Raw genomic sequence first — 57,671 nt, 5'->3', positions numbered from 1 at the left:
AAATCCGTATTAAAGAGATACTCACTGCAAAAGCATCATCTTCGCTTATTTATGAGACCGTGGAGAAATATAAGGGTGATGATATTTATATACAAAAAGCTGTTGATAATAAAGGAAAAGTGTATAGGTTTGAAAACCCAACATATCTCGAGGAATCGAAACAAGAAGATGGATATCATAGTATCATGAGAAGAGAAATGACCAAGCTCAATTCAGATATTACTTCACTTACCTTTTATCCTAGCCTATCAGCAGCAGATCCAAAAGTACAACATCTATTGGACAAAAAAACATTTACATTAAAAAGCACACGGTTCGATTTAGGTCTGCAGGTAAATGATGTGACTCAAAAAGGTGGGAAATTGGTCATAGATTATCAACTTACAGGGCTTCCGAAGAATTTGAGTAAAGGAAAACTAGAAACAATTAACCATAATTTGGAGTATCTTTTCTGGTTGGTTGATAAGGACTATTTGGCCAAAATCGACCCGGAAAATGCATGGACACCTAAAAACCACGGTATTCCGTTTAATAAAGTAAAATTGATTGATAAGGAAACAGCACATTTCCAATCTACTTTTGACTTAAACGGAGAAGAAAGGATTGAGAATTTTAAGTTAGAAAATACAATGTTGCTATTTGATTTTTCAAGCTTAGTCCCATCTAAGGATTTAAAACCCTTTACTGTTGAACTTCCAGTGGAGAATGAATAAACCCGCCAGCATCTCGGGTGTTGTCAACTACAGTCCACACATTGCGAAACAGTAGCGAAAATAGTATTAAAATAGACAGAAATCGAATCAGGTTTCTGTTTATTTTTTTGGATCTTTACTTGTACAGAAAGTGCCAAGGGGACGGTTCTGCTGGCTTTTTGAAGATAGAGACAGTTCTCGCAAAAAGCCAAGAGAACCGTCCCCATGGTACTCAGTTTGATAAAAAGTACTTAAACATGGTATAAGTGTAAAGGTAGCAGGGACATTCTGCTCTTTAATTTTGGGATAGGGTTTGGCCTGGTCTCCCATAATGAGAGGATTTGAATTTGAATATGAAAGATAATTTTTGGCGTGATTTACCACGACCTTTTTTTATACTGGCACCCATGGAAGAAGTGACGGATGTTGTTTTTCGTCATGTAGTGAGTGAGGCAGCCAGACCGGATGTGTTTTTTACAGAGTTTACAAACAGTGAGAGTTATTGTCACCCAGATGGAATCAAAAGTGTGCGCGGGCGTTTGACTTTTACAGAGGATGAACAGCCAATTGTCGCTCATATATGGGGGGACAAGCCTGAAAACTTTCGGCAAATGAGTATTGGTATGGCGGAAATGGGCTTTAAGGGTTTGGATATCAATATGGGTTGTCCCGTACCCAATGTGGTACATAACGGGAAGGGTAGTGGCCTCATCCGCCGCCCGGAAGTTGCAGCAGAATTAATACAAGCAGCAAAAGCGGGAGGATTGCCCGTAAGTGTAAAGACAAGGCTTGGTTTCTCGGATGTAGAAGAATGGAAGGTCTGGCTAAAACACATACTGGAACAAGACATTGCCAATCTTTCCATTCATCTTCGTACACGGGATGAAATGAGCAAAGTAGATGCTCATTGGGAGCTGATCCCGGAGATTAAGAAACTTCGTGACGAGGTAGCACCAGATACACTTTTGACAATCAATGGGGATATTCCTGACCGTCAAACTGGCTTGAAGCTTGCTCAGCAATACGGTGTTGATGGGGTTATGATTGGGCGTGGTATTTTCCATAATCCATTTGCTTTTGAAAAGGAGCCGAAAGCTCATAGCAGCCAGGAATTGCTTGATCTCTTAAGACTGCATATGGATCTTCATGATAAATATTCGCATTTAGAGCTACGACGTTTCACGGCTCTTCATCGCTTTTTTAAGATTTATGTCAAAGGATTCCCTGGGGCTGGTGAATTAAGAAATCAATTGATGAACACGAAATCAACAGATGAAGTGCGTGCATTACTCGACAATTTTGGGTCAAAGAATCGTGATTAAGAGGGGAACAGTAAAAGTGTTCCCAGTCAAGGTAAAAGCGAAGTAGGACGTTAAAACATAAGCCACCTAAAAAATAGGTGGCTTTTTCGCGATATCCTGCAATAAAGAATCATTTATTTTTTTTTCTACCATTATTGCAACTTGAATCATCATGTTCATAATCCCAGCAGCATGAATTAAAATAGTCAGGATTTACATAATTACCGCATGGATAATATTTTCTCATTAAATCAGGCGGAACGGTTGCACCTGCGGGAAGATTTTTTGCTGTATAAGGAAAAGACTCTGATACTTGGTTATTCCTATAGAAAAGGAATAGAGGAACCTTAGGAAGTTGGCTGGCGTCAACCCAGGTAAATCCATTTTCAGAAGTGACGGACGACGGGCGCGCTGCTCCGAAACTTATTACAAGGTTTACGTACCCCTTTTTATCAATAATCGTCTGAAAATCACTTATTGTATAGAGCCCTAAAATACCTCCTGGGGTGATAAAACTCATACTCCAATATTTATGGATATGGGGTTAATGCTCTAGTCTATTTGAAAATTGAAGTAAATAATGTAATCTATTCGGTAACGAATTCTAGCTAGTAAGCTAGATTTTAAAGCCACAGTAAGCAGTAGGTATCCCCTGCTCTTATTGTGGCTTTTTATTTCGCTGAAGATTTTTTTGGTAAAAAGAGATGGAATTTTAGTGCGAATTGAAAAGGCATTGATTGCCAAGAGATTTGAACAGACTCTGTCGGTTACCAAGGATGAACTTGAAAAGTCATATCTTCACCGTGATGGTCGCTTTGAAGAAATTTTTAGCAATCCTGTTGCAGATATTTTTGTGGATTGGGACTTTAACGAAGATAAAAGTATCATGTGCTTTGTCCTAAAGTAATACACTCAGGGATAAGTGGAGTGCTGTGCGCAGATAGTTTTAAGAAAGCAGGAACCAATTTGGTTCCTGCTTTATGAATGATTGGGGCAGAAAAATACTGTGTATTCCTATTTATAAGGAGCTAACCCAGTAGATTCTCGTTTAAGAAGTGTTGAAGGAAGAAGTATTTCTCGAAACGGAGCAGATTTATTTTCTAAACGCCATAATAACTGATTCAATGCACATTCGCCATAGTAATGTAAATCAATGTCTAATGTAGTGATCTTTGGGTTTGCTAATTTAGAAAGTTCACCGTTATCATAACCACATACAGAAATGTCATTTGGAATGTGAAACTTATTTTGTTGTAGGTAAGAACTTACATAAAAGCTCAATCCATCATTTACGCAAAACCAAGCCGAGGGTTGCTTTTCTAAAGAATGTAAATATGTAAATACATTTTCTTCTGACTCATTCATAGTAGACATAATGAATTTTGGATTTGGTGTAATACCGTATTTTTTTAAAGCTAAATAATACCCTTCTAAACGCTCTTCGTAACTAGGGGAAATACCGGTATTTCCAATAAAACCAATATCTTGGTGATTTAATTCAATTAGGTGTTGAATTGCTTGAAAGGCACCAAAACGATTATTTGTTAAAATACAATCAGCCTGTACATTAGGATAGTGATGATCAATGATTACAGTAGGAATACCAGTATTAATTACTTTATCAATATACTTATCACTAATGTGAGATAGAATAATAATTCCGTCAACCTGAGACTGCTGAATAATCTGTGGAAGGGTTAAAGACTCCTTCTGTTGATTATTAATAGATTGAACCAATATATTGCAATTTGCGATCGTAGCCTCTTTTTCAACACTTAGATAGATTTCTCCAAAGAAACCTCGCTGGGAGAATGCAAAGTCAGAAGCAATAAGGGCGATAGTTTTGGTAGGAGTCTGATTAATTTGTCGTTTTTTTTCACGATACTGATAGCCAAGTTCATTCGCTGTTTTCATAACTAGTTCTCTTGTTGCTATACTTACCCCGTTTTTTCCACCTAGTGCCTGAGAAACAGAATTCTTGGATATTTGTAACTTATCTGCAATATCTTGCATTGTAATTTTTTTCATAAATTATCTTCACCTAACAGATTCTTTCTTCTTTCTACTTATGTATATATTACAACATTTAATTAGATTACAAATCAAGTTTCGTTATTTATTCGTAAGTAAAAAATAGGAAGGGGATCAGGATGAAATTAGTAAGTTCAGAAGTTAATTATGGTGGAATGTTTGCATCCAAAAGTACAGCACTTCAAAGAAAAGGAAAACGGCATTAGTTAACTGGATGAAAAGTGGTGTCCCTGAAACTGTAATGGAAATCTTTGCTGTTTTAAATTTTGTAATTTTTTGTAATGTTATTTTATATTGTAATGATAATTTATAGAAAGTCAAAGGATATTGAGTGTTATTTGATATTTAGATAAGTTTTTTATAAAAAATGGATATTTACTAAGGTTGATGACCCGTCTGATTATTCTGTAATTTTAAAAAACATGTTGACTCCCTTAAAAAGTAATGTAATAATAATTTTTGTAATTTACATTACAAAAATAAGAAAGCGATTACAAAAAATCAGGGGAGTGAAACATTAATGGCAAAAAAATTAACAAAGGTTATCACAGTTTTTTTAACAGCATTGCTACTTTTAGCTGGCTGTGAAACACCTAAAACAAGCAAAGTGGAAAAAGAAACTTCTGGCGCAGGAGGAAAGTCCACATTAGTTATTAATGGCGACTATACTGTTCCGCCTACTGGTCACGGTAATCCGTTCGTCGGTGGAAATGTAAATGGTATTGAACCATATATGTACGACAAATTATTCGTATATGCCCCATTTCCAAAGGGGGAATTCAAACCACATCTTGGTGAGAGCTTTGAGTTTAGTAATAATGTTTTAAAAATTAAACTTAAAAAAGGTTTAAAATGGAGTGACGGTTCAAGCTTAACAACTAAAGATGTTGAAACTGCTTACTATATGGCATTTGGCAGAAGACAGATATGGGAGTATGTAGAATCAATTAAAGTAATTGATGACTATAATATAGAATTGCACTTCAAAAATTCCAGCCCATTAATCTTAAATATGGTTTTTGATATTAAAATGGACGCACCACAAAAAGTCTATGGTGAGTGGGCTCAGAAATATAAAGATTTGGTAGCTAAAAGAGAATATCATCCTGAAACTTTAACTTATTGGTTCAACCCTGAAATTGATACGAAATTACAAGAAATAAATAAAGATCTAGAAAATGTAAAACCAGATGTTACCAAAGTCATTACATCAGGTCCTTTTACAGTTGATAAGTTTACTACACAAGAAGCATTATTAGTAAAAAATCCAAATTATAGAGAGAAATTATCCATTGATGTTCTAAAAGTTGTACGTGTAACAAGTCCAGAGCTAGCAGCAAACGCTATGATTGATGGAACTTTAGATATACATAGCGGAGGAATTGTAAGAGATACAGAAGAACAAATTATCAAACAAGTTCCAGATTACAAGGCTTACTATGTATCAGAGTATAGTCAAATGGCAGTTATTTTTAATACGCAAAAATATCCTGCTAACATAAAAGAGTTTAGACAAGCAATGGCATATTTGATTAACAAAAAAGAATTAATGCCAATTACAGAACCAGGAAGCCTGCCAAGTGAAAATACTTTGACTGGTTTACCAAAAACATTGCAGGAAGCTTGGGGAGTAAAAGATTTTGCTGATAAAGAATTAAACGCTTACAAATTTGACACTAAAAAAGCAGAATCCATTTTAAAAGGCTTAGGTTGGTCTCGAAATGCTGATAACAAATGGGTAGATGATAAAGGTAAATTAGTAAAGTTTGAATTAACCTGTAATGCAGGGTGGGGCTCTGCAATGTTACCGGGGGAAGCTATTGCAACAAGATTAAATGAATTTGGTATTACAGTTGACTTTAAACCTATGGAAGACGGAGCTTACCAAGAGTATTACTCAAATGGAAAGCACACAGTGGCTATCGAGTTTGCACCAGCAGGAAATGTTTTATATGCACATCCATACGGAACGTATGTGTCTCTATATAAAGATCGTTTGAATTTAATGGGCCTTCAACCAAATAAAGATGGCCAGGTGATTTTGGAATCAGACGGCAAGCAAGTTAATGTGACAGCATTAGTCGATAAATTGTTCTTAGCCCAAGGTGATGAAATTAAAACCATTACTGAACAGTTAATGAAAGTTACTCATGATAATGCTTTGTTTATTCCATATCTAGAAAAAGGGTTCCCAATAAGAACTCTTAAAGGAAAATATCAACTTGATGTAACTCCTGATAAAGTGATTAAAGATGCAAGATATTCGGGAGTAGGAGAAGATTTATTTTCAACATTAATTGAAGAAAAAACAATAAAATAGTTTGCAAATGGAATAAGGTAATTATTTGGCGTGTGAAAAAGGATTTCTATTTTTTACACGCCTTCTTAATGGGGGAGAATGCATGATTAAAAAAATTGTAGTGCTACTCTTAACTGTATTGATTGCGGTTATAGCAACATTTTTTATTATCGAGTTAATGCCTGGAAACCCAGTAGATATACTCGCAAAAGACATCGTTACAACACAAGGTATTTCATATCAAGATGCTTATCGAAAAGCTATTACTCTATTAAATTACGACCCTAACCTGCCTATGCATGAAAAACTTTTAAATTTCGCTAAAGACCTCTTATCAGGAAATATGGGTGTGTCTTTGAAATATAAAGCAAATGTATTGGATATCGTCCTTTCTGCTCTTCCTTGGACTTTATTGGTAGCAGGAACCTCTACCCTTATTGCTTTTGTCATTGGTGTAAGCATTGGAATGTTTGCAGCCTGGAAAAAAAGTAAAACTTTAAACCTAACTCTAGATACAACTGCATCTATTATGGGAGCAATTCCAGAATATATTCTAGGATTTTTCTTGATTATCATATTTTCCGTTACTCTGAAAATATTCCCTTCTAGGGGAGCTTACTCTACTAGCGTTGATGTTGGTTTCAATCTTCCTTTTATTATTGATGTTGCTAAACATGCTACATTGCCTATTCTTGCATTTTTTATTGTCAATGTCGTCAATTGGATTACCAATATGCGGGCAACTGCTGTAAATATTTTAGGTGAAGATTATATCCAATACGCGAACGCTCGCGGATTAAGCAACAAAGATATCATTTTTAAGTATGTTGGAAAAAACGCATTACTGCCCATGATCACATCTCTGGCAAGCACTTTTGGAATGCTTGTTGGCGGCGCACCACTTATTGAAGATTTATTTGCTTATCCTGGTATTGGTTATTATTTAGGTAATGCTACTGGTGCTAGAGACGCTGTTCTTATGCAGGGTATGTTTTTCACTATTATTATTACCGTTATTTTTTGTAATTTTTTGGTTGAATTATTATACGGATATATAGACCCTCGATTGAGAAGAAAGGGTGGTCACTAAAATGTTAAAAAAAATAAAAAATGACTTTTCTGGTATTAATGATTTCTTCAAGATCATTTTTATGAACAAGCAGGCTGCTGTTGGCTTCATTATTTTATTAATATTTATTTTAATGGCCGTGTTTGGTCCAATTATCATTAAACCGCAAATTGCCGATTATGCGAATAGATTACAAGCACCATCATTTCAACATTGGCTGGGAACTGATTTTAGTGGCAAGGACACGTTTAAACAATTTGTGCTTGGTTCAAGAGATGTTTTGTCTATAGCTCTTTTTGCTGGAGTTTTTACGATAGCTATCGGTGTTATTATCGGTATTTCCTCTGGACTTATTGGTGGACTTGTTGATGAAATTCTTATGATGATTACAAATGTTGTTCAGACAATACCTAACTTTCCTGTACTTATGGTTTTATCGTTAATTATTAGCGCTAATAATACGTTGGCATTTGGTCTGATCCTTAGTTTGTGGTCCTGGTCTGGTTTGGCTCGTGCTATTCGTGCTCAGACAATGAGTTTAAAACATAAAGATTTCATTGAGGCTAGTCGACTTTTAGGCATGGGTAAAGGCTATATTATCGTGAATGATATTTTACCTAATATTATTCCGTTCATTGCTGTTAATTTTATCATGGTTATGAAATCTTCCATTATGGCAAGTGTTGGCTTGATGGTGTTGGGCCTTGCTCCTTTTTCGGGAGAGCATTGGGGAATTATGCTTGACATTGCTTTGACGAAAACTGGCGCCTTGTTAGGTTCTGCCTCTACCGTATATTTATGGACCCCAATCGTCGGAATAGTGCTTTTCCAGTTAAGCTGCTACATGTTTAGTAAAGGTATTGAGGAAGCTTTCAACCCACGAATTAGAACTTCCATTTCGGGCAAAAAAGTAAAAACAATAAATTTAAAGCCTCTTTTGAAAGGAAAAGACAATGGAGAAATTAATTCAATGTAAAAACATAACGGTAGAATTTGATGTCATGCATAAGGGAACAAACAAAGTATTAAAAGCTGTGGAAAACGTAAGTCTTGATATATATAAAGGTGAGGTACTAGGAATTATAGGAGAAAGTGGCAGTGGTAAATCTACTTTATCCTCAGCGATATTAAGATTAATTAGACAACCTGGCCGAATCTCTCAAGGAGATGTCATTTATCTCAATGGGGAAAATCTATTAACTATTTCTGAAAAGGAATTTAATAAGTATAGATGGAAAGAAATTGCAGCCGTTTTTCAAGCAGCACAAAATGCACTAAATCCAGTTATCACCATCAAGGAACATTTTATAGAAACTTATCTCGCACACAAACCTAATACAAAAGAAGAGGAAATTTTAAATAAAGCAAAAGAACTATTAGGGTTTGTAAGACTAGAAGAAAAAGTTTTATCCAGCTATCCTTTCGAGCTAAGTGGCGGTATGAAACAAAGGGTATTAATCGCACTAAGTCTATTACTTGACCCAAAACTAATTATCTTAGACGAACCAACCACGGCACTTGATGTCATTACTCAATGGTACATCTTGGAGATATTAAGAAAGATTAATAAGGAAAGAGGCGTGGCGATTGTTTTCTTAACCCATGATATATCTATCATTGGCTCTATGGTCGATCGAATTGCAGTTATGTATGCAGGTGAGATCGTAGAAGTAGGGGATGTAATGAAAGTTTATTCATCACCAAGACACCCCTATACCAAGGCACTGCTAGGAGCGATACCATCATTAAATGACGATATCTCAACAAGAAAATCGATTAAAGGTGCACCTGTCGATATGCTGGATTTGAAAAACGAATGTAGATTTGCAAACAGATGTGTTTATAAGGGAAAAGTTGGGTGTAATGGACTTTATGAAAATGCTAATGCTTTGTTAAATGTATCGGATAATCACTTTAGTAAGTGTGGATATTGGAGGGATCTAGACGATGAGTAGCATTATCGAACTTAAAAATATAGAAAAACATTTTGAAGATGGAAAGAATACTAGAGTAAAAGTTTTACGAAATATAAATCTTGATATTAAAGAAGGAGAGATTGTCGCTGTCGTTGGGGAAAGCGGTTGTGGAAAAACGACACTAGGAAAACTAATTGTTGATATCCACCCACCAACAGAAGGAAATATCCAATATTTAGGGCGAGAAATTTCTAGTTTGGATAAAAAATCGTATAAGGATTATCGACTGGGAGTTCAAATGGTTCATCAAGATTCGTTTGCTGCTCTAAATCCAAATAAAACGATTTTCCAATCTTTGAGTGCTCCTTTACTTAAACACAAAATCGTAAAAACAAAAGCCGAAGCATTAGAATTAATTTCTAAATACATGGAAGATGTCGAGTTAGCACCAGTTGAACAATTTCTATATAAGTACCCTCATCAGTTAAGTGGTGGCCAGAGACAAAGAATTTTACTTGCAAGAGCCTTACTAGTTAAACCAAAGTTAATTGTTGCAGACGAACCTGTTTCTATGGTTGATGCGTCTTTAAGAATTTCATTATTGGATCTAATGGCAAAAATGAATAAACTCTACGGTATCTCTTTTGTATACATTACTCACGATTTGGCAACGGCAAGATACATAGCTAACAACGGCCGAGTTGTGGTTATGTATTTAGGGAACATAGTAGAAGTAAATAATATAAATGACGCTATTCAAAATCCAAAGCATCCATATTTTAAAGCTTTGTTGAAGGCTGTTCCAGTAGCAGATCCAACACAAAAAGGCATGATATCCCAGTTACCATTAAAAAGTATGGAAATCCCTAACTTAAAAAACCTAGCCAAAGGCTGCAAATTTAACCCTAGATGCATATATGCAACTGAGTTATGTGAAAGCAAGGAACCTGAACTTAGAGAGTTAAATGGTGGTTTGGTCGCTTGTCATTACGCCGAAAGTATATTAGGGGGAAATGAACATGATAAGGCTGGTTGCTAACAAGACGAATGATGGAAAATATTCTGTGGATATCGTCTATAAAGATAAAATCGTCACTACAAACATACAGGGTGAGTTTAACCTTGTGATTGAAAATGAAGATCGGTCCTATCACGAAAGAATAGAAGATTTTAAAGCTACAAAAATAATCGAGGAAAATCACTCTCTAACTTTAGAAGGCGAACATTTTATTAAAATGTTGGATACCCATTTAGAATTTAAAATCATCTACAACATCATCAACGAAACAGTTGTAGAAAAAAAAATCCAATTAGTTCAAAAAAATATCCCACTTTTATTTTACAGTATAGAGACTGAACTATCTCCAATAGATCAACCAAAAGCTTATTGGAGCTTTGATAATGTAAATCATCTTGGTGGAGTAGTTAGGGAAGTTTATCCCGCATGTGGATTTAGAAGTTCAGATGATGTAACGGTAGGTATTTTATTGGATGCAGGGCATCGGAATTTGTGGACAAGAAATATAAGAAGACGACCACATTTCAATAAAATAGGTTTCACTGCCCTTCGAGAAATTTGTGATGTGAATTTATACAATGTTCCTAAAGTATCTGGGGATGGCGTAAAAGTCACATTGGGAGAAGCTGTTGATTACAATAATGGAAGCAATAAAGAAATCTTATTGAATGACTATATAAAGACAACCACTGAATTTACAGAAGAAGTCCTATTGGAAGATGGTTTTTACACGATTAGCTTTGACTATAAATCAAGCGGAGATATTAGCGTAAAAGTTTTACGTGATAAGAATGATAAGAAGGTCGTTCAAGCCTTTGATTATCAAGATCATATTCCTGGAGAAAAAAAACAATGGCAGTCATTTTCAGATTGTTTTTTACTGTGCAATACAGAAGGACTTCATTCTTTAATTAAAGTGTTTTTAACAAACCCCGAATCAGAAAATTCTTTGGAAATAAGTAACTTCAAAATTGAAAGTAATGCAGGGAAGTCTATCCCTTATCATAGATTAAATCTTGGTGAAGCCATTGAGAAAAAGTATTTTATTTTTTGCGATGACTCTGAATACAACTTTAGAAATATACGGTATAAAAGTCAAACAAGTTTGACTGAAGGAGTAGGTTTAAAAGACTTATCTGATGTAGAAAAAATATTGTTTGCCGATATGCAAATGCTCACGTGGATTACATCTAAAGAAAACTTTAATCCATTAAACGTGCCAAGTATTAATTATGCTCCTGATATGTATAATAGGGATTCATTTTGGAGCATCACTGCCATTGATGATAAATACCTGAGTCACAAAGTTTTCAAGGCATGGGAAGGAACACAAAACCAAGAGGGTGCTATCGGTACGATTATCACGCCATCATTAGGAAGCATTGAAGTGAAAGGTAATGAGGCGACATGTGAATGGATATGGTGGGCTTATATCAACAAGACTAGATACGGTATCGAACCAGATATGCTAAAAATCCAAAAGGCATTTGATTTTTGCGTAAATGAATTTGATCCAGACAAAACAGGATTAGCTCAAGCCCATTTTGTTTTGGGACAAAACGATGTGCAAACGTATTTTGAAAATGGAAAAACCTCGGATATTTCTGTCAATCAAGGAGTTTGGGCTGTCACTTTAAAAATTGCAAAGGCACTTGGTGTAGAAGTTGACGACCATCTTATAGAAAATGCCGTACAGTATTACAAAGATTTTTATTGTGTAGAATCGAAATTTTTCCTTAATCACAGGAAATGTAAAAACGCTATATCTGTAGGAGATCTTATGCCTGAATTTGTATCGATATGGCTTTTAAATGAGACGATGTTGGATAAGGAAATGGTGGTAAATACTCTAGAGCGATTGCCTATTTTTAAAGACTGTTCCCCGTTCATTGGAGATGTCGACGCTATCTATTTTAGAAATGATAATAGTCCTTTTGATGAGAAATTCCATTGGGAAGATGGACAATATTATAACGGTGGCAGTTGGCTGCGAGAAGAAATAATGGCTTATGTTGTTGGGGCAAAACATGGCTACGAAAAAGCACATGAAAGAATTGAAAATAGATTGCATGCGGAAATCAACACACATCCTGAAGACCCTGTTAGCCATGAGTTCATTGCTCTTAACAATAATCACGTAGAAACATGGTGGCCTTCTATTAGGGTTTTCTCATGGAATGTTTTTGTTTTGCAAGCTTTAGAGGTATATAGAAAAATTGCATCATAAAATTTGGTGTGTTAAAAGTCCTATGAATCAGCATAAATAGTTGGAGATAAATTTGAGTTAAAAACCAACAAAATTTGCGAAATCAGTCAATCGAAAATATCAGGTACCAAAGATAGAAAAACTAGTAAAACTCATTAAGTGCTAGGCACTAGAAATACTGACACGTTCAATCACAGGGCTTCATCGCTTTTTCAAAATTTATGTCAAAGGATTCCCTGGAGCTGGTGAATTAAGAAATCAATTGATGAACACGAAATCAACAGATGAAGTGCGTGCATTGCTTGATAACTTTGGTGCGTTCTAGTAGAACTAACCCCAATTTCGTTAATATTCTTTCTAAGAGAAATGAAATGATTAATAAATATTGAATTGACAGACCAAATAACAAAATTTTGGTCTGTCTTTTTTATTGCGAGATAGATAAAGGTATCTGTTGGTAAATGTTGTATAATTTAAAAGAATTTAATTTAAATCAACTTACTAGAGTAGATGTAGAAGTGGTTAAGTCAGATGAAAGCTAAAAAGAATGTTAAAGGGGGGAACACATAGATGATCCCAGCAAGAATAGAATCCATAGTAGATTGGTTCGATCAACATTTGCAATCGTTCTATGTACTTGGTTGGTCCTATCTTAGAAGTCAAAAGCAAATGGAAGAGCTTTTTTACCGGACCATTATAAAAGTCCATAAGGAGATGCGTCAAAATAAAAATGAAACATCTTTCGAAATGTCGGTTACATCCATTTTCATACATACCTGCCGGGAGCTTTCTGATAATAGTAGTTTACTAGCTTCAGAGGAAAGTGAACCACGTCAGGATTTATTTAAAGCACTTGATCAATTGAAAGAGTACGAGAAAGAAGCGATGGTACTTACATATATAAAAGGAATCTCCAAAGAGGACGCGGCACATCTTCTCCAAGTATCAGAAGAAAAGATGAAAGAGCATTTGTTTTCCGGAATCCGGTCACTTAGAAAAGTAATGGGGTACGGGTCAACCTTTAATGGCTGTAAAGAATATCATATTAATTACTTGGATTACCTTGAAAGAACCATGGATCGGATGAAAAAGATTGATTTAGAGAAACATCTTTATCATTGCCAAAATTGTCAGGAGGATTTGGCTGCATTTCAGGATGTCATGTTAACCATGTTAAATCTTTCTGAAAAGATGGAGGATTTCCATGTTCCATCGGGTTTCATGGAGAACGTCAAAGATAGGCTGGCAGAAGTGGAGAAGCACAGACAACAGAAGAATAAGAAACGCAAAAGAATGGGACTTGTTTTTGCAAGTGTTTTTGCATTGTTAATGGGGATAGAATATTTTACAGGGGCGTTTGCCAGCCATTATTATTCATGGAAAGAAAAAGATCCGGAATTGCGCGCGTATCTTCAACAGGGCCTGGGTGAAAGGCTGAACTTGAAAGCGGAAAGCAATGGCGTGAAAATTAAGATCATGGGTGCGATTGCTGATGATGTTCAAACGATTGTTTTTTATGAAATAGAAGATACGGATGAAGACAATCAATATGTAATGAATAATCAAGATGGGGTTTTGGTGGAGAATGAATATGAAATCATGAGCCATGAAGCAAATCTAAGGGAATATCCTCCTAATCTTGAATCCGATGTAAAAAACGAAAAAAAGAACGTGTATCACGGGAAGATTAGTCTGCTTCCACTCTCAAAGGAAAACGGGAAAATCAAACTGAAAATCACAAAGCTTCTGAAATTGAATCCAAATTCCTCTGAACAGAATGGTTATAGTGCTTCCGGGGATATGGAATATGAAACAGGGGAGTGGAACTTCGAGCTCCCTGTAACAAAACAACCTTCCGTAGAATATGCATTGGATGAAAAAATAGAAGTCAATGAAATTCCAGTTCGATTAGAAAAACTGACCATTGCTCCAACAGCGACACTTCTGCAATATAGTATTCCTAATGACCAGTCAGAAAAACGGATAGATGCTCTCAATTTTGACTATCTAGAAGTGAACAATAAGAAAGCGAAAGCTGATTTGTATGGAGGCTCTTATTTAGATACATCACAAGACATGAATTGGAGCACTTTTCAAACAAACTTTGACCCTCTTTTTGGAGAAAAACCAAAAAAGGTTAACGTTAAATTCGGCGCTATTTATATAACTGTTGAAGATAAAAAAACCATTGAGCTGGATGCCACTAAGGAATATCCTCAAACTTTTGAATATGCAGGCAGTACAATTTCCATCGACATGGTGGAAGTGGAACAGCAAACTAAAGTTGTCATAAGTAATCATGAAATAGAGAATCGAGCATTTGAGTCGCTTCAAATTAGTGTTGTGGGTGAGGATGAAAATGAACCGAGTTCAATGGAGATGAATTCTGAAGAAGTGCTCGTTGACAAAAACGGAGTAGAATACAATGAAGATATGGCTGTCCCGTATGATGACATCGAGCAGCCCCGTTATTTCGTTACAGTTCAAAACATAAAGGTAGAGACTAACACTGGAGAAAAAATGATTCCCAAAAGGCTAGAGATTTATGGATATAATATAACGAAATATTTGGATGATGTTGTGAAAATTTCGTTGGAATAACTAAGAAGGCAACTGACCCTTATTTGGGTCGTTGCCTTTTACTAATTTCTTTACCTGATTCAGTAAAATGGATAGGTAACCCCCGAAATTTTGGTACCCTAAACAAAATTATAAGTCTGAAGAAATTGAAACGGCAAAGGTAAAATGAAAAAAGAACCTATTTAAAGGTCCGTTTAACGATCATTCGATAGAAAGGGGAAACCTAATTTTGGAATCTAAAAAGGGAAATTTTCTTCCTAATAAAGAAATGAGTGCGCTTTCAGGTGTAGAACTCCAGTCAGATGAATGGAACCTAGTATGGGAGGAAAGGTTCACTGGTACAAAGATCGAAGAAGCTAATTGGAATTATACAGAGGGCGGCTGGGGATTTGGCAATGACGAATTACAGTATTACACGGCTCGAGAAGAAAATGCAAGGATTGAAAATGGACTACTAACTCTAGAGGCAAAAGAAGAGAAATATGAAGGAATGAATTACACATCTGCAAAACTAACGACTAAAGGAAAGGCAAGCTGGAAATATGGTTGATTTGAAATCAAAGCAAAACTTCCAGAAGGTCAGGGAATATGGCCTGCCATTTGGATGATTCCAGAGGATATGGAGCTTTATTCAGGCTGGCCTGCATGTGGAGAAATTGACATTATGGAGCTTATTGGTCATCAGCCTGGTACCGTTTATGGAACACTCCATTACGGAACACCACACACTTACACAGGGGAAAATTATAGCCTGCCTGACAATAAGAAATTCTCTGAGGGTTTTCACATCTTCACACTGGATTGGGAACCAGATGAATTTCGGTGGTATGTTGACGGCATTTTATATGCCACGCAAACCAAATGGTTCAGTAATCATAAAGAAACCGGCACTAAACACTCCGGATTTGCTCCGTTTGATAGAGCGTTTTACTTACAGGTTAATCTGGCTGTCGGGGGAAAGTGGCCTGGAAATCCAGATGTTTCAACCAGTTTTCCTCAGAAAATGGAAATTGATTATATTAAAGTTTTTCAGAAATTAAATAGATAACTATAGAGGTGACAACATGAGCAGATTTTCTAAAGAATTTATTTTCGGAAGTGCAACATCCTCCTATCAGATTGAAGGAGCCTTTCAAGAGGATGGCAGAGGGTTATCGATTTGGGATACATTTTCAAGGATACCTGGAAAAGTGGTCAATATGGAAAATGGCGATATTGCTTGTGATCACTACCATTTGTACGAGCAAGATATTGAAGTATTAAAGACTCTTGGAGTGGATTCTTATAGATTTTCCATTGCGTGGCCAAGAATTTACCCGGAAAAAGGGAAATACAATCCTGCTGGGATGGAGTTTTACAAAAAGCTAATCAATCTATTAAATAAAAATGGAATCAAACCTTCGGTAACACTTTATCACTGGGATCTGCCACTATGGGCACATGAACAAGGCGGATGGACAAATCGTGAGTCAGTAAAATGGTTTAAAGAATTTGCAGAGAAATGCTTTGAAGAACTGGATGAAAAAGTTTATATGTGGATTACTCACAATGAACCATGGTGTGCGGGGTTTCTTGGCTACCATCAAGGTATTCACGCACCAGGTCATACTAATATGGAGGAAGCACTGAAAGCGGTACACCACATTCTCTTATCACACGGGGAAGCAGTAAATCTGCTTAAGAAAAAAATGGGATCGGAAATTCCGATTGGAATTACCTTAAATTTATCTCCAATGTATTCTAATGGTTCTTCCATCAATGATATGCTTGCTGTTAATAATGCAGATGGATATTCAAATCGCTGGTTCCTTGACCCAGTCTTAAAAGGCTCATACCCAGTTGATATGTTAAATTTATTTTCCAAATATGTTCATTCTTTTGATTTTATCCATCAAGGAGATCTAGAAGTTATTTCTACGGCATGTGATTTCTTTGGAATTAATTTTTATAGCCGAGGTCTGGTGGAATACAATGGAGCCTCTGATTTTCTCTTTAAGTATTCTTATTCTGATTATTCCCAAACGGCAATGGGGTGGGATATAAGTCCAGATGAATTTAAAGAGTTAATCCATCGCCTTCGTAAAGAATATACCACTCTTCCAATCTATATTACGGAGAATGGTGCAGCTTTTAACGACGTGGTATCTGATGACAAAAAAGTACATGACGAGGAACGTAAGGAATATGTTGAACGTCATCTTAAAGCCATTGCAGAGTTAAATGAAGAAGGGATGGATATAGCAGGCTATTATTTATGGTCTCTTCTTGATAATTTTGAATGGGCGTTTGGCTATGAAAAACGATTCGGGATCACGTATGTAGATTTTCAAACTCAAGAAAGAATCATTAAAGATAGTGGTCTTCGTTATGCAGAAATTATTCGAGAAAGAACTATTTAGAAGCCCACAGCCTTTTTATTTTCGGAGGTCTTTTTATGTCAAATATAGATTTTATTTACGATTGGACAAAAGACGGATTACGTCTTCAAGGTATTCACTGGGAAGAAAAAACGATGGGAACTTGTGTATTGTTTATTCACGGCACATCAGGAAATATTATAGAAAATTATTTCGCCCATACTTTAGGACAAAAATTATCAAACAATGGTTATGGCTTTTTCTATGGGCATAATCGTGGATATAGCCATATTAATGAAATTAAAAACAATCAAGGAAACCACAATAAAATTGGTGCTAGATATGAAAAGTTTAGTGAATGTTTTTATGATATAGATTTATGGGTCAATAGAATTATAGATCTTGGTTATGAGAAAATTATAATAATGGGACATAGTTTGGGAGCGAATAAAACAATTCATTATATATCAAAGGAACAAAATCAAAATATAGTAGGCTTAATATTGGCTTCTCCCCCTGATATGGTAGGTCTAACAAAACTAAAAGATAAATTTAGAAACGAAATGATAAATGAAGCAAAAGGTAATTTGAGGAAAAACGAACCGAATAAGATTTTAAGTCATTTACACGAAGATTGGTTCGAAGTAAGTTCGGAAACATATTTGGAATTCTCAATCGATGGGTGTGCAGCGGATAATTTACCGATTTTAAGAAACCCTGATAGATTTGAAGAGTTAGACAAGATAAAAGTTCCTATTTTAGCATTTATGGGAGATACAGATGAAGTGAATATTAACAGTCCAGAAGAGGATTTATTGTTGCTTAAATCAAAAGCAACCAATTGTCCGGATTTCCAATACAAAATTTTAGATGGAGCAAACCACAATTATATTGATAAAGAGAGAGAATTATCAGAGTTGGTTGTAAGCTGGATAAAACAATCTTTCAAATAACAAGATGGACACATATATTTGAAAACGATACCAATGGCGGTGGTATCGTTTTTTTATGTCATTTCAAAAACCAAAATTATGATACCTTAATCAAAATATGCCAGCTTAAAATCTTGCCTTCTACAATCTATTATAAAGATATAAACACATCTAAGGTGGTGAGCTCGTGGAAACAAATTATCAACCAGTAGAACAAGTAGTACCTGAGGGCTTAATAAGCACCCCGACTAAAAAAGAAAAATTTAAAAAAGTGTTAAGAACCATAGCTGCTCAGAAATATTTGCACATTATGGCTATTCTCGGTGTTATTTGGATGATTATTTTTAATTATATTCCAATGTATGGCTTGATCATCTCTTTCAAGGAATTCAATATTGTTAGGCCTATTTCCGAAGCACCATGGGTTGGATTAGACCAATTCAAGGAATTTATACAAGATGATAATTTTATGATTGTTTTAAAGAACACCCTTGGTATTAGCTTTATTAAGTTACTCATCGGTTTCCCGCTTCCGATTATTTTTGCACTGATGCTTAACGAATTAACTTCGTTAAAGTTAAAAAAGGCTGTTCAAACGATTACCTATTTACCACACTTTTTATCTTGGGTAGTGTTAGGTGGAATCTTAACAACATGGCTAGCAGACATTGGTCTTATTAACGATATTTTAATGAACCTCGGACTTACTTCCGAAAGGGTCAACTATTTAGGAGAACCGGATAATTTCTGGTCCATAGTAATCATTTCAGATATTTGGAAGGAACTTGGATGGTCGGCCATTATTTATTTAGCTGCCATTGCCGGAGTTTCTCCAGAACTATATGAGTCCGCTACGATTGATGGAGCCAGCCGTCTTCAAAAAATGTGGCATATTACCCTACCATCAATAAAGCCTACAATTACCATTCTTTTTGTACTTGCTGTAAGTGGAGTGCTTAACTCCAATTTTGATCAAATTCTAGTTCTTCGCAACTCGTTAAATGAAAGCGCTAGTAATGTAATAGATACTTATGTTTATAAAGTGGGCCTTCAAAATGCACGTTACTCATACGCAACTGCAGTTGGATTGTTAAAATCAGTGATTGCTTTCATATTACTGATTGCAGCTAATAGAGTAACAAAGAAATTAAATGGCACCACACTATTCTAGGAGGTGATGAAAGCATGTTTAAGATTTTTAGATTAAACAGACGAACGAAGAAAGAGTATATTTTTGACAATATCAACATCCTTCTCATGCTCTTGATATGCGCCATCACCATCTATCCCATCTGGTATGTCATTATTAATTCTTTTAATGAGGGTATGGATGCCATGAAGGGCGGCATTTATTGGTGGCCAAGGGAATTTACCATTGAAAATTATAAAGCGGTATTTGCTAATCCAGGGATTGTAACATCATTTGGGGTCACGGTTGCTAAAACGGTAATCGGAACAGCCATTCATGTGTTTTTTACAGCAATGGTAGCCTATGCGTTTTCTAGAAAAGAATTAATAGGTAGAAATATATATATGTTTATTGGAGTTATAACAATGTTCTTTAGCGGAGGGTTAATTCCCTATTTCCTGCTAATCAGAGATTTAGGTTTATATGATAATTTCTTAGTCTATATTATACCAGCTATGTTTAACTTCTTTGACCTAATCATATTTGTTTCCTTCTTTAGAGAGCTCCCTGCCTCATTGGAAGAAGCAGCAAAAATTGACGGCGCGAATGACTTTATGATCTTCCTTAAGGTGATTATTCCTTTATCTATGCCAGTCATTGCAACCATTGCGTTATTCCATGGAGTCTACCAATGGAATGATTATTTTGCAGGGGTTATCTTCGTCAACAATCCAGACTTGCAGCCGATCCAAACGTACCTTTACAAGGTCGTTGCAGAGTCAAGTTCTAATCAGATGATGGTAAATGCACCTGGAGGAATTGCAGCAAAAACAGTAACCTCCCAATCCATAAAACTAGCAACAATGGTTGTAACCACCTTGCCTATTATGCTGGTGTATCCATTCCTGCAAAAGTATTTTGTTAAAGGAATGCTAATTGGTTCTGTTAAAGGATGATTTATTTTGGTTTAAATTTTCTCCTTAGGAGATGTTTAAATAAATACTAAATGCGTTACAATTCTACACTCTTTTTATACAGTTTCAGAGTTATAATGATGGGTATTGACTTGAATAAATAGCTTTGTACTACATAAAAAGAGTGGCAGTTGTATCGCCAAAAAAAGACAAATTGATGAGAGGGGTTCAGCATGAAAATGAATTTTTGGTCCAAAAGTTTCATCTTAACACTGGTTTTAGCACTTTTCTTAGCTGTAATGACAGCTGGATGTTCTTCGAAGACAGATGAAACCGCTTCCTCAAAAGAAAAGAAAGAAAATAAAACAACAGCTTCGGCAGATGAGCCAGGCTGGAAGAAAGATACATCACCGATTACCTTTGATTGGTATGTAAACTTTTCATGGTTTACTGGTAAATGGGGTGATGATGCCGTTTCAAAATATGTAACAGATAAAACAGGTGTATCAGTCAACTTCATCTCTCCAGCGGGGAATGAGGCAGAAAAAATGAATACAATGATTGCATCAGGTCAACTGCCAGATTTCATCACACTCGGCTGGTGGGAAGATGCAGTTAAGAAAATGATTGAAGGAAAGCTTGTACTTCCATTAAATGAACTAGCAGATCAATATGATCCATACTTCGTTAAAGTTACAGACCCAACTAAGATTGAGTGGTTTAAGCAGGAAGACGGAAATACCTATGGTTATCCAAATGCTTCTTCGTCACCAAAGGATTTCGAAAAGTATAAAGACCTTAAACCATCAAACCAAACATTCTTAGTAAGAAAAGATATGTATGAAGCTATCGGTAGTCCTGACATGAGTACACCAGAAGGCTTCCTAAAAGCGCTTGAAGCAGCAAAAGAAAAATACCCAACTGTAAACGGTGCACCACTTATTCCATTTGGATTAAATGAATTTACTGATGTAGGGAATACTTCTTTAGAAGGATATCTTCAGAATTTCTTAGCTATCCCAATGGAAAAAGACGGAAAAATTTATGATCGTACTAAGGATTCTGAATACCTCCGCTGGTTAAAGACGTTCAGATTAGCGAATGAAAAAGGACTCTTATCTAAAGATATCTTTATTGATAAACGCCCTCAAATGGAAGAAAAGATTGCGCAAGGTAGATATTTTGCTATGTTATATCAGCGCAGTGACCTTGCAGCACAAGAACAGGCATTATATGCAAAAGATCCAAATTCTGTTTACATTGCAGTAGATGGTCCTAAGAATACCAAAGGTGACGAGCCTACCCTTGCAGGAGACGGCATTTCAGGATGGACGGTTACGTTAATCTCTAAGAATGTTAAGGACAAGGAAAGAGCCATTAAATTCTTAAGTTATTTAATTAGTGAAGAAGGACAAAAGGATTTATACATGGGTAAAGAAGGTCTTACCTATGATATGGTGAACGGTAAACCTGAGTTTAAGCCAGAAGTACTAGATCTATTAAACAAGGATCGTGCGGCATTTGACCAAAAGTACGGCGCTTCATTTAAATATTGGATGTTAATGGATACCAACCTGAGCCTTGATTGGGCTCCACCAACTGCTGAGCCAGCTAAACAAATGGAAGACTGGACAAAAGGAAAAACAGTTAGCTTTGCAGCATTCGACGGTATCAGCCCTACTGGAACATCACCAGAAGGGATTGCAGCAAGCAAAATTGCCCAATTATGGGGTAAAACTTTACCAAAACTATTACTAGCTAAGTCAGATAAAGAGTTCGATTCAATGTTTAAAGACTTCCTGAAGAAACGTGATTCTTACGGTTTAGATAAGGTTGAAAAATACCAGCAAGAAATGTATGAAGCAAACAAGAAGAAGTTAGAAGTTGGAAGTAAGTAATCATAATCCAGACAGAGGCTGACCCCAAAGGGTATAGTCTCTGTTTGCATTTTTATCTATTCTAAAGGTTGTGTAAAGAATATAGTTGACTTTTATACCCTGTTGATTGGAGCGGAAGGTGCGAAGACTCCTGTGGGAGTATGGTTCAGGGGAGACCCCGCAGGCGCTAGCGCCGAGGAGGCTCCCCGAAACACCCACGAACCGCTCGCACCTGGAGCGGAAATCAACAGGCAATTTTAACAGAGACATTCTAAAAAATCATTTGTTTTTAGGTGTGAAAAAATTATACTTGAAATATATTAAATACTTCAGGGGGATCATCATGGCATTTTCCATCATTCATAAGTTAAAGTTGTTAATAGACCGATTGTCTTTGCAAAAAAAATTAGTCGGTTTATATATTATTATCATTATGATTCCTATTATGACCTTTACCCTGAGGTATACCCATCAACTTTTCGATAGTGCATTAAAAGATGTTGAAAACAAAAATGAACACATGTTAGAAATTGAAAAAATTCATATCTTGAACAATATTGAAACCATAAGACGAACAGCTCAAATGATCGTTGCAGATCGTTCATTTATAGATTATGTGAAATACCGCAATGACACAAATATTAGTGATTTAATAGATTTTAATACGAAATCTATCTCCAATGTTAGTAAATTGCAGTTTAACAACCCTACTATAGAAAATATTCATGTCTATACTTCCAATCCTTATATCACCGAGATGTGGCCCATTTTGTTTCGGGAAAAAAGAATTTTAGACAAGCCTTGGCTGGATGAGGTGAATGCCCTTAATGGGACTGAATTATGGTGGTTCGAAGAGGATCATGATATTCTTGGCAGGCAAACCTCGAAAAATCAGTCTAAAATCTCTTTATTACGAGAAATAGAATACCCTAAAGATGAGCATCTAGGCATTATTGAAGTAGACATGCTCCTGTACAATTTCTTTCCGAAAATGTTTAGCTCCGTTAAGGAGCCTACTTCTGAAATGATTGTAATAGATGCCAAAGGAAACATCATTCAAAATCCCTATAATAACTTCTTGAAAGAAAAGCAAGTCAATCTAACAAATTTAAAGAAATCGTTTGAAGCAAATAAGAAAAAGAAAAACAATAGTTTTCTTTTTAAAAATGAAAACACAGAATATATGGTTGTATCCGTTTACATTGATGGGATAGACTCCTATATGTTAAATTTGATTTCTTTAGAAGGTATTTATAAACAAATTACTAAGACAAGATATATGGTTTTAGTAGGGATTGTTGTTTTAATCATTATTTTATCCCTGCTTACCAATGCTTTAACTAGATTCCTTTTAAAAAGAATGATGGAATTGATTGAATCAATGAAGAGAGTAGAAAAAGGAGATTTTTCCGTAAATGTGGATATAAGTGATCACAATGAAATAGGACAGCTTGCTACTCATTTTCGTAATATGTTGAATAAAATAAATGAATTAATAACAGAAGCAGTCAATAAACAGGCTGCTAAAAAAGAAGCAGAGCTAAATGCCTTAAAAACTCAAATTGATTCCCATTTTCTTTACAATACTTTAGAAAACATTAAGATGATGGCCGAAATTGAGGGTAATTATCAGATTTCAGATTCAGTTACCTCCTTAGGTGAGATGATGAGGTATAACCTAAAATGGAAAAATGATGTAGTATGTTTAAAAGAAGAAATTGAACACATTAGAAACTATATTAATATAATGGATTTGCGGTTAGATGGAGGGTTAACGCTTAAAGTAGAGGTTCCACCTGAACTAAAAGAACAAGAAATTTTAAAAATGTCTCTTCAACCTATTATAGAAAATTCGGTGAAACACGGAATAAGACCCAACTTATTGAAAGGACCGGGAATCATTGAAGTAAGAGCTAGAATAGAAGAGGATCTTGTTTTTATAGAAGTGGAAGATAATGGTATCGGTATACCATTAGAACAAACAGCCAGCTTAAATAACAGAATAAACTCTGACCAACCAATCGCTGAGACGGACAGGGGAAAAGGTAATGGGATTGGACTTAGAAATCTAAACGAAAGAATTACTTTATACTATGGAAATGATTATGGATTAACAGTCGTAAGTGTTCTTGACGAAGGAACTACTGTCATAATCAAACTGCCATATAGAAGCATCAAGGGGGCGGGAAGCAATGTATAAGATTTTGATCGTTGACGATGAAAAGATGATTCGTTTGGGAATTAAGGCAATGATTGATAGAGAATTTTTAGATGTTTTTACGACTGAAACGGCATTTGACGGAATGGATGCCTTAGAAAAGATTCAGAATGATAAGATTGACATCTTAATTACAGATATAAAAATGCCGAGGATGGATGGTATTACACTCATCAAACAGATTCAGTGTATGAAAATTCCTATACCAGCTACTATTATTCTTAGTGGCTTTGATGACTTTGAATATGCGAAAGCAGCGATTAAATGTCGAGTGAAAGATTACCTTTTAAAACCAGTGAAACGCCATGAGCTATATCAAGATTTGGAAGATATCCTAAACGAACTTAAAGTCAATAATCAGATGGCATTCCAGCACCTAGATGAATTTCGAGCAAATCAGTTAAATTATATGTTATTGAACCCCAACCTTGATGAAGGAAAAATTGTAGACCTATGTAGCAATATGCAAATAGAAGCCTATCTGGAGGGGTACTATGTTGGTGTTGTGAAAAATTGTAAAAAAATTGATGGCGAGGTTCTGCTCGGAAGAATTAAGGATTTCTTCAAGACAGAGCATAGAAGTAATGTCATTTGTTTTCTAGATAAAGATGAGCATGTTGTGGTTATAACAAAGGATAATATGTTCGTTGAATTAAATGAGTTCTTAGGTAAACAAAGATACTTTAGCTATTCGATAGCAGTAAGTGAAAAGAAGCAGAAATTAAAAGCTTTAAGGGAGGGTTATGTAGAGGCAATCTATTCTCTTAAATATCACTTCCTTTTTCCAGCAAATCAGCTTGTATTCTATGAGCATGTAAAAGGAAAACCTACTAATTTAACTATACCTGTAGATATACTAAAAAAGGTCGTTAATATGATAGGAACTGAACGGGAGCAAGAAATAAAATTGCACCTATTAAAGGTCCTTGACTATGATAACATAGCAAAAAATAATATTACGTATATGGAAGCACTCAGTAAAGAAATCAACCACATTATTTTCGAAAATACAATTACTAAGTTTGGAAAAGAGTCTAATGATGTAACATGTCTTTATGAGAAGATCCAGGATATTTACAACTTTGAAAACTTTCATGAGTATTATCGTGACGTTGAAGAATTGTTGCTTCGCTTACATGAATACCATAAAAAGCTAAGACAAGTTTATTCAGAACAAAAATATATGGATAAGGCATTACGCTATATAGAAGAAAACTTTTCAAAGGATTTAAATCTTGCTGTTGTATCCAATTATATCTCTCTTAATTACTCTTATTTCAGCCATATGTTCAAAGAGTATACTAATCAAAACTTTGTAGATTACCTGAAAATGATACGGATTAATCATGCTAAAAAACTATTAGCAGATTCAGAGTACAAAGTGTTTGAAATCAGTGAAATGGTGGGGTATAAAAATCCAAAACAATTTACGAGAGTCTTCCGAGAAATTGAAGGAGTATCTCCAACCGAATATAGAGAACAAAAAATGTACAGGTGAGCGATTTTGCTCATCTTTTTTTTGTTTTCAAAACCTTTTCCAAACACATTTGTCCTGTTTCTAAAATATTGACACCTGATACAAAATTCACTATCTAAAGAAGAGTTTCTTTCAACGATACAATAAGAATGAAAGGAAAAATCCTTTTTACAGATAAATGATTACGCTTTCAGTTTGTTGTTTTCTATCAAAAATACATACATCGAGGTGCAGAAATATGGCTAATTACCGATTTAATGAAGAACAATATTTTGTTATCGAACAATTTGATAAGGCAAAACCATTTTCTAGTTTTCTTCCAGGTCTAGCTGGGTTATACGGCATTCCCATGTGGTCTTTTTATGTCAACCGCGGTCAGGGAATTGTTAGCTTTGGAATAAAGGATAAAAATAATGCAATTACAGAATTTTATCCAGCTAATCAGGCATATGAACGAGTTTCAACGAACGGGTTTCGTACTTTTATAAAGGTGAAGGACTCAAGCGGAGAATTCATTTTTGAACCATTCACAACCTATCAACCCTCTGAAAACCCAACACGAAGAATGTTTATAAAGGAAAACGAGTTAAAACTAGAAGAAATCAATGATGAACACGGCGTAAAAACTATAGTCACCTATTTCACAATGCCTAATGAAAACTACGCCGGACTGGTTCGTAAAGTTGAACTGATTAATATTTCTGACCGTACTTTAGATTTGGAGGTAGTGGATGGTTTGGCTTCCATTATACCGTTTGGGGTTGAAGACGCCGCCTATAAAGCAGTAGGAAATACGCTAAAAAGCTGGATGGATGTTTTTAATCTAGATAAGAAAATTCCTTATTACCGTGTCAGATCTTCTACAAATGATACAGCAGAAGTAGAAGAAGTAACGAAAGGGCATTTCTATTTGAGTTTTTTAAATAATGGCGAGCTATTGGAACCTATTGTAGATGCAGACCTGATTTTTGGATTTAACACTTCTAAGACGTATCCGACGGAATTCGCTACCCAGTCGGTTGATACTATTATTTCTAGTAAACCTATTACAGCTAATAAGGTACCTTCTGGTTTTTCCGGCATTTCTAAGGAACTAAATCCAGGAGAGCATGCTACCCTTTACACGCTTATTGGACATGTTATGGATATTGAAATTATCAATGAGAAAGCAAAGGAAATAACATCAAAGGAGTATATGGAGCGAAAATATCTAGAGGCAAATAAACTAGTTAGTGATTTGACAAAGGACATCTATACAAAGACAAACAATCCATTATTTGATGCTTATTGTCAGCAAAGTTACTTGGATAATATTTTACGAGGCGGATACCCAGTCCTCCTTCCTACAGAGCATGCTCCATTTGTTTATTATGTATTTTCACGTAAACACGGAGATTTAGAAAGAGACTACAACTTTTTCTCCCTTGCTCCTGAGTTTTTCTCCCAGGGGAATGGAAATTTCCGGGATGTAAACCAAAACCGAAGAAATGATGTGTTTTTCCATCCTGAAATAGGAGATTACAATATTAAATTATTCATGAGTCTCATTCAAGCAGATGGGTATAATCCACTCGTAGTCAAAGGGTCAAGTTTTGAACTTGAAGAAAAAACGAAATTAGATTGGCTTCAGTGTCTATTTGAACACTCTTCCGATTATGAGTACATCTTGAAGAAGCTACAAAGAGCCTTCACACCTGGGGACCTATTGCAAACCATAGTCGACCGAAAAATGTCCCTGACCACTTCGTTGCCAGAGTTTTTAAAAACCATACTTACGAGGAGCAAGCAAAGTGTTGAGGCAGAATTTGGGGAAGGGTACTGGATGGATCACTGGACCTACAACCTTGATTTAATTGAAAACTTTTTAAAGATCTATCCGGAAAAGAGAAGTCAGCTATTATTTGAGGATGATAGTTATAGGTACTTCTCAAGTCCTGTTTATGTTAAGCCACGTTCAGAAAAGTATGTGCTAAAAGACAAGTCCGTACGACAATATAACGCGATTGTTGAAGCGAATCATGAGCAAACAGGTAATTGGGTAAAGTCTCATACGGGAGAAGAGTATACAACAAATTTATTTAGCAAATTATTTACGCTCGGACTTGTTAAGTTTGCAACCCTTGACCCGTTGGGAATGGGCATTGAAATGGAAGCGAATAAACCAGGCTGGAATGATTCAATGAACGGCTTGCCAGGATTATTGGGTTCAGCATTAAGTGAAACCCTCGAATTAAGACGGGTACTTGAGTTTAATTTAAACACTTGTAAAACAGAAAGCCAGCGGATTTCTCTGCCAGTTGAAGTGTATCAGTTGCTTCTGACTGTTGTGGAAGGATTGCAGAAATTCAACACGCAGGAGATTAATCATTTTCAGTATTGGGATTATATAGCAACAGCCCGTGAACAATATCGTGAAGAAGTAAGGCATGGCTTCAGAGAAGAGGAAGTCTTACTTTCATTAAAAGAGCTGGAAACATTTACGAGGGACTTCCTTTGTAAGGTGGATGAGGGAATTGAGAGAGCTATCGAATTAGGGAATGGACTGGTTCCAACTTATCTTTACTATGAAGCTGCAAGCTATGAAAAAATCATAGGTGAAACTGGGGTGGAGATGGCTAATGAACTTGGGCTTCCTTTTGTAAATGTAACCGACTTTAAGGTACACGTCCTTCCTCATTTTCTTGAAGGACCAGCAAGAGCGTTCAAAACAACTTCATCTCAAAATGCTAGAAAGATGTATCAGGCAGTCAGAGAATCAGATATCTTTGATTCCAAACTCCATATGTATAAAACCTCTGCATCACTTGAAATGGAAACCTATGAAATTGGTCGTTCAAGAGCTTTCACACCTGGGTGGCTTGAACGTGAATCCATCTTTATGCACATGGAATTTAAATATCTTCTTGGCGTGTTAAAAGCAGGGCTTTATGAGGAATTCTTTCAAGACATAAAGTACGCTCTTCCACCGTTTATGAATCCTGAAGTATATGGGAGAAGTGTATTAGAGAATTCTTCCTTTATTGCAAGTAGTGTAAATCCTGATCCGAAAGTTCATGGACAGGGATTCGTGGCAAGACTTAGTGGAACAACAGCTGAATTTCTGACGATGTGGCAGACGATGATGATGGGGAAAGAAGTGTTTTCTGAGAAAGAAGAGAGTCTTACATTATGTCTGCAGCCGATTTTACCGGATTGGTTATTTGATGAGAGGGGAAGAGTCGAATTTTCTTTCTTAGGACGAACTCTAGTAACCTATCATAATCCTAAAAGAAAAAATACGTTTGGAATCGATGGTGTTTCAACCAAAAAGTATATTCTGTATGGTAAAGACGGTGCAGTTACAGTGAATAACGTAAGAATTGAAGCTCCATACGCTCAAATGGTAAGAGCGGGAGAAATCAATAGAATCGAAGTTTACCTAGACTAAATAGATTGGGATGGTATTGGTGAAAATAAAAGTCATACAAACGGCTAAAAACACAGGTGAACGATTTATAGAAAAGGGAACACCATTGGTTACAACTGGTGTCCCCTTACATGGAACTACTATTCTACGAATTAATTTTGGGGAAAGATACCAAACGTTTATGGGTTTTGGAGGTGCTTTTACAGAGGCAGCAGCCTACACACTTGCACAAATTCCAGATGAGGGTAGAAAACAAGTGATAGAGAGCTATTTTAATAAAGATACTGGCCTCGGATATACATTGGGAAGAACTCATATTCATAGCTGTGATTTTGCTTTGGGGAACTATACGTATGTTGAGGAAAATGATGCTGAGCTAAAGACCTTTTCAATTGAGCGGGAGCAAAAATATGTCCTGCCTTTAATCAAAGAAGCCATGAAAGAAGGAGACCAAGAATTAACCCTTCTTTCCTCCCCGTGGAGTCCGCCTGCATGGATGAAAACAAATAATGAGATGAATAATGGCGGCAAGCTTAAGCCAGAGTATTTTTCTGCTTGGGCGATGTATTACGCAAAATATATTAAGGCGATGGAAGCAGAAGGAATTCCTATATGGGGTGTTACTGTCCAAAATGAGCCTGAAGCAACTCAAGTCTGGGATTCATGCAGGTACACTGCAGAGGAAGAAAGAGATTTTGTGAAAAATTACTTAGGACCTACCTTAGAGCGAGAGGGACTGCAGGAGAAGAAAATTATTATATGGGATCATAATCGTGACGTCGCCTACGAACGTGCAACTACTATATTGTCAGATTCTGAGGCCTCTAAATATATATGGGGAACAGGGCTCCATTGGTATGTCTCAGAGGAATTTGAGAACCTATCGAAAATTCATCAAGAGTTTCCAGATAAACATTTAATATTTACAGAAGGCTGTATTGAAGGTGGTGTTCAACTAGGCGCTTGGCATACCGGTGAACGTTATGCTCGTAACATCATCGGAGATCTTAATAATTGGTTAGAAGGATGGATTGATTGGAATCTGGTTCTCAATGAAAAGGGAGGACCTAATCATGTGGGGAATTACTGCGATGCACCTATCATTGTCGATACAAAAACAGGTGAAATCCATTATAACAGTTCCTACTATTATATCGGTCATTTTAGTAAATATATTAAGCCAAATGCGGTGAGAGTTGGATTTGAACTAGAGTCGGAAACATTAATGGCAACAGCCTTTATAAATGTAAATGGGTCACTGGCTGTTGTCATTATGAATCCCTGTGATCTGCCAGAATCAGTCACGATAGATTTAGAAGGAGAGTTTACAGAGGTAAGGCTTCCAGAGCATTCCATCACTACCTTGCTGATAGAAAAATAGATAAAGAGACTTTAAAAATTACAGAATGTTCGCAAGGGAGGTGATATTTTTAAAAACTACACTTTTTAATGCATATGAATATTGAAGGAGGGAAAGGTTTGAAGAAAAAAATAGCGATTATTATGAGTGCGATGCTGCTTATGCCGGGAAACCTATTGGCAGCAGAAGCAAGCAGTAAGCTATCACAAAATGAGAAGGTTGAGCTGAACCACTCGAACAAATCTGAATGGTCACTTGTTTGGTCTGATGAATTTGATGGAACAGAGATTGATCACACCAAATGGGGCTATGATATTGGGAACTGGATGAAAGATAGCGAAGGAACTGCAATCACGCCTGGTTGGGGAAACAATGAAAAGGAATATTATACTGATTCTAAGGAAAACTCCTATGTAAAAGACGGCAAGCTCGTGATTAAAGCAAAAAAAGAGCAGGTATCGGATGAATTAGGCACATACGAATATACATCAGCGAAGTTAAAAACAAAAAACCTTTACAGTAAAAAGTATGGACGTTATGAAATTAAAGCAAAGATGCCAACTGGTAAAGGTCTATGGCCAGCGATTTGGATGCTTCCAGAAGATGATAAATATGGTTCTTGGGCTGCTTCAGGAGAGATCGATATTGCCGAGGGCTGGGGCAGCAGACCAAATACGGTGGCTGGAACGATCCATTATGGGGAGAGCTGGCCCAATAACAAATTTATAGGTAAGGAATATACATTGCCTAAACAAAGAGGAGTTGATAAGTGGCATACGTATGCGCTGGAATGGGAGCCGGGAGAAATTCGATGGTATGTGGATGGGGAACTATATGAAACTCAAAATAAATGGTACTCCAAAGGAAAAGATAATGCAGCAAAATATTCCTTCCCAGCACCATTTGACCAGGAATTTTACTTAATTATGAATCTCGCAGTGGGTGGTAATTTTGATGGCGATCCTGATGCAACGACCAAATTTCCAAGCCAAATGGAGATTGATTATGTCCGTGTATATGATTTGAAGAAGAGAGATTACCGTGAGCCAGTTGAACCTGCTCTAGAGCCAGTTGTTTTACCTGATAATGCAAAACAACCTTTAGCAGATGGCAATTTAATCTATGATAATCAATACGAACAACCAGTTACAGACATTGCGCAGTCGGATATTGATTTGAATCCGCTTTATTGGAATTTTGTCCATCTACCGGATTTCGGTGGTTCGGGCTCAGTTAGTAAGGATTCAATAAATGGGGTTAATTTTTCAAAAATTACGATTGAAAATCCTGGGACGCAGTTGTATTCCCTACAGCAGATTCAAAACCTTTCACTTGGCAAGGGTGGAAAGTATAAAGTAAGTTTTGATGCGAAATCTGCAACTGTCCGAAATATGATGGTTAAGGTTGGAGCTGGGGCTTCAAGAGGATGGGCCAAATATTCCAATGAAGAAACCTTTATGCTTAGTGACCAAGTTCAAACCTATGGATTTACGTTTGATATGTTAAATGACACAGATCTTGAATCTAGACTTGAGTTTAACTTAGGTGGAAATGGGACAAGCCCTGTATGGATCGGAAATGTTCGTGTGGAAGATATTACAGGATTACCTGAAGATTATGATGCCGCGAAACAGCCGCTTCCAGATGGAAATCATGTCTATAATGGGACGTTTGACCAAGGCAGTATGGATCGAATGACTTATTGGAATTTTGTAACGGCAGGTGCTTCAGCAAACATCTCGGTGAATGAGGCAACCCGGGAATTACATGTTTCCATTCAGGATGACGGTGAAAATCCCGATGCCGTACAGGTTAACCAGAAAGGAATGTACTTTGTAAAGGGAAATGACTATAAAGCAACCTTTAAAGTAAGAGCGGATCAACCGAGGACCATCCAAGTGGATTTTAGGAGTCAAGACGGAAAAAGAAGCTTTTCCGGTCCACAAACCATCGAACTTACACCTACTATGGAAGAAAAAACAGTCGCTTTTACGATGCCTGACACCGTAACAGATAAGAATGGCCAATTTGTTTTTAACTTTGGAGAGCAAACTGCGGATGTTTATCTAGATGATGTAAGATTAATTAAGACCTCCGATGATGTGGATTATGGCAATATAGATTTATTCCCTCTTAAAAATGGAAGCTTTAATGATGGGCTAAATACTTGGGGCAATTATATTCATTATGATGCAAGTGCACAAATTACTGCCGATAATGGCGAGGCAAAAGTGGCTATTGGAAATGAAGGTAATGAAACGTGGAGTATTTTGCTTCAACAGGAAAACATGAGCCTGGCAAAGGGAGTAACGTATGAAGTGTCCTTTGATGCTCGTTCTACCAAGCCAAGAGATATCGAGGTAACGGTTGAGAATGCTCAATACAATCGATATTTTGATCAAAAGGCAGCACTTACAGATCAAATGCAGTCGTATACATTTGATTTAAAAATGCCAACAGATGATTTAACAGCGATTAAATTCCAACTAGGAAAATCATCTAGTTCACCATTAGGTGCCCATGATGTATTTATTGATAATGTCGTTCTTAAAGTTAAGGGGATGGAGCCTCCTGTTCCAGGAACGACAAAAACTGCTGGAATTGATAATGGAGCCTTCGATCAAGGTACAGATGATTGGTCTGCCTGGTGGGGTGACCAGTGGAGCGGTTATGCTGGAGGTACTATGACTTCTGAAAATGGTAAACTAAAGGTTGATATAACACAGGTTGGGGGGGCAAGCTATTCGCCTCAAGTTTTTCAGAAGGACTTGCTATTTGAAAAGGGAGCAAGTTATACCGTTGAGTTTGATGCAAGTGCTGATATAGCCAGAAAAATGAACATCAATATTGGAAAAGAACTCACATCTGATCCATGGTTTATTTCCTATGCTCCAACTCAAACCTTTGATTTATCAAGCGAGATAAAGCGGTACAGCTTTACCTTTACAATGACTGAAGACACCTTCTCTGATGGAAAAATTGTTTTCGAACTAGGAAACATCGCCGGTGGAAATGCAGCTACCACCGTGTACTTGGATAACATAAATATTAGTCAAAATTAAGTGCCTAAGTGCCTAGGGGACGGTTCTGCTGGTTTTTTGATTTAAGGAGACCTTGCAAAGCCAAAAGAACCGCCCCTGTGGCATCCCTTGGCAAACACTCGAATTTTGTCGAATCATAGGTTGTTGACAAGCTTATCGGTTCATGAAATTATTATATTGAAAACTTCACTTAGCCTCTAGTGCTTACCCACAATTTTTAAACCCCTTGCATACATGAAACCCATAAAGAATGAAAACAAAACAACTAGTGAATTATGCCAACGTTTCTGAATAACCTCCTAATTGAATCTTCACATTCTCACCAAAACACCTTTTCATATTCCATCCTGTTTCAACAAATAATGTTTTAATAAAAAACTGAAAGGAGTGATAAACAAAGTAACTACTTATTATATTTTAAAAGATTCCATTGCCACTATACTTTCTGGTATTTTTTAATTTTGAAGGAGGATAAATAATGGGTCACGATATTTATGGAGTCAATAAGGCAGGAAAAGAAATTGCTTATGCACGTTTTAGCATGGGGAATTATAATGCTACTATACTGTACAGCCTACTTGAGGCAAATAAATACTATGCAGGAGTTAGTGGGTCAGGAGACTGGTCTACCTTCTCCATACAACAAATTGAAAAAGCTTTGAATAAGTACAAGCAATTATATAAAAATGGTGATTCTCAAAATTGGGATCTAAAACAAATCCTAGATTTTATACAAAACTGTTTAGAAACAGCAAAAAAAGAAGAGAGTGTAAAAGTGTATTTTGGTTAAATTGATATTTTCGTAATTAAGATTCCATTCTAGTAAACCTGCAATCTTCCCCTTTGATTTTCACCATTTTAAATCCACAATCATGCCGTCTTATAATTAACTTCCTAATTAAAGTGATGAAAAAAATATATTCATTTAATAACTAGAATAAATGGGAAAGTTGCCGTTAAATCCGAATGAAAAAGGAGCGGTAGTATGAATGCAGTTCTGAGTAAAATTGCTCAAGGGGTCACAGTTTGTTATTCAGAGATTTTCCCTAATCAAGACAACGATTTTTTTCCCTTAGATTGTATGGAGAAGCTATTTTTGGTCGCTGACTCATATTGTATGAATCCTGATTGTACATGCCAAGAGGCAGTTCTTCATTTTCTACAAGTTTATCCGAGAGAAGAAAGGAAAGCTGACAGTTTTATGATCAGGTTTAAGCTTAATGGCAGAGGATATAAAATTCATGAACGTGGCAAATTCAATAAACGTGAGATACAGACCGTCGTCATGCATTTTACGGCCGACGGCAAGATTCTAAGCCTATTAAATGAACGTTTTAAGGAAATGAAGGAAAAGGCAAAAGAAATAATTCAAAGTTAACCGCAAACCCAAGGTGCTTGATTCCTAAGGAAACCTTTTAATTGACAAATAAGTTATAAAATTTTACGATAGATAGCACACGATGTATCTTATGGGATACATCGTGTGCTATTTTTTCGGAAGGTGGTTAGTAAATGGTGGAAAAAGCCATTTTTATTCGGGAATCTATAGATCTGTTACAAAGTTATATTATGAAAAGTCTTCAGAAGCATTCCGAAGAGCGGGGTGTCACGATTCCTCAAGCAAGAGTAATAGGAGAAGTGTTTGCTCATAAAAAAATCAGTATTAAACATCTTTCTCAAAACCTAAAAATGACCCAAAGTACGGTTTCAGATATCGTTGAACGACTTACTTCAAAAGAGCTTCTAGTGAAAACTCCAAACCCTAATGATAAACGTTCTGTGGAGATTTCACTTTCCAACGAATTATCAAAAGGAATCAATGAGGACATAACGGATATAGCAAATAAGTCACTAGTAGATGTCTTAAGTCTATTAAACCCAAATGAACAGGAGATTGTTGAGAAGGGTATGAGATTATTGGTTTCGGCTGTTAAGGAAAAAATGGAGTCAGAAGGAATGGATAATCGTGAATTTTTTGATGTTTTGTACTTTCAAGAAAAAACAAAATAAATTTCTACAATAACGGAGGATTCAAGGTGAGACAGATTATTAAAGGCCGCTGGGCCATATTTTCCATATGGTTGATTGCGACGATCGTACTTACAGTCATTCAACCAGACATCAATGCCATACTACGGCAAAAAGGGCAGCAAGGAACGAGTAATGATAGCCCTTCCGTAATGGCAGATCGTATCTTAAAAAAGATGGATACAACGAAAGGAACAAACAACCTCATCGTTTTTTACGATAAAAATAAACTATCAGATGATGAAATGGGAAAAATCGGTGATGCGGTAGAAACCATTCGCGATAGCGGATCAGAGCTTGGTATTGCTAACATCATGGATCCTTTCAGCATCCCCGAAGCCAAAAGCTCTTTAGTATCTAAAGATGGTACAACACTTATAGTGAGCTATAAGCTTGATAAAAGAGGGCGAGAAATAGATGATATCCAAAAACAAATTGAAAGCAAATTGGATCATGTACCTGTTGACTACTATCTTAGTGGGGAAGACTTTATCAATAATGATTATCTGAAGGCATCCCAGGCAGGTGTCGAAAAGAGTGCGGCATTAACCGTTATTTTTATTTTAGTAGTCCTTATCATTGCATTTAGGTCAGTCGTTACACCTATGATTTCCTTAGTGGCTGTAGCTTTTTCCTACCTTGTTTCCATGGGAATTGCAGCTCAATTAATTGATAAGGCAGGATTTCCAATAACTAGTCTTACCCAAATGCTCCTGATCCTTATCCTTTTTGGGATTGGTACAGATTATAACATCCTTCTGTTTAATCGATTTAAGGAAGAATTATCCCATGGACATTCTATTGATGAATCAATCGTAAACACTTATAAAACGGCAGGTAAAACAATTGCATACAGCATACTCACTGTATTTATTGCTTTCCTTGCTCTCATTTTTGCCGAATCTCCAATCTATCGATCAGGTGTTGTGGTTGTAATCGGAGTAACCATATTGTTACTGCAAATATTGACTTTAACGCCATTTGTCATGAAGGCATTAGGTGAAAAACTTTTCTGGCCATCTAAGAATGTAATGGGTCATAAGGAAAACAAGTTTTGGGGAAAGACATCCTCCTATGCTGTTAAGCACCCTATTATATCCACTGTCATCATTCTTTTGATACTCGGACCAATGGTGTATTTTCATCAGGAAAAGCTTAACTTTGATACGGTTGGAGAACTTGGAGATAAATACCCTTCTTCTAAAGCGATAAATTTGGTATCGAAGCACTTTGGAAAAGGCCAGGCAATGCCTGCGACTGTGGTCATCGAAACTGGTAAAGCACTTGATAATAATGACTCTCTTGCAGTCATTGATAACATAACTGAAAGATTGAAAAGTATTAAGGGAGTGAAGCAGGTTTCTTCCATCACACAACCTCAAGGAAAGCCAATTGATGATTTTTACGTCGACAGTCAAATGGGGGCTGTTACGGATGGCTTGTCACAAACGCAAGGTGGTGTGGATCAAATTCATGATGGATTGAAAGAAGCACAAGAAGGGTTTGGTTCTGCAGACTTTTCCAAAGTCAGTCAAATGGTTGACGGTACGGCAAAGCTCCAAGATGGTATGGCTGCCTTAACTATTGGTTTGAAGCAAATCCAAGCGGGTATAAATGATGGGTCAAGTAGTTCAAAGACTATCACTAACGGTATGGCTACCATTGAAACAAATCTCTCAAAGATGAGCAGAGGTGTTGGTTTGTTAGCTGAAAATTATGGGAAGATGCAGGCTGGCTATGCTGAGATGGGCTCTCGTTATCAATATGCCGCCCAAGAACTTTTAAGGGTAAAAGCTGAGTTGTCGGAAATGCAATCTTTGGTAACGGCATTAGGGAACAGTTATGGAGAGTCTCAAAGTGATAAAAACTATGTAGATTTGAAGCGGAAAATTGATGAGACATCAGCATCATTAAGTCAAATCACACCTGAAGGAATCCAAGTATTAAATGCTAATTATAATGCAGTAACTACTGGTTTTGGGACAGCAAATAAAAATCTTGGCGCTATGAGCAGCGGGTTAGCACAAATGGCAGATGGGTTGAAAAAGCTTGAATCTGGACTTGGTCAGGCATCCTCAGGAATTGGTACCATCGTAACCAATATGATCAGTGTCACGAATGGGTTGGGCCAGATGAATTCAGGTCAGCAACAGCTGGCAGACGGACTCAATGGATTCACTGTCTTCGGCGAAAAACTGTCAGATGTTAACAACGGCTTACAGCAAATCTCTGACGGATTGGGACAAACCAATGGTTACTTAACGCAGCTGAATACGAATAAAACTTTCTTTATTCCAAAGGAAGCGTTGACTAATAAGGACTTTAAAAGATCGTTTGACACATTCATGTCCGAAGATAGAAAAATCACCAAATTCATGGTTGTTCTGAATGATGATCCATATTCAGAGAGTGCATTAAAGACCGTAGACAAAATCAATGAAACGGTTACTGATGGACTTAAAGGCACCGCTCTATCTGATGCCAAGAGTGGAACATCCGGACCAAGTGCGACAACAAACGATATGAATAATGTTTTGACTAGAGATTTAAATAAAACAACGACGATCGTCATTATCGGAGTATTGCTTGTACTGTTCTTTGTTATACGATCTTTCTGGACACCGGTTTTCATCACCGCATCCATTGTTGGGGCATACTATGCGGCGATGTTCCTTATAAATTATATTTTCATAGATTTGAACGGGCTTGAAGGTATTTCTTCCTTCGTACCATTCTTCTCCTTTATCATCATTGTGGCTTTGGGAGTAGACTATAGTATATTTTTAATGATGCGGTTTAAGGAATATCCACATATGCCAGCTAAAGAGGCAATCGTGTTGGCTTCAAAGCAAATAGGCGGTGTGATTATAGCAGCAGTAATTATTCTTGGCGGCACCTTTGCCACACTGATGCCTTCGGGTATCATCCTTTTATCAGAACTGGCCATAGCTGTTATTGCCGGTCTGGTTATCCTTTGCTTTATTCTGCTTCCAATCTTTGTTCCGGCCTTGATGGCTCTTCCGGAAGCTCTAGTAAATTTATTTTCTGGAAAAAAAGATACTGACGTAAGTTTTGAGAAAAAAATAGTTTAAAACCTAAAAAGGCAGTCCCTCTCACAAAGGGGAAACTGCCTTTTTTTAAAGATAAGAATGTATAAAATTTATTACAGCCACAGTCCTTGATAGTGTAGTATTTTATGTTTCAATCTAATGGTTAGAAGCACGCCTGTAAATAGAAGAAGTTTCTAATGCCCGAGGTAAGGGAAAAAGTACACGACCGGTAAATAGGGGAACTTTTAATGCCTGTTGTAAGTTGCAAGACTACTAGAGCCTAAGGACTTTTGTACTCTTAAGGGCGACTAGCACTCTGTTTGCGGCCCGATAGACTACCGACCAGTCTTCTTATTCGTGGCTGATCAAGGTGCTTGAGCTTTTTTTAATGATTGACGGAATTTATTTCCATAAAATATCCTATAATAGAGAAGTATGAAAGAATCTATTAGAGTTGAAAAGCAACGTAGAAATAGTCCATTCTTGTAAAAATAGGAGGCCATTATGGGAAGATTAGTTCATTTCGAAATTCATGTGAGTGACATGGAACGGGCAAAAAAGTTTTATGGAGAGGTATTCGGATGGTCATTTCAGGATTGGAGTGAGTATGCAGGCATGCCCTACTTTGGTGCTGTGACTGGCGATGAAAATGAACCTGGAATCAATGGTGCCTTGATGCAGCGTCAAAGTGCTCCACCGGAAACAAATCAAGCATTAAATGGGTATGCTTGTACAATGGGAGTAGAAAATTACGATGTAACGGAAGCGAAAATTCTGGAGAATGGTGGCAAGGTCGCCATGCCTAAATATGCCCTGCCTGGAATGGCATGGCAAGGATACTATATTGATACCGAAGGCAATATTTTCGGAATTCATCAACCCGATGCGAACGCAAAATAGAATGGTCGATAGGTGAATGAAAATATGAAAACACATGACACGGCAGGCATGCTTGAAAAAGTTCGCAGCATTTGTCTTGCACTTCCTGAAGCTACTGAAATTATCGACGGTTTCGGTCACAATACTTTTAAAATCAATGGGAAATCCTTCGTGATTTCAGGTGAAAGCGAAAAAGGATTCAGCCTGTCGTTTAAATCAGACAGGGAAACACAGGAATTATTGCTGCAGAAAGAATATTTTTTCAAAACCCCGTACATAGGACATCATGGCTGGGTGTCTATTCAAAATCCAGAGGAAAAAGACTGGGATGAGTTGGCGGATCTTATTCAAGAAGCCTATTTGCGTGCAGCACCGAAGCGTTTGGTTAAGAAATGGAATGAGTTACTTACAAAGTGAGAAAGGCAGAAGAGCTGCCTTTCTTTATTTTTACGTTTTTTTGGTGAATAATTGATGTGGGAAAAGTCATCACTTTAATCAATTCATTACCTATTAAAAGATTAATATATATATAACAAAGAATGGGTAACGAGAACGTATAAAAAGTCGCTAAACAGTTTAGCGGCTTATTTATTTGTGCTTCCACTTCCCCAATCCCCTTTTTCCTATTTCCAAGAAACTATCAATAAACCTATCAAAATGGACTATTAATAGGTTTAAGTACAAGCAATTTTATCCTTTCTTGAATCTTATAGTTATTGAGATTTATTAAGGAGGTGAGATCGATGGCTAAAATGACTAAAAGGTGTTGTTTCTATGGACCAAATTCTAAAGGACAACTTGTTGTAAGATGTATATCTTCAACAAACATCTGTCTTTCCCAGATTCATCATGGAGGGGAAGATTTAGATCTTTTTTCAGCTTCTGCGCTCCCTGTTGAAAACTGTGGAGATTGTCATCACAAAATTGCTATACCGGGACTTGAGGGATTTACCATAGTATCAGCTGATGAAAACGAAAATTAACTAAGTTCAAGAAAGACAAGCCTATCTTTGTAATGTTTTAAATGTGGGCTTGTCTTCAGCTTATTTCTCGCGATTTCATTTGTATTCCGTTAAATCACCTAACGGAGGTACTTATGTGTAGATGCGCTGCCTGCAAGGTAGCTTTATTTTTTTCAGCAGATGTCGACAATTTTGTCAGATTATTCTACATAAAATTACAATTGTATTACATTACTGCCAATTGCATTGTTATTAGTCCATTTGGAGTATAAACTAGTAATATATTAGGAATTTGGAATTAATGATAGGTTACAAGAGGAGATAATGTAATGATAAAAAAATTCTTTAAATATACAGTTACAGCTACCATTCTTGCCGCTACGATCCAAGTAACACCTACTTTTGCTAGTCCGGAAACGTCAGTAATCCAGGGGCAAATTAATGCAACGGAAGACCAAATTGATAATTTTGAAACCAAAATTCAACAAATAGATGACCGTATTAGCCAATCAATGGAGAAAAGTGAAAAACTAAATACTGAAATCAAGACACAACAAGGGAAAATTGCACAAACAGAGGCTGAAATTGAAGAAGCTAAAGCGTCCCTAGAAGCACACAAAGAGGTCTATTCAGAACGACTTAAGAGCATTCAGTTAGAGGGAAAACAATCAATTGTTACATACGCAGAACTTTTGCTTTCATCTAATAACCTTTCTGAGTTTTTCACTCGTTTTACTGCTATCTCGAGTATTATGGAAAGTGATACAGCCTTACTAAACGGGTTAAATGAAAAGGAACAAGCATTAACAGAAGCAGAGAAAAAATTACATGAAGAGTACAATCAATTAAAAAAGAGTCAAAATGAATTAGTATCTGAACAAAAAAAGATTCAAGAAGATAAAGCAGAAATTCAAAAAGAATTAGCTACTGCACAGAGTACATTACAAAATAAACAGAATCAATTGGCTCAACAGCAGGCTCAAGAAGAGGCTCAGAAACGTGCACAGGAAGAGGCACGTCGCCAAGCTCAATTAGCTCAGCGACAGGTTACTCAAAGACACTCTGAAGGAACCAAGACTTCAAAATCTGTACCTTCTGTAGATTTATCTAATGAATCTACCTCTGCTACGGCAAGTAATGTTATTGCTATTGCGAAAAAATATATGGGCGTTCCTTACGTTTGGGGAGGAACAACGCCAAACGGATTTGATTGTTCAGGATTTACAAGCTATGTGTTCCGTCAAGTTGGCATCAATCTTCCAAGGGTGTCACGTGACCAACAAAGGGTTGGAACAAGAATCTCTCCAAGTCAAGTACAGCCGGGAGATCTAGTATTTAGAGGCTCACCTGCCTACCATGTTGGCATTTATATTGGGGGCGGACAATATATTCATGCGCCACAAACGGGTGATGTGGTGAAGATTTCCACTTATAACCCAGCAAAATTTACGAGTGCTGCTAGAGTATTGCCTTAAGAATTGAAAAACATAGTGTTAAGACTAAGATAGTTTGTAATATTAGTGCCTGTTCCTTCTGAGGGACAGGCGCTATTTTTTTAAGTAATGTTAAAAAAGGTGATGAAATGATACACACATACTTAGATAAGACGATACGTTTTGAAATTAAGTACAAAAATCGTTCCTCAATGGGTATCACGATTGATAGCTATGGGAATGTGGAAGTCCAGGCACCGAAAGGAACACCAGATGAAAAGGTAATCCAACTATTAGAGAAAAATTGGGACCCCATTCAGCAAAAATTAAAAGAAATGAAGGAGCGGCTCCAAGGACCGCAGGAAAAGGTATATGAGCATGGTGAAAAATTTCTTTATTTAGGAAACACCTTTCCCATACAGATTATTCAAGACAGTACTATTACCCTAGATTACGTGAAATTTAAGGAAGATAAGTTACATATATTTGTTAAGTACCCAGAAGATGAGAAAATAAAACATGCATTAAAACGCTTTTATTATCAGCAGTGTAAAGCAATAGTTGAAAAGAGCATCTCCTCATATCAAAGTTACTTTAAAACAAAACCACGTTCGATTCGAATCACAGATAGCCAAACTGCATGGGGAACCTGTGATTCACGGCATCAGCTAACCTTTAATTGGAGATTGGCGATGGCACCGCAAAGTGTAATTGATTATGTAGTTGTTCACGAAATGTGTCACATGGTGCATTTAAATCATGACCGCTCTTTTTGGAGGCTGGTTGGTAAAATCATTCCTGATTATAAAGAAAAAGAAAACTGGCTGGCATTATCAAACTGGAAAATGACGGTATAGCTGCAAAAAAGGCAATCACATAATATGGATGTAATGATAATTAATTTTTGACTTGCATATTTTTGTTCAAATTATTTCAATAAATGATAATCAAATGTATATAAGATTGTAAAAAAAAACCATCTTTTTATGGTCATTTATTATTTTTATAAATAAATAGTATTGAAGGGTTTCTTCTTTCGTCTGCACTTTGAGCAAGCAATTACTAAGACTGTGGAAACTTAAGGATTTATTGACAATGATTGGTCTGTATGAGAAATTTAAGACACAATAATTATATAATAATGTTGAAGGAGATCTTAATAAATGCTTAAGGAATGGAAAAACTGTAAAAAAGGAGATCAATTTTGCCCTGTTTCCTTTAAAAAATATGGATCTTTCTTTTGGACAATATTTATGTTATTTGGAGTTGCAGCAATAGTAGCTAATTATATTTTTGAGTCCCCTTTGCTGTTGGGCCTATATGCCTATCCTGTTGTCTTTCTCTCATTAATACCTGTTCGAAATAGTCTCTATGTTGTTCTAAGTGGCATTTTACTAGGATCATTGATTGTACTGAGAACTCCTGATAGATTACACCTTTCTATAATAGCTGCTTATGTTGTATTAATGGTAATTGTCCGTAGGGTAGTATGGATTTCATCACGAAACTACAAAGAAAAGAATGAGCAGGAAGATTTATTCCTTAATACTGTTTTTTCTTTAGCAAAAACAATTGATGCAAAAGATCCCTATACTGCTTATCATTCTAGTAATGTAGCAAATTATGCTAAAAAGATTGCAAAGGAAATGGGACTTTCTAATAAAGAGATAGATTCTATTTACTTGGCTGGACTAATTCATGATATTGGAAAAATCGGAATGCCTGATTCTATTCTTCAAAAAGAAGGAAGACTGACAGAAGAAGAATATACTATCATGAAAAAACATCCTGAAGAAGGCTATAAGATTATTAAGGATATTCATCGACTTCAAGAACTGGGTATAACTGATATGGTTTTATATCATCATGAACGGCCAGACGGGAAAGGCTACCCTAGAGGTTTATCTGGTGTAGAGATTCCATTAGGTGCTCGGATTTTAGGGGTTGCTGATGCATATGATGCTATGACGACGAATCGATCTTATAGACAGAAATTAGCTATTGAAACCGCAACAAACGAAATAACAAGGAATATCGGAACTCAATTTGACCCAATAGCAGCTAACGCACTTTTTAAAATCTTGATTCTTGAAGGTAAAATCCCAAAAGTAGAAAATTCATTGGTATCAAGCAAATTTTCCATTGCTAATTAAAGTCTAATTTATATCAGCCATAGTGTCAGGCACCACTTGTAGATAATTTAGGAATTTATCCACGAGTGGTGCCTGAAATGTTATTTGAGAGCATTTTATTCGTTGATGGGTATAATAAATTGGCAGAAGTAATTTAGTTTTAGTACGACAGAAGAAATAAAGGAGATCCAATGACAAAAAAAATAAAAGACCCTGGTTGGAACTTTGACAATAGTTATACTAAACTGCCGGATTCATTTTTTAAAAGCACCAATCCAACACCCGTTAACTCACCTCAGTTGGTCATTCTAAATGGCACACTAGCAAAATCTTTAGGGCTGAATGTCCAGGCATTGCAAGGGGAAGAGGGGATTGATGTTTTTGCAGGTAATAAGATTCCCGAAGGTGGTTCACCTCTTGCACAAGCCTATGCAGGACATCAATTTGGCCATTTTACGATGTTAGGCGATGGCAGGGCTGTACTTCTTGGTGAACAGATTACTCCCGAAAATAAACGGGTGGATATTCAGCTCAAGGGGCCAGGAAGAACGCCATTTTCTCGAGGCGGTGATGGTCGAGCAGCGCTCGGACCAATGTTGCGAGAATATATTATTAGCGAAGCCATGCATGCGCTTGGTATTCCTACGACCCGTAGTCTCGCTGTCGTAACAACAGGTGAACCTGTATACCGTGAAACAGTCCTGCCAGGCGCCATACTAACTCGTGTAGCTGCCAGTCATATTCGTGTCGGTACGTTTCAATATGCGGCAAGATTTGGTACTGTGGAGGATTTACGAGCTTTAGCAGACTATACGATTAGCCGACATTATCCTGATATTAAAGATGATGAGAATAAGTATCTTTCATTTTTAAAGGAAGTGATTAAGCGTCAGGCGGCACTTATTGCAAAATGGCAGCTGGTAGGCTTTATTCACGGGGTGATGAATACCGATAACATGACCATTAGCGGTGAAACAATCGATTATGGTCCATGCGCTTTTATGGATGAATATAGTCCGGCTACCGTATTCAGTTCCATTGATCGGGAAGGAAGATACGCTTATGGCAATCAACCGTATATTGCTGTATGGAATCTGGCACGATTGGCTGAGTCGCTATTGGCGCTTATAAATGAAAACCAAGATGAAGCTGTGAGGCTCGCTGAAGAAGCTCTTTCAGGTTATGGTGCATTATTCGAAGGAAGATGGCTTGAAGGAATGAGAGCAAAGCTAGGTATCTTCAATGAAGAGGAACAAGATGAGTCACTAGTGAAAGAACTACTTCAGTTGATGGAAAAGCACCGGGCAGATTTCACCAATACCTTCCTTGCATTAACCTTTGATACACAGAAGGATACAGCTCTGTTTGTGGATCCAGAATTTACTCAATGGCATGAGAAGTGGCAGTCTAGATTAGGCAAGCAACAGGAATCGAATGAATTATCACATGAGTTAATGCGAAAAAGCAATCCATCGGTCATTCCTCGAAATCATCGGGTAGAAGAAGCTTTAGAAGCTGCGGTGGAACAGGGAGATTTTAGTATATTGGATAAGCTTATTCAAGTGATATCAAAACCCTACGCTCATTCTCCTGAGCAGGAAGAATACTGCACACTGCCTGTACCGACAGGTCGTTCGTATCAAACGTTTTGCGGCACCTGATAGCAGACATGTTGTGTTTGTTAATAAAGTACAAAAAATGCTACTTCGCAAGTTCAGAAGTAGCATTATTTATGTCTTATACGCTATTTTATTGAAGCTTAGCAGAAAGGGATTTTAAAAAGCTGATACCCGATAATTTAAGTGTGAGTTTTTCCTTGTTACAGATAATTTTATGTACATAGATGGATAGATTATCGACCTTTAATTCCGTAAACTGATCAGTTGTTTTGGGCTTTCCGGGAACTGCCACTACTTCCTGAACACCAGGAGCACAACAAGTTTTTGTTTCTAGAATTTTTACAGTTAGTTGATTTCCTTTTGCTTTTATCCATTTTTTTGATTCATTATCTATTTCAACATACATACAATAATCCTCCCCAGGAACAGTATATTTTTATTATACTTGTAAACCGAACACATTGTACAAGTTCCGCATATAATGTCAAAAAAAGGAGTTAATGGAATGACTATTCTTTCTTTTATTCTTACTGTTATTGTTGCGATGGTAATTGGTGTTGTGGGAAGCAAGTTATCACCTTTCGATATGCCGGGGGGATGGGCTGGAGCTATTGTTGCAGGGTTCGTGGGAGCATGGGTTGGTCCATATTTATTAGGGGCATGGGGACCTATGATTCTTGGATTCTCGTTAGTCCCATCGATAATAGGGGCTATAATTGTTGTCATTGTAGCTGGTATTATTGCTAAACTGTTTGATTAACTTGTCGCGATAAGCCTTTATCTAAAAAAATAGGGTTCCCTTCTATGGGTAACCCTATTTTTTATATCCCTTTTATGTACTTGATAGTAAATTTTATTTCAATAGAGCTAATGACAGACTGAATCATTCCACAATTTTTAATGACTAAGTCAGCAATTTTTTCTGCAAGCTGAGGGGTTAGTGGCTCATCGGATTGAACGTAGGCAGTAAAGGAAAGCTGTTCAATTCGATTTGCATGATCTGGGTTTCTTACTGCAGAGACTTCCATCTCTAATTTTTGAAAAGGATATTTCCTTTTTGTTAAGATGTTTCGAAGGATGGTGCCGCTGCATCCCACTATAGAAGAGACAAAAAGTTCAAACGGTCGATAGCCTTTATTTTCAGAAGGTGAAATAGTGATTGGATCGAAGCCTAAATTTCCTATAATGTGGTCGTTTTCAATGATATATTTCATATAAATCACTCCTTTCAATAAAATAATGCAGGTGAATTATTAAGGAATGATTAAGAAACGCTATCCCGTTCATTTTTGGAAATGAATTCTGTTATAAGCTCAACTATTCTAGAAATTCTTCGTGACTCTTCTAGTAAGGAACCGAATAATTCTGGATTTCCCTCAATTACTTCATTTTGTAGAGCTTCTAAATAACCATTAATATTCGTCAGGGGTGTCCGCAGCTCATGAGCGATATTTCGAAGCATTTCCTCTTGGAACATTTCCGATTTTTTATTGTGCCACAAACTTATACCCCATTCCTCTTATGGTTTGAATATAATCCTTGGGTGTCTTTTTCTTGATTTTTCCCCTTAAATTCCAGATATGAACATCAATAGTTCTGTCAGTAACAGCTTTTTCATTATTTTCATAAATATAGGTAAGGATTTGTTCTCTAGATAATACCTGGTTTGGATGCTGCATGAAGGTATGAAGTAATTTAAATTCAAAATGAGTTAATTCAAGCTGCTCTCCATCGATCCAAGCTTCTCCTTTTGCGGGTTTAATCGTAAAGCCTGTAAAGCTTGCTTTCCACAACGACTGGCAGTTCTTCTTAGTACAGCTTCAATTCGTACCATTAATTCGGCGGGGCTAAAGGGTTTGACTACATAATCATCTGCCCCTAAATGAAATCCTTTGATACGGTCTTTTTCTGAAGCCTTTGCTGTAAGCATAATGATGGGCATCATACTTTTTAAATCCTCTCTAACCCATCTACAGATTTCCTCGCCGCTGATTCCTGGCAGCATGAGATCAAGAATTAATATACAAGGGTCCAGTTCCTCAATTTTTCCCTTCGCTTCTACCCCATTTACCGCTTCGGTTACTTCGTATCCATCTTTTTTTAAGTGGATTTTGACAAGATTCCGGATTTTCGGATCATCTTCCACAATTAAAACTGACTTGCCAATAAGGTTTTTTTGATTCAAGATTCCACCACCCTCTATTATTAAATTTTAATGGTGAGAAAAAGATAATACTTCTGCAGCTAATGTTAAGAATATCCCGATAACATTCATATCAATCACTCCTAATTAGATTATAGTAGTAGTCCTTTGTTAAAGTTTGATTAAGAATCTTTTTTCAATGATAAAATGGGAAATATACAAGAGTGAAAGGGGAATGAGCGATGAATCAGTGGAATAATCGATTTGCAGCAGAGCACTATGTTTATGGAACAGAACCAAATGTCTTTCTAAATGAAATGCAGAAGAGACTAAAGTTATCTGGTGAGGTGCTAACCATTGCCGAAGGGGAAGGACGTAATGCTGTATTTCTAGCTGAACAAGGAATGAATGTGACCGCGTGGGATTATGCAGAATCTGGATTAACCAAAATAAAAAAGCTTGCTGAAGAACGAGGGGACACCGTTCAAACTGAATTGGTTGACCTAAATGAAGCAAGATGGACTCAAAACCAATGGGATGAAGTGGTTTGTGTTTTTGGGCATTTTCCAGTTGAGTTACAAAAGAAAACCCTTCAAGGAATAAAAGGAGCGGTTAAGCCTGGAGGCTATTTCATTACGGAAGTATATTCTCGATATCAACTTCCATATAACAGTGGTGGTCCAAAAGATTTAGGCTTTTTATATACCCCCGAAGAATTTTTGCAGACCTTTAATGATTGGCGGATTGTTCACTTTTTCATGGGTGAAGTAGAACGTCATGAAGGTGACTTTCATAATGGCTTGTCACATGTTATTCAGTTTCTGGGACAGAAACTGTGAAAAAAGTTTGACAGGATATTATGCTACATACTTCATGAGTTGCGTTTTGGATAGTTTTGTATGGAAAATAACGGTATAATTTAATTGAGGAATTTGTTAATTATGTAACTAACGTATTCAAGAAACGGTTGAGGTGAGGAGAGGGGGGATAAAGGATGGAATCTGTATTTGATAAGGAGATAGAAAACTTCTTTTCTAATCAAGAACATCTTATCTCATTGTTCCAAGCGGTGAATCAAATGATCCAATCGATTGCACCTTTACCATTTGATGTGAACAAATCCCAAATCTCATTCGGAACCAAACCAAAGTTTGCTTGGGTATGGCAGCACAAGCCATGGCTCAATAAACGTCCAGAAAATGCGATTGTTGTTACTTTTTGCGTAGGACGATATATTGAACACGACCAAATTGTTGAAGCGACAGAACCTTATCCTGGACGCTGGATTCATCATTTGATGATTAGAGATGAGTCCGAACTTACTAGCGATGTGAATAAGTGGCTAGAAGAAGCGTATATATTTGCAAACCAAAGAGCTAGAAATTAGCTAAATAATTTTAATCAATAATTTAAAACGCCAACGTGTGCAGACTGCATACTTGTTGGCGTTTTTTTATTGCATAAGGATTCAAAGAGTTCACAAATTTGTCACTACTATTTTATAGATTATTTTTTATTAGGTATGTATTTCACTATAATGATTTTTTCTATAAAAAAGTTATACATGTTGATAACAATCAATATTGAACCATTTAAAGAATCAAACTTTTAGGTTTCTAATGAATGTGAAATAATAAGCAATTTCTTTTTCTTTTTAGGTGTGTTTTTTATAGTGATTCAGTTCACTTTATTGATAATTATTCCCATTTATGCTGTAGATATCAAAATCATAAGGGGGATGATTTGGGATGGGTGCTACGAAGAGTTACAAGAAAAATAAGCAAAGTGAACATCAAGAGGAACCTTTAAAAGGAACATGGATTTCGGTTGGAGTGGTAGGAGTAGTAATCCTTTTCACGTATTTAGTTTTGTATGGATTATTCATGTCTAGGGTATAGGGGGAAATGAGATGAAGATGAACCTTGATGAGAAAATTTGGTTGACCTTAAGTTTTGGGATGATCATGGTGTTCATGTTAATAACTGGTTATCAAGCCTTTGCCTTTGACTTGGAGCCGCCAAGTAACAAAGAAATCATTGATCCACAAAAAGTAGATCAAACAGCACCGTTTGATAAGCCAGGAATTAATAAGATTGGTGAACATGAATATGAAGTAGTTATGACATTACAAGCATTCAGTTTCAACCCGGGCAATATAGAAGTACCAGCTGGCTCAACTGTCCATTTTACCTTAACCTCAAAAGATGTTGTTCACGGTTTTGAGGTGGCTGGAACAAATCTAAATGCAATGGTGGTACCTGGACACATACAAAAAATTACTCAAAAGTTTGATAACCCTGGAACCTATCTAGTGTTATGTAATGAATATTGTGGGGCTGGCCATCAAGTAATGAGTACAACGATTACGGTAAAATAAAAGGGGGGAAGCAATGTGAAAACAGCAAATTCACCTACATTTAAAGATAGAGCAGAAAATGCGATGGGAATAACTAAAGAGGATGCTAGATTAACGAAATCATATATATTTGTAGCATTTACAGCATTACTTCTTGGTGGAATGTTAGGACTCTTACAAGGTTTAAACCGTGCAGGATTATTAGAACTGCCAACATGGCTTAATTATTATCAAGTTCTAACGGCACATGGTTTATTATTGGTTGTTGTACTAACCGCATTTTTTACAATTGGTTATTTTTATGCTGGACTTTCCCATACATTGGGGGGGCTGCTTCCAAAGGTAAGAAAGTTGGCTTGGGTTGGATTCGGAATGAAGATGGTTGGATTTGTATTAGCCGTCATTCCTATCTTAATGAATGAAGCATCTGTTATGTATACGTTCTATCCGCCAATGGCAGCCAACCCAATGTTTTATATAGGCTTGGTATTTATAGCGTTGGGGGTTTGGATGTGCTGTATTGGAGCATTTATCAATGTGGCTAAATGGAGAAAAAACCATAAAGGACAGCATGTTCCGATTCTTGCTTACTTTGCAACAGGGGTGTTTGTCCTATTGTTTTTTGCCCTTATCCCTGTCGCCATTGAAGTTTTAACGATTATTCCTTGGGCATTTGGCTGGGTTGAAACGATTAATGTTATGGTAGCCCGTACCTTATTCTGGGCTTTTGGTCATACGTTGGTTAATATTTGGTATTTAACTGCCACATCTGCCTGGTATGTTATTGTACCAAAAATTATAGGTGGGAAACGTTGGAGTGATACCTTAACACGCGTCGTTATTATTGCATTAGTTATTATGAATATAACTGGTGGCTTCCATCACCAAATTGTGGACCCCGGCATTTCACCTTCAGTTAAATTCATGCACGTGTTTATGAGTTTAGCTATCGGATTTCCTTCATTAATGACTGCCTTTGCCTTGTTTGCGGTGTTTGAACGGACTGCGAGGAAGCAGGGAGGAAAAGGATTAATTGGATGGTATAAAAAAATGCCATGGGGCGATGTTCGTTTCCTTGCACCCTTTATTGCCATGGTTGCTTTTATTCCAGCTGGCGCAGGTGGAATAGCTCAAAGTACCAATCAAATAGACCAAGTGGTTCATAATACGATGTGGATTGTTGGCCACTTCCATTTAACCCTGGGGATGTCTGTTGTGATGACATTCTTTGGTATAAGTTATTGGTTAGTTCCGTATATTTCGAAACGGGTGTTAACCCCACAAATTAATAGATTAGGTGTAATTCAAACTTGGATATGGACTGTCGGTATGATTTTTATGTCAGGGGCAATGCATTGGGTTGGACTGCTAGGTTCGCCGCGGAGGACTTCCTATACAACATATGGTGATAATGCTACTGCTTTAAGCTGGGATCCTTATTTAATGTTTTTAGCAATTGGAGGAACATTGTTAGTCATCGGTGTTGTTCTTCAAGTATATGCGGTATTTAATCTGATGTTCTTCGCACCAAAAGGTGAAACGGAATTTCCAATTGCAGAGGAAGAGGATGGCGTAGCCAAAACACCCTATTGGACGGAGCGTTGGGGACTTTGGATTGTACTAATGCTATTAGTAGTTGCAATGGCGTACGTCATACCATTAACCGAATTTATCGTCAATGCACCGCCTGGCTCACCGCCGTATAAGACTTGGTAAGTAAATATTTTAAAAAGGAGATAGCTCGGAGGGGAGGGCTATCTCCTTATGCTTAAGATTAGTTGAATGGAAAAATAGATCGTGGGAAGTGATCACTGTGATCAAAAATAAACACAATATATTTGCGTGTGTGCTAGTTATCATATTTGGATTTACGTTGTTCTATTTAGGAACGGATGGATTTCGGGCGTTTACCTCTGAAACGGCTAGAGTGAATCGGCTAATAGATGTTAAACCTAGATTTCCCGATGTAACTTTTGAGGATAGCAAAGGTCGGGAGTACTCTATTTCTGAATTTAAGGGCAAATATGTGTTTATTACCTTTCTTTATACCTCCTGTACGACAGTTTGCCCACAGTTAGAAATGAACATGTCTAAGGTTTATGAAAAGATACCAAGCAAATATATGGGCAAAGAGATTGTTTTTTTAAGTATTAGTTTTGATCCTACCAGAGATGACCCAACCACATTAGAAAAATACCGTGGTTATTTTAATAGTGATGGAGAAACCTGGAGGATGGCGAGAATTAAAAATCCTGCTGAGTTAAATGCTTTATTAAAAGCTTTTGGTGTTATTGTTATTCCGGATGCAAATGGTAATTTTGCTCATAACTCTGCCTTTTATTTGGTTGATAAAAAAGGCAGTCTGGTTGATGTACTCGACTATAAAAAAATTGATCAAGCCGCAAAAAAGCTGATTGATATTTTGGATAAGGAGGCGGGTAAGGAATCATGAAGCAATCATTATATGGAGTACTGTTATGCCTTTTCCTCTTCCTTCCTCCTGTTTCAAATCTTATGGAATCTGTAATGATCATTCACATGCATATGCAAATGCCGTTGTTGATTTTTTCTGGATTTCTCATGGCCCGCTTTTTCCAACTACGGTTTCCTTCATTCTTTTCAAAATGGAACAGTGAAGGGATTCCTGGGATATTATTATTTGTTATTATAACGCTTTTTTGGACGCTTCCGAGGTCAATGGATGATGCATTAACGATGCAGAGTATGGAAGTGTTTAAATTTATTAGTTTGCCATTTCTAGCTGGTATATCTCTCCGAGACAGTTGGAATAAACTTAGACCCATTGTTAAGAAAGTTTTATTTTATTTTTTCACAATTCTATTTTTCGGTATAGGCTGGTTATATATTGATTCACCAGTTCAATTATGTAATAACTACCTAATTATTGAGCAGATTACTCTTGGCTGGGGATTTGTGACGACAGCAATCTGTTTGGTTATTTATTTGGTCTATATCACTTTTACAGATCCCACTAAATATGAATAAGGTTATCTTTTAATCAATAAATTGTTTGGGTAAAGCGGATAGGTGGGTAACAATTAGAGAAGGATAATGGTAAAAAAGGAGGTCTTCTCGTGGTTCAAAACTCAGATAACCGAAAGAATAAGGAAGAGAAGGACAAATTAGAACAGGTTCTTGAACATTCCATTGAGGTGGAAGAAGAGTTGATGAGGACGTACCTTATTACAGCAGAGCGAATTCACGATGATGATGAACTAAAGGAACGCCTCGAGAACTTTGCTGAAGGAAATGCCAAAAGGACAAAACAATTAATAGATGAATTAAATGAAACAAAAGAAACCTAGAAAGAAACCCGCCGAGTAGTGACGTTTTTTAGTCTTCGGCGGGTTTTGTTTTTTTGATGTTTTCTTTCATTCTTTTATATGTTTCATGGGCAAAATCCTTAAATGGTGTAGGTGGAAGAGGTTCGAAATGATCCACTGCCTGTTTTGCGGCATGAAGGGCTTCATCATCATGGCCTAATTCAAACAGGCAGAGGGCCTTGTAGCAATCCTTTACATATAGAAGTGACAAATCAAAAGGATGATGCACCCAAGATGGAATGGTCATTTTTTCAAGAAACGGTATAGCTTCTAGAAACCGGCTAAGGCTATATAGGGCCTTTCCCTTTTCAAGAAGAAACCATACTGCGTAAAAATCCGTTGTTTTTGGATTAGACAAATAGTAGTCAATGATTTCAAGTGAAGCATAATAGTCCTGTTTTTCCATTAGCGACATGACCTGGAACAAATCATAGAAAAGGATGGAGGGTGCATGATCTGCAAAGTCCCCATATTGTTTTAATTTCTTAAGATAATGCATCTTATTTTCTTCATCTTGGGTCATCATCGCATGGGCCACGGCAAGCCTGTACAAATCATCAATTCGATAAAAAATCCGATGCTCTTTTGAGAACTGAATGGCCTTTTCCATCACCTGCTTAGCGGCTTCAGAATCGCCAACTGCAAAGTAAAGAATGGCTTCTTGATAATCAAGGTCAGCACGAGTAATTGGGTCAACATACGCATGCGTTGCTTCGATTGCAGCACGTTCAGCTAAGAAAATCGTTAATGATTCGGTATACTCGTGTTTAACAAATTTCTCTGTCGAGTACAAAATCCCAATCCCTGCTCGTTTAGCAGTTAGATTCATCTCGTCATACATTTTCGCTGCACGATTACAATAGATCTGCCAGTCATTTAGTTGTTCATGATAAAGGCAGCGGCCATAAAGGTCTAATAATCGGGCAGCTTCATACCCACCATTTAATTTATCCATATAAGGATTGAGCGAGCTAATAAGCTGTTTATATTTGTCGGGACATTGTTCAACCTGGGAATTGTATAATTTCTCTGCAGTTTCTAAAAGTCCTCGCAGCTCGTGTCCGCTGATTTCTTCTAACAGCTCAGTTACCTCCACACCTAAACGCTTAGCAATATATGTCAGACTTTCCATGGAAGGTTTAGCTTTGTTGTTCTCAATAAGGCTAAGCATTCCTTTGGTTAGTTCTTCCCCCGCCAGTCCTTCAAGTGTCATTTTTTTCATTTTCCGAATTTCGCGGATCCGTTCTCCTAACATGTATAAAACACACCCTATTTAGTTGGTAGTTTAATTATATTAAACTTTTTCTTGAAATGGAAGTATTTGGTGTGATATGATTTGTTTAATTAAATTAAACTTTTTTGGAGTGTGAATCGTGTGAATGATGGCTTAAAGCTAAAAAAAGCAACCTATCATCTATGGACCTTCACAATAAGTAAACTTATTTCCTCCTTTGGTGCACAAGTATATTCTTTTGCTATAAGTTTTTATATTTTACAAGCAACTGGTTCGGCCACGAGTTTTGCTGCTAATCTTATCTGCAATATATTACCACGTACCCTCGCTGCCCCGTTCGCTGGATACCTTGCTGACCAATATTCAAGAAAAATAATTGTAGTTATATCACAAGTTGCAACAACCATTGCAGTTGGGGGATTACTGTTGGTTAGTTTCATCACCGACCTATCGTTAACGGCAATCTATATTACCTCCTGTATTTTATCCATCACTTCCATGTTTTCCGGGGTGACCTTTACTTCCTCCATATCTGGTCTTGTGGATGAAGCGAGAGTTCAAAGAGCGATGTCTTTAAACCAAATGTCCATTTCCTTTGCAGCCATTGCCAGCCCGGCAGTAGGCGGACTATTGTATGGTGCTGTATCAATGCAGACTTTTCTCATTATGTATATGATTGCTTCGTGTATTGCCGTTGTACTTGAATCGACAATGGATTTTAAGCTGTTCGCTAACCGAAAGGAAAAGGATAGCTCGGGGCAGAAGGAATCCATGTGGGTGAGTATTAAGGCAGGAATTAGCTATTTAAAACTTCAGCCAATTTTGGTTACGATTGTCTGGATTTCTTTAATGATCAACTTCCTTTTTGGAGCATTTGAGGTGGGCTATTCGTTCATTCTTATTGAAAAAATGAAAATGGTTTCCCAGCGTTTTGGATTTACACAAGGAGCATTTGCCGTTGGTATGCTGCTTCTATCCATTTATTTTTCTTTTAGAAAAGAAGTAAGGTACCCGCTGCTTGTTTCAAAGTGGGCCATTGTTGGTATGGGGGGTGTGATGGCGGCAGTTTCCTTTCCGTTATTAGTGGGCCTTTCGTCAACTTCCGTTTTTGGTTTTTACCTGGTCATCATGTTCGTCCTTGGAGCATTCATCATTATCGTCAATACACCGCTGCAAGTGATGCTGCAGAAAAAAATTGAAGATGATTTTAAAGGTCGTGTATTTTCTCTGCTTGAAACGATGGCGATGGCATTAATGCCATTAGGAATGGTATTGTACGGCTTTCTTTATGATATCTTTCCTGCACAATGGATCTTGCTTCTATCTGCTTTGTTATTCATTGGTGTGGTTTTGGTGCTTGCAAGACCATCTGTTATTAGGAAGGCACATCCGGAGATTGTTGAAACCAACTCCGAAAAGGGTCGAAAAGTTCCAACGACTGTCAGGATGTAATTGTACGGAATTTGTAATGATTCATCCGTCCGTTTAAAGAATCGTATGATATGGTGAAGGTAAGAAGTTTGCTTTAGTAAATCTAGAAAAGGGAGGTTTACTAACATGAAGGCAAGATTAATCGAGCCTAATAATGGTCCAGTTATTCAAAAGGAAAAAGAGATTGTTAAGGAGATGATTGAGCTTTATTGTAGAAAAAAGCATCATCGAGAGGCTTTATGTAAAGACTGTCAGGACCTAAAAAACTATGCCATGCTAAGACTCTCATTCTGCCGCTTTGGTGAAGAGAAAACGGCCTGCTCTAACTGTAAAATACACTGCTATAAATTAAGATACCGCGAAAAGATGAAAGCAGTCATGCGGTACTCTGGTAAGTGGATGATGCTTTACCATCCTATATATTCTGTGAAGCATCTATTGAATAAATAAAAAAGCGGCTGAGTGATCAGCCGCTTGTATTATTATTTTACGCCCTTCATGAACTCCTGAATCTTTGGAGATAACACTAAAAGGATGATACCAAGTAGGATGGATGCTCCACCGATGATTCCGAAGTAAGCCATTTCAGTATCTTCAGAGTAGAATTTAACCACTTGTGCATTGAGTGCTTGTGCAGCTGCACTAGATAAGAACCATAAGCTCATTGTTTGTGCAGAGAAAGCAGCAGGAGCTAGTTTTGTTGTAGCAGATAGTCCTACTGGTGATAGTAATAATTCACCGATAACACAGATTAAATAACTAAGAACAAGCCATAATGGGTTTACTAAAGAATCTGTACCGCCAAGATAGGATGGCAATAGAATTACTAGGAAAGAAACCCCAGAGAAAAGTAATGATAATGAGAATTTTTGCGGTATTGTTGGTTGACGGTCGCCCAATTTAACCCAAATCCAAGCAAATAATGGTGCTAAAGTGATAATAAATAATGGGTTTAATGATTGGAACCAAGCTGGTTTAATATCAATTCCTGCAAAATGTAATTGTGTACGCGTATCTGCGTAGCTTGCAAGGATGGTAGAACCCTGTTCTTGAATCGCCCAGAACATTACAGATGCAATGAATAATGGAATGTATGCAATAACACGTGAACGTTCAACAGCCGTTGTTTTTGGGCTGCGATACATAACAATGAAATACATGGTTGGAATTAACACACCAAGAATAGTAACTAAATTGATAAAACCTGCAAATGTTAGGATGCCTTTTGGAATTAAAA

General features: G+C 36.8%; 51 protein-coding genes and 2 pseudogenes (2 of these 53 cut by a window edge). 45 read left to right on the top strand and 8 right to left on the bottom strand.

Annotated features, from left to right (window positions below; all coding sequences use genetic code 11):
- Together AC3A54_RS15580 and AC3A54_RS15575 are read left to right on the top strand one after the other, a co-directional pair.
- On the top strand, positions 1 to 713 hold the 3' portion of the coding sequence (locus AC3A54_RS15580) for a DUF4179 domain-containing protein (protein WP_487655124.1). The gene continues 703 nt to the left of window position 1, outside the view; the window shows 713 of its 1,416 coding nt (coding positions 704-1,416); the start codon falls outside the window, past its left edge; its stop codon occupies positions 711 to 713.
- Positions 714 to 1,045: 332 nt separating this feature from the next.
- Positions 1,046 to 2,014, top strand: coding sequence for a tRNA dihydrouridine synthase (locus tag AC3A54_RS15575; protein ID WP_487655174.1), 969 nt, complete (start codon positions 1,046 to 1,048; stop codon positions 2,012 to 2,014).
- 109 nt (positions 2,015 to 2,123) lie between these two features.
- Here AC3A54_RS15575 and AC3A54_RS15570 read toward each other — a convergent pair whose 3' ends face one another.
- The gene (locus tag AC3A54_RS15570; RefSeq protein ID WP_487655123.1) at positions 2,124 to 2,513 is read right to left on the bottom strand and encodes a hypothetical protein; all 390 of its coding nucleotides are present in this window, start codon (positions 2,511 to 2,513) and stop codon (positions 2,124 to 2,126) included.
- Positions 2,514 to 2,654: 141 nt separating this feature from the next.
- On the opposite strand from AC3A54_RS15570, the gene AC3A54_RS15565 reads away from it, so the two are divergent.
- Complete coding sequence (locus AC3A54_RS15565) at positions 2,655 to 2,900, top strand: Na-translocating system protein MpsC family protein (protein ID WP_487655122.1); 246 nt, start codon at positions 2,655 to 2,657, stop codon at positions 2,898 to 2,900.
- 107 nt (positions 2,901 to 3,007) lie between these two features.
- Here the strand turns inward: AC3A54_RS15565 and AC3A54_RS15560 are convergent, their stop codons facing one another.
- Positions 3,008 to 4,021, bottom strand: a complete 1,014-nt coding sequence (locus AC3A54_RS15560) for a substrate-binding domain-containing protein (RefSeq protein ID WP_487655121.1) — start codon at positions 4,019 to 4,021, stop codon at positions 3,008 to 3,010.
- A 523-nt stretch (positions 4,022 to 4,544) separates the two neighbouring features.
- Between AC3A54_RS15560 and AC3A54_RS15555 the strand changes: the two genes are divergently transcribed.
- The 31 genes and pseudogenes from AC3A54_RS15555 (at position 4,545) to AC3A54_RS15405 (ending at position 45,968) form a co-directional block, all read left to right on the top strand.
- A complete protein-coding gene (locus tag AC3A54_RS15555) occupies positions 4,545 to 6,344 on the top strand; it encodes an ABC transporter substrate-binding protein (protein ID WP_487655120.1) in 1,800 nt (599 codons plus the stop codon).
- 82 nt (positions 6,345 to 6,426) lie between these two features.
- Positions 6,427 to 7,413 carry an ABC transporter permease gene (locus tag AC3A54_RS15550; protein WP_335548381.1) on the top strand — a complete coding sequence of 329 codons (987 nt, stop codon included), beginning with the start codon at positions 6,427 to 6,429 and terminating at the stop codon, positions 7,411 to 7,413.
- A 1-nt stretch (position 7,414) separates the two neighbouring features.
- Positions 7,415 to 8,368 (top strand): ABC transporter permease, encoded by a 954-nt coding sequence (locus AC3A54_RS15545; RefSeq protein WP_335548380.1) that lies wholly within the window; start codon positions 7,415 to 7,417, stop codon positions 8,366 to 8,368.
- The gene (locus tag AC3A54_RS15540; RefSeq protein WP_487655119.1) at positions 8,346 to 9,347 is read left to right on the top strand and encodes an ABC transporter ATP-binding protein; all 1,002 of its coding nucleotides are present in this window, start codon (positions 8,346 to 8,348) and stop codon (positions 9,345 to 9,347) included. The genes AC3A54_RS15545 and AC3A54_RS15540 overlap by 23 nt, the downstream gene beginning before the upstream one ends.
- On the top strand, positions 9,340 to 10,347 hold the full coding sequence (locus AC3A54_RS15535; RefSeq protein ID WP_487655118.1) for an ABC transporter ATP-binding protein: 1,008 nt from the start codon (positions 9,340 to 9,342) through the stop codon (positions 10,345 to 10,347). Before AC3A54_RS15540 ends, AC3A54_RS15535 begins: the two co-directional genes overlap by 8 nt.
- Entirely contained in the window at positions 10,328 to 12,553 is a 2,226-nt protein-coding gene (locus AC3A54_RS15530) for a hypothetical protein (RefSeq protein ID WP_487655117.1), read from the top strand. The genes AC3A54_RS15535 and AC3A54_RS15530 overlap by 20 nt, the downstream gene beginning before the upstream one ends.
- Positions 12,554 to 12,704: 151 nt before the next feature.
- Positions 12,705 to 12,857 (top strand): annotated as a pseudogene (locus AC3A54_RS15525) (tRNA-dihydrouridine synthase); the annotation flags it as partial.
- Positions 12,858 to 13,102: 245 nt separating this feature from the next.
- Positions 13,103 to 15,133 (top strand): DUF4179 domain-containing protein, encoded by a 2,031-nt coding sequence (locus AC3A54_RS15520; RefSeq protein ID WP_487655116.1) that lies wholly within the window; start codon positions 13,103 to 13,105, stop codon positions 15,131 to 15,133.
- Positions 15,134 to 15,341: 208 nt separating this feature from the next.
- Positions 15,342 to 15,662 carry a glycoside hydrolase family 16 protein gene (locus tag AC3A54_RS15515; RefSeq protein ID WP_487655115.1) on the top strand — a complete coding sequence of 107 codons (321 nt, stop codon included), beginning with the start codon at positions 15,342 to 15,344 and terminating at the stop codon, positions 15,660 to 15,662.
- 6 nt (positions 15,663 to 15,668) lie between these two features.
- Positions 15,669 to 16,160 (top strand): glycoside hydrolase family 16 protein, encoded by a 492-nt coding sequence (locus AC3A54_RS15510; protein WP_487655173.1) that lies wholly within the window; start codon positions 15,669 to 15,671, stop codon positions 16,158 to 16,160.
- Positions 16,161 to 16,176: 16 nt separating this feature from the next.
- The gene (locus AC3A54_RS15505) at positions 16,177 to 17,511 is read left to right on the top strand and encodes a GH1 family beta-glucosidase (protein ID WP_487655114.1); all 1,335 of its coding nucleotides are present in this window, start codon (positions 16,177 to 16,179) and stop codon (positions 17,509 to 17,511) included.
- A 35-nt stretch (positions 17,512 to 17,546) separates the two neighbouring features.
- Positions 17,547 to 18,422, top strand: a complete 876-nt coding sequence (locus AC3A54_RS15500; RefSeq protein ID WP_487655113.1) for an alpha/beta hydrolase — start codon at positions 17,547 to 17,549, stop codon at positions 18,420 to 18,422.
- A gap of 250 nt (positions 18,423 to 18,672) precedes the next feature.
- Positions 18,673 to 19,572 carry an ABC transporter permease gene (locus tag AC3A54_RS15495; protein ID WP_420489783.1) on the top strand — a complete coding sequence of 300 codons (900 nt, stop codon included), beginning with the start codon at positions 18,673 to 18,675 and terminating at the stop codon, positions 19,570 to 19,572.
- 14 nt (positions 19,573 to 19,586) lie between these two features.
- On the top strand, positions 19,587 to 20,486 hold the full coding sequence (locus tag AC3A54_RS15490) for a carbohydrate ABC transporter permease (protein ID WP_396133945.1): 900 nt from the start codon (positions 19,587 to 19,589) through the stop codon (positions 20,484 to 20,486).
- Between the two features lie 191 nt (positions 20,487 to 20,677).
- Positions 20,678 to 22,342 (top strand): type 2 periplasmic-binding domain-containing protein, encoded by a 1,665-nt coding sequence (locus AC3A54_RS15485; protein WP_487655112.1) that lies wholly within the window; start codon positions 20,678 to 20,680, stop codon positions 22,340 to 22,342.
- A gap of 322 nt (positions 22,343 to 22,664) precedes the next feature.
- Complete coding sequence (locus tag AC3A54_RS15480) at positions 22,665 to 24,521, top strand: sensor histidine kinase (RefSeq protein WP_487655111.1); 1,857 nt, start codon at positions 22,665 to 22,667, stop codon at positions 24,519 to 24,521.
- Complete coding sequence (locus AC3A54_RS15475) at positions 24,514 to 26,037, top strand: response regulator transcription factor (protein WP_487655110.1); 1,524 nt, start codon at positions 24,514 to 24,516, stop codon at positions 26,035 to 26,037. The genes AC3A54_RS15480 and AC3A54_RS15475 overlap by 8 nt, the downstream gene beginning before the upstream one ends.
- A gap of 217 nt (positions 26,038 to 26,254) precedes the next feature.
- Positions 26,255 to 29,443 carry a cellobiose phosphorylase gene (locus AC3A54_RS15470; RefSeq protein ID WP_487655109.1) on the top strand — a complete coding sequence of 1,063 codons (3,189 nt, stop codon included), beginning with the start codon at positions 26,255 to 26,257 and terminating at the stop codon, positions 29,441 to 29,443.
- 16 nt (positions 29,444 to 29,459) lie between these two features.
- The gene (locus AC3A54_RS15465; RefSeq protein WP_487655108.1) at positions 29,460 to 30,803 is read left to right on the top strand and encodes a glycoside hydrolase family 30 protein; all 1,344 of its coding nucleotides are present in this window, start codon (positions 29,460 to 29,462) and stop codon (positions 30,801 to 30,803) included.
- A 98-nt stretch (positions 30,804 to 30,901) separates the two neighbouring features.
- Positions 30,902 to 33,844 (top strand): carbohydrate binding domain-containing protein, encoded by a 2,943-nt coding sequence (locus AC3A54_RS15460; RefSeq protein WP_487655107.1) that lies wholly within the window; start codon positions 30,902 to 30,904, stop codon positions 33,842 to 33,844.
- Positions 33,845 to 34,301: 457 nt separating this feature from the next.
- The gene (locus AC3A54_RS15455; protein WP_335533421.1) at positions 34,302 to 34,613 is read left to right on the top strand and encodes a hypothetical protein; all 312 of its coding nucleotides are present in this window, start codon (positions 34,302 to 34,304) and stop codon (positions 34,611 to 34,613) included.
- A 195-nt stretch (positions 34,614 to 34,808) separates the two neighbouring features.
- A complete protein-coding gene (locus AC3A54_RS15450) occupies positions 34,809 to 35,201 on the top strand; it encodes a hypothetical protein (protein WP_487655106.1) in 393 nt (130 codons plus the stop codon).
- A 134-nt stretch (positions 35,202 to 35,335) separates the two neighbouring features.
- Positions 35,336 to 35,833 carry a MarR family winged helix-turn-helix transcriptional regulator gene (locus tag AC3A54_RS15445; RefSeq protein WP_487655105.1) on the top strand — a complete coding sequence of 166 codons (498 nt, stop codon included), beginning with the start codon at positions 35,336 to 35,338 and terminating at the stop codon, positions 35,831 to 35,833.
- A gap of 26 nt (positions 35,834 to 35,859) precedes the next feature.
- A complete protein-coding gene (locus tag AC3A54_RS15440; RefSeq protein WP_487655104.1) occupies positions 35,860 to 38,943 on the top strand; it encodes an MMPL family transporter in 3,084 nt (1,027 codons plus the stop codon).
- A gap of 462 nt (positions 38,944 to 39,405) precedes the next feature.
- Complete coding sequence (locus tag AC3A54_RS15435; RefSeq protein ID WP_487655103.1) at positions 39,406 to 39,801, top strand: VOC family protein; 396 nt, start codon at positions 39,406 to 39,408, stop codon at positions 39,799 to 39,801.
- 24 nt (positions 39,802 to 39,825) lie between these two features.
- Positions 39,826 to 40,197 (top strand): MmcQ/YjbR family DNA-binding protein, encoded by a 372-nt coding sequence (locus tag AC3A54_RS15430; RefSeq protein ID WP_487655102.1) that lies wholly within the window; start codon positions 39,826 to 39,828, stop codon positions 40,195 to 40,197.
- A gap of 326 nt (positions 40,198 to 40,523) precedes the next feature.
- Positions 40,524 to 40,763, top strand: coding sequence for a hypothetical protein (locus tag AC3A54_RS15425; RefSeq protein ID WP_487655101.1), 240 nt, complete (start codon positions 40,524 to 40,526; stop codon positions 40,761 to 40,763).
- A gap of 308 nt (positions 40,764 to 41,071) precedes the next feature.
- Entirely contained in the window at positions 41,072 to 42,217 is a 1,146-nt protein-coding gene (locus AC3A54_RS15420) for a C40 family peptidase (RefSeq protein WP_487655100.1), read from the top strand.
- 107 nt (positions 42,218 to 42,324) lie between these two features.
- A complete protein-coding gene (locus AC3A54_RS15415) occupies positions 42,325 to 43,032 on the top strand; it encodes a M48 family metallopeptidase (RefSeq protein WP_487655099.1) in 708 nt (235 codons plus the stop codon).
- Positions 43,033 to 43,338: 306 nt separating this feature from the next.
- Positions 43,339 to 44,328, top strand: coding sequence for an HD-GYP domain-containing protein (locus tag AC3A54_RS15410; RefSeq protein ID WP_335547022.1), 990 nt, complete (start codon positions 43,339 to 43,341; stop codon positions 44,326 to 44,328).
- 170 nt (positions 44,329 to 44,498) lie between these two features.
- On the top strand, positions 44,499 to 45,968 hold the full coding sequence (locus tag AC3A54_RS15405) for a protein adenylyltransferase SelO (RefSeq protein ID WP_487655098.1): 1,470 nt from the start codon (positions 44,499 to 44,501) through the stop codon (positions 45,966 to 45,968).
- 88 nt (positions 45,969 to 46,056) lie between these two features.
- On the opposite strand, the gene AC3A54_RS15400 is transcribed toward AC3A54_RS15405, so the two are convergent.
- The gene (locus AC3A54_RS15400) at positions 46,057 to 46,332 is read right to left on the bottom strand and encodes a CC/Se motif family (seleno)protein (RefSeq protein WP_487655097.1); all 276 of its coding nucleotides are present in this window, start codon (positions 46,330 to 46,332) and stop codon (positions 46,057 to 46,059) included.
- 99 nt (positions 46,333 to 46,431) lie between these two features.
- Between AC3A54_RS15400 and AC3A54_RS15395 the strand changes: the two genes are divergently transcribed.
- Positions 46,432 to 46,686, top strand: a complete 255-nt coding sequence (locus tag AC3A54_RS15395; protein ID WP_308080807.1) for a GlsB/YeaQ/YmgE family stress response membrane protein — start codon at positions 46,432 to 46,434, stop codon at positions 46,684 to 46,686.
- A gap of 61 nt (positions 46,687 to 46,747) precedes the next feature.
- On the opposite strand, the gene AC3A54_RS15390 is transcribed toward AC3A54_RS15395, so the two are convergent.
- The 3 genes and pseudogenes from AC3A54_RS15390 to AC3A54_RS15380 all read right to left on the bottom strand — a co-directional run bounded on the left by AC3A54_RS15390 (position 46,748) and on the right by AC3A54_RS15380 (position 48,111).
- Complete coding sequence (locus AC3A54_RS15390) at positions 46,748 to 47,140, bottom strand: OsmC family protein (protein WP_487655096.1); 393 nt, start codon at positions 47,138 to 47,140, stop codon at positions 46,748 to 46,750.
- A 50-nt stretch (positions 47,141 to 47,190) separates the two neighbouring features.
- The gene (locus tag AC3A54_RS15385; RefSeq protein ID WP_487655095.1) at positions 47,191 to 47,427 is read right to left on the bottom strand and encodes a histidine kinase dimerization/phospho-acceptor domain-containing protein; all 237 of its coding nucleotides are present in this window, start codon (positions 47,425 to 47,427) and stop codon (positions 47,191 to 47,193) included.
- A pseudogene (locus AC3A54_RS15380) lies at positions 47,414 to 48,111 on the bottom strand (response regulator transcription factor). Before AC3A54_RS15380 ends, AC3A54_RS15385 begins: the two are co-directional and overlap by 14 nt.
- A 200-nt stretch (positions 48,112 to 48,311) precedes the next feature.
- On the opposite strand from AC3A54_RS15380, the gene AC3A54_RS15375 reads away from it, so the two are divergent.
- The 8 genes from AC3A54_RS15375 (at position 48,312) to AC3A54_RS15340 (ending at position 53,751) form a co-directional block, all read left to right on the top strand.
- A complete protein-coding gene (locus tag AC3A54_RS15375; protein WP_487655094.1) occupies positions 48,312 to 48,908 on the top strand; it encodes an SAM-dependent methyltransferase in 597 nt (198 codons plus the stop codon).
- 155 nt (positions 48,909 to 49,063) lie between these two features.
- The gene (locus tag AC3A54_RS15370; protein ID WP_487655093.1) at positions 49,064 to 49,456 is read left to right on the top strand and encodes a DUF5655 domain-containing protein; all 393 of its coding nucleotides are present in this window, start codon (positions 49,064 to 49,066) and stop codon (positions 49,454 to 49,456) included.
- Positions 49,457 to 49,817: 361 nt separating this feature from the next.
- On the top strand, positions 49,818 to 49,967 hold the full coding sequence (locus AC3A54_RS15365) for a cytochrome c oxidase subunit 2A (RefSeq protein ID WP_335548047.1): 150 nt from the start codon (positions 49,818 to 49,820) through the stop codon (positions 49,965 to 49,967).
- Between the two features lie 11 nt (positions 49,968 to 49,978).
- Positions 49,979 to 50,446, top strand: coding sequence for a cytochrome c oxidase subunit II (locus tag AC3A54_RS15360; protein WP_487655092.1), 468 nt, complete (start codon positions 49,979 to 49,981; stop codon positions 50,444 to 50,446).
- A gap of 63 nt (positions 50,447 to 50,509) precedes the next feature.
- Positions 50,510 to 52,141, top strand: a complete 1,632-nt coding sequence (locus AC3A54_RS15355; protein ID WP_487655172.1) for a cbb3-type cytochrome c oxidase subunit I — start codon at positions 50,510 to 50,512, stop codon at positions 52,139 to 52,141.
- 97 nt (positions 52,142 to 52,238) lie between these two features.
- Positions 52,239 to 52,877 (top strand): SCO family protein, encoded by a 639-nt coding sequence (locus AC3A54_RS15350; protein ID WP_487655091.1) that lies wholly within the window; start codon positions 52,239 to 52,241, stop codon positions 52,875 to 52,877.
- Entirely contained in the window at positions 52,874 to 53,431 is a 558-nt protein-coding gene (locus tag AC3A54_RS15345) for a hypothetical protein (RefSeq protein ID WP_487655090.1), read from the top strand. Before AC3A54_RS15350 ends, AC3A54_RS15345 begins: the two co-directional genes overlap by 4 nt.
- An 89-nt stretch (positions 53,432 to 53,520) precedes the next feature.
- The gene (locus tag AC3A54_RS15340; RefSeq protein WP_335548056.1) at positions 53,521 to 53,751 is read left to right on the top strand and encodes a hypothetical protein; all 231 of its coding nucleotides are present in this window, start codon (positions 53,521 to 53,523) and stop codon (positions 53,749 to 53,751) included.
- Between the two features lie 28 nt (positions 53,752 to 53,779).
- Here AC3A54_RS15340 and AC3A54_RS15335 read toward each other — a convergent pair whose 3' ends face one another.
- On the bottom strand, positions 53,780 to 55,024 hold the full coding sequence (locus AC3A54_RS15335; RefSeq protein ID WP_487655089.1) for a helix-turn-helix domain-containing protein: 1,245 nt from the start codon (positions 55,022 to 55,024) through the stop codon (positions 53,780 to 53,782).
- A 120-nt stretch (positions 55,025 to 55,144) separates the two neighbouring features.
- Here AC3A54_RS15335 and AC3A54_RS15330 point away from each other — a divergent pair, with 120 nt between their 5' ends.
- Both AC3A54_RS15330 and AC3A54_RS15325 read left to right on the top strand, forming a co-directional pair.
- Positions 55,145 to 56,455, top strand: coding sequence for an MFS transporter (locus AC3A54_RS15330; RefSeq protein ID WP_487655088.1), 1,311 nt, complete (start codon positions 55,145 to 55,147; stop codon positions 56,453 to 56,455).
- 105 nt (positions 56,456 to 56,560) lie between these two features.
- Positions 56,561 to 56,884 carry a nitrous oxide-stimulated promoter family protein gene (locus tag AC3A54_RS15325; RefSeq protein ID WP_487655087.1) on the top strand — a complete coding sequence of 108 codons (324 nt, stop codon included), beginning with the start codon at positions 56,561 to 56,563 and terminating at the stop codon, positions 56,882 to 56,884.
- Positions 56,885 to 56,916: 32 nt separating this feature from the next.
- Here the strand turns inward: AC3A54_RS15325 and AC3A54_RS15320 are convergent, their stop codons facing one another.
- Positions 56,917 to 57,671: the 3' portion of a peptide MFS transporter gene (locus AC3A54_RS15320; protein ID WP_487655086.1), read on the bottom strand. 730 nt of this gene lie beyond the right edge of the window; only the last 755 of its 1,485 coding nucleotides appear in the window; its start codon lies off the right edge, out of view; it ends in the stop codon at positions 56,917 to 56,919.

The sequence above is a fragment of the Neobacillus sp. Soil_C_43 genome, from assembly GCF_057656715.1.
Note: the sequence above shows the minus strand (reverse complement) of the source record. Positions and strands in the feature narration are given on the sequence as shown.

Coding starts and splice junctions, on each gene's coding strand:
- AC3A54_RS15575 (WP_487655174.1), top strand. CDS start 1,046: ATGAAAGATAATTTTTGGCGTGATTTACCACGACCTTTTTTTATACTG.
- AC3A54_RS15570 (WP_487655123.1), bottom strand. CDS start 2,513: ATGAGTTTTATCACCCCAGGAGGTATTTTAGGGCTCTATACAATAAGT.
- AC3A54_RS15560 (WP_487655121.1), bottom strand. CDS start 4,021: ATGAAAAAAATTACAATGCAAGATATTGCAGATAAGTTACAAATATCC.
- AC3A54_RS15555 (WP_487655120.1), top strand. CDS start 4,545: ATGGCAAAAAAATTAACAAAGGTTATCACAGTTTTTTTAACAGCATTG.
- AC3A54_RS15550 (WP_335548381.1), top strand. CDS start 6,427: ATGATTAAAAAAATTGTAGTGCTACTCTTAACTGTATTGATTGCGGTT.
- AC3A54_RS15545 (WP_335548380.1), top strand. CDS start 7,415: ATGTTAAAAAAAATAAAAAATGACTTTTCTGGTATTAATGATTTCTTC.
- AC3A54_RS15540 (WP_487655119.1), top strand. CDS start 8,346: ATGGAGAAATTAATTCAATGTAAAAACATAACGGTAGAATTTGATGTC.
- AC3A54_RS15535 (WP_487655118.1), top strand. CDS start 9,340: ATGAGTAGCATTATCGAACTTAAAAATATAGAAAAACATTTTGAAGAT.
- AC3A54_RS15530 (WP_487655117.1), top strand. CDS start 10,328: ATGATAAGGCTGGTTGCTAACAAGACGAATGATGGAAAATATTCTGTG.
- AC3A54_RS15520 (WP_487655116.1), top strand. CDS start 13,103: ATGATCCCAGCAAGAATAGAATCCATAGTAGATTGGTTCGATCAACAT.
- AC3A54_RS15505 (WP_487655114.1), top strand. CDS start 16,177: ATGAGCAGATTTTCTAAAGAATTTATTTTCGGAAGTGCAACATCCTCC.
- AC3A54_RS15500 (WP_487655113.1), top strand. CDS start 17,547: ATGTCAAATATAGATTTTATTTACGATTGGACAAAAGACGGATTACGT.
- AC3A54_RS15490 (WP_396133945.1), top strand. CDS start 19,587: ATGTTTAAGATTTTTAGATTAAACAGACGAACGAAGAAAGAGTATATT.
- AC3A54_RS15485 (WP_487655112.1), top strand. CDS start 20,678: ATGAAAATGAATTTTTGGTCCAAAAGTTTCATCTTAACACTGGTTTTA.
- AC3A54_RS15480 (WP_487655111.1), top strand. CDS start 22,665: ATGGCATTTTCCATCATTCATAAGTTAAAGTTGTTAATAGACCGATTG.
- AC3A54_RS15475 (WP_487655110.1), top strand. CDS start 24,514: ATGTATAAGATTTTGATCGTTGACGATGAAAAGATGATTCGTTTGGGA.
- AC3A54_RS15470 (WP_487655109.1), top strand. CDS start 26,255: ATGGCTAATTACCGATTTAATGAAGAACAATATTTTGTTATCGAACAA.
- AC3A54_RS15455 (WP_335533421.1), top strand. CDS start 34,302: ATGGGTCACGATATTTATGGAGTCAATAAGGCAGGAAAAGAAATTGCT.
- AC3A54_RS15450 (WP_487655106.1), top strand. CDS start 34,809: ATGAATGCAGTTCTGAGTAAAATTGCTCAAGGGGTCACAGTTTGTTAT.
- AC3A54_RS15445 (WP_487655105.1), top strand. CDS start 35,336: ATGGTGGAAAAAGCCATTTTTATTCGGGAATCTATAGATCTGTTACAA.
- AC3A54_RS15435 (WP_487655103.1), top strand. CDS start 39,406: ATGGGAAGATTAGTTCATTTCGAAATTCATGTGAGTGACATGGAACGG.
- AC3A54_RS15430 (WP_487655102.1), top strand. CDS start 39,826: ATGAAAACACATGACACGGCAGGCATGCTTGAAAAAGTTCGCAGCATT.
- AC3A54_RS15425 (WP_487655101.1), top strand. CDS start 40,524: ATGGCTAAAATGACTAAAAGGTGTTGTTTCTATGGACCAAATTCTAAA.
- AC3A54_RS15420 (WP_487655100.1), top strand. CDS start 41,072: ATGATAAAAAAATTCTTTAAATATACAGTTACAGCTACCATTCTTGCC.
- AC3A54_RS15415 (WP_487655099.1), top strand. CDS start 42,325: ATGATACACACATACTTAGATAAGACGATACGTTTTGAAATTAAGTAC.
- AC3A54_RS15410 (WP_335547022.1), top strand. CDS start 43,339: ATGCTTAAGGAATGGAAAAACTGTAAAAAAGGAGATCAATTTTGCCCT.
- AC3A54_RS15405 (WP_487655098.1), top strand. CDS start 44,499: ATGACAAAAAAAATAAAAGACCCTGGTTGGAACTTTGACAATAGTTAT.
- AC3A54_RS15400 (WP_487655097.1), bottom strand. CDS start 46,332: ATGTATGTTGAAATAGATAATGAATCAAAAAAATGGATAAAAGCAAAA.
- AC3A54_RS15395 (WP_308080807.1), top strand. CDS start 46,432: ATGACTATTCTTTCTTTTATTCTTACTGTTATTGTTGCGATGGTAATT.
- AC3A54_RS15390 (WP_487655096.1), bottom strand. CDS start 47,140: ATGAAATATATCATTGAAAACGACCACATTATAGGAAATTTAGGCTTC.
- AC3A54_RS15375 (WP_487655094.1), top strand. CDS start 48,312: ATGAATCAGTGGAATAATCGATTTGCAGCAGAGCACTATGTTTATGGA.
- AC3A54_RS15370 (WP_487655093.1), top strand. CDS start 49,064: ATGGAATCTGTATTTGATAAGGAGATAGAAAACTTCTTTTCTAATCAA.
- AC3A54_RS15365 (WP_335548047.1), top strand. CDS start 49,818: ATGGGTGCTACGAAGAGTTACAAGAAAAATAAGCAAAGTGAACATCAA.
- AC3A54_RS15360 (WP_487655092.1), top strand. CDS start 49,979: ATGAAGATGAACCTTGATGAGAAAATTTGGTTGACCTTAAGTTTTGGG.
- AC3A54_RS15355 (WP_487655172.1), top strand. CDS start 50,510: ATGGGAATAACTAAAGAGGATGCTAGATTAACGAAATCATATATATTT.
- AC3A54_RS15345 (WP_487655090.1), top strand. CDS start 52,874: ATGAAGCAATCATTATATGGAGTACTGTTATGCCTTTTCCTCTTCCTT.
- AC3A54_RS15335 (WP_487655089.1), bottom strand. CDS start 55,024: ATGTTAGGAGAACGGATCCGCGAAATTCGGAAAATGAAAAAAATGACA.
- AC3A54_RS15325 (WP_487655087.1), top strand. CDS start 56,561: ATGAAGGCAAGATTAATCGAGCCTAATAATGGTCCAGTTATTCAAAAG.